The organism is Siminovitchia thermophila, from assembly GCF_016909185.1.
GTDB classification, from domain to species: Bacteria; Bacillota; Bacilli; order Bacillales; family Bacillaceae_C; genus Siminovitchia; species Siminovitchia thermophila.
Genome location: NZ_JAFBFH010000008.1, coordinates 1 through 57,671 on the forward strand (window position 1 = coordinate 1; position 57,671 = coordinate 57,671).

The following is a 57,671-nucleotide window of genomic DNA, read 5'->3' on the forward strand; positions in this document are numbered from 1 at the left end:
ATGAAAATGACCATCTCCTCATCAGATTACACTCCATTTCCAGTAAATTTTTGGGAATTCAGGAATTTACTCGTTTGGAATGCCGAGAGTATATCCTAATATGGAGGTAAGAGGGGTCCGTATATCATGGGAGATATTTGTAATCATTTTCTTTCTTTCTATTTCAAGAAAATTTGTCTTTTCTCTTTTTTGATGATATTTCTTCATAAAACGATTCATGGAATTTACAAGACTTGTCAATTGAGTGTTGGAATAGTGCACTCGCAAATGAGTAATAAAATCGTTAGATATAGACTCTTCTATATCCCTTTGAATTTTCACGATTTGTTTATTGATGGAAATCTTATCATAAATAAATCCCAGCACAATAATCGCCAACAAGATGAGAATCAGCCACATCATTTTTTATCACCTGCAAACCGATAGCCAATTCCCCATACGGTCTGAATATATTTTGGGGCAGAAGGGTCTGCTTCGATTTTATTGCGCAAGCGATTAATATGAACCATGACTGTATTATCGTCAGTAAGGAAATCCTCTTTCCAGATTTGGGAAAAGATTTGTGTTTTGCTGAATACTTTTGCAGGCTGAGAAAGCAGAAGCTCCAGAATGGCAAATTCCTTAGCCGTTAACATAATTTTTCTATTTTTAATTTTGACTTCATATGTATCTCGGTTCAACTCTAAATCATTAGATTTAAGAATTTTTTTGGGTTCTTCATTGTTTATTTCATTAAGATAAAGGTAGCGTCTGAGCTGGGCTTTCACTCTTGCAAGGAATTCGCCAATAAAAAAAGGCTTAGAAATATAATCATCAGCTCCAATCCCTAAACCTAATACTTTATCCTGTTCTCCCCCCTTGGCGCTTATGATCATCACGGGTGTATTTTTATGTTGTCTGATGTGCTGCAGCACTTCCAATCCATCCATTTTTGGCATCATGATATCCAAAATGATCAAATCATAATCAAAGCTATTTATACATTCCAGCGCATCTTTTCCATTATCAACAAGTTGAGTATCATATCCTTCATTTTTCAGTGTTCTCTGAATTAAATAACTAATCTCTTTGTCATCTTCGGCAACCAGTATCTTGGAAAGACCCATGAGTATCACCTCAACGATTTTTTAGATACACTTTGATCCTATCACATCCTATTTAAAATTTTAACACTTTTTTTAAAATAATAAGAAAGGGCTATCCCATTTTAAGTCAGCACCATGAATAAACTCCAAGATGGATAAACAAATTCCGGCACTTCCTTCTAAAAGCCCTGGTTTTTGTAATTCTTTGTTTTCATAATCAATAAACCCGAAGGGGGTATCCGGATTATAGCGATCTATTAGCAAATTTGCATATTCATTTAATCTCTCTTTATATAGGGAAAAATACTCTTCCTCTTTTCTTATCATTTTATGGAGGATATGCATGTTCCCGGACACACCATGACAAAAACTGAACCCGCTCACGCTAGTATCTGTTAATTCTTTTTTCATGATTGAAGTATAAGCATCAACAGTTTCTCTTATTAAACCTTTTTCATTCAGAACTTTCCCTGCAAGATATAGGGAATAGGCAATCCCGGGCATTCCGTAGCACCAAGCATCCGGAAACTCTACATTGCTGTTTGTCTCGCCAAACACTTCATGCTCAAAGGAGATGATATCCGGCCAGGAAATATCTTCTTCCCTTACTCTTTTCTTGCTTAATAACCATTGAGAGATATCCCATATTGCTTCCCTTTGCCCCTTAACTTCGAAACCCTCAAGGCTGGCTCCAGCCAAAACTGCAAGCGGGCCGGCAATACCATGGGACATGCCGCAATTAAAGTTGCCATTAGGATACATCGTTTGATAGTCTTGATTGAATTGATATTGCCTCGGAATATACCAGCCGGGAACCTTTTTGCCGTCAATATTGATTTCTTTTGTTAAACGAACAAGGTTATCCATAACTTCTTTATATAAACACTGCGCAGTTTCCCCCATCCTTAGCTCCCGTAAATAGACCGCTAAGCCTGACAGCCCTGACATGGGATCATACCAAAAAGGAGAAGTCCCTTTTACTTCTCCGAAAGTCTCGAACCCTTCCCTCAAGAATTGTTTAATTCTTTCAAAAGCTAAACTATTTAGTTCCTGAAGGAACCCCGTATAGCGCTGCCCCCCTCTTGAAGCATGCATGACGGCAAAGGCTATTCCTGTTAATCCGCTGTATAGAGATACATCATCTAGTCTATTAATTCCCATTTCCTTATGTAAAGCCATTAAATAGTCATGAGTGACGGCATCCCATCCTTCATCCGGATACAACAGATCTAGCTTTGAATAAAATAAAATGATGCCAGGATATCCCTGAGATAAAGAGCAGCTTTCCCAGGGATTCCTCCCTTCTGCATTGCGGTTGGAGTCTGCGCAAGCTATATCTTTAACCCACTTTGGATCTTTCATTTTATAAGCTATGTCATTGATTATCTGCCTCATGTTAATGATGGCGGATTGATCATCCAATTTTCCCATGTCTAATTCTCCTCTTTCACTCTTATCCTTCCCGAACAACTAATTTTTCTATTTAACCCAATCCCGGCTATTCCATCTCAATAGTGTAAAAGAATAGGTGAGGACAATTACAAGTATAAGAAACCATAAATAGGAGGACTCTGCCTCAAGCAAAAATACAAACATTTCCTGGCTGCCAAACAGCAATATATCGAATACATCGCTGAGATACACGGATATAAAGAGTAAAAACAAGTAAGTTATTACAGAAATAATCGTATTTGGCAGTATGACACTTAATAAACTGGCAATTCCGATAAGGGCAATGAAAATGAAAAATACACCAAGATAATACTTCAGCTGATATATGTAAGCTTCCGCCACTCCCAAAACAGGTGCATTTTCATAATAAAAACTGACGGAGTCAGCCTTCGGGTAAAATATATATCCTGAAGCCGTTCCGACTGCAAAGGTGATCACCATAATTACAGCGACCATACCGATCAAGAGGAACCATTTTGCAAATAAAATCACTTTTAATGATAATGGTCTGATTGCCACCAGACGAAGCCCTCCCGATTGGTACTCGCCATTAATGCTATCGATGCACAGTACCGGCAAAATGATTAATACCATCAAATAATAGATTTTTTTCAAAAGAAAAATAGAGTAATTCAGCGAATTGAGAGGGACACTTTCTTCCATCGTAAAAAAAAGGTTCTCCGCCAGCAAAGATTGAGCCAGAATATAAACCATAAAGATAGAAAAAAACAAGATATTTTTTCTTCGACTATTCATTCTTTGCCATTCACTGGAAAGCAATCGATTCAACTTGTCTTCCTCCTTCTAAATTAAGTAATCTCTTTTTAAGAACACCAATAGTGAAGCCGCCGTTCCTAAGAAAATATAAGCGATCATTACAGCGAATATCCACCCCTTTAAAAACACATTATCCGTAAGCATTTGAACAACACCGCTAAACTGTATCTCAATCAAGGAAAAGTAGACGTACTGTGAATAGCCTATTGATTCGCCAAACATTCCAAGCAGTACTGGAAAAAGCATCGAAACTAGCAAAAATCCGACTGTTACAGCAAATGCAGATGTGGATGATTTGCTAATCACGCTCAAAAAAATCGTAACACTGGCCACAGCTGCCAGCGAAAGAAAAGATAGAAGATAATAGACTGCACTGTAACCCAAAGAGTAAATCGGCGTCACTGGCTCTATCTGAAAGAACAAATAGACTTCTTCGGCACTGTCGAAAAAGAACCATCCCGCCACTAAAGAACAGATGAAATAGAAGACCACAAGTAAAAAAAGATAAAGTAAAACTACCAAATTCTTTGCAAAAAACACGCTAGAAAAACGATGGCTTCTTTGCAGGACCATTCTAAGCTGGCCTGTTCTGTATTCATGGGTGAAGCTCATGATTATTATCAAAACAGCCACGAGATTGAAATACAGCATAAAAACCTCTGCAATACTCATAACAGGGAAATTGAACCAAAAAGAGTACTGCGGATCCGTTTTCTCAAGTACTTGATTGTTTTCGTGTGATTGGAGGACCGTAGCAATAACAAGTAAGGGAATGAGCAATAAGAAAAGAAAGGAGCTTTTTTTGCTCCATAGCCGCTCCCATTCGCATTGGAATAATGACCTCATTGGCCCATCAGCTCAATAAAGATTTCTTCTAAGTTTCTCTCTGATTTTTCAATGCTTGTTATTCCTATCTTCTCTTCAGCCAGCACTCTTCGGATATGTTGAAGTTCCTCTTCCGTACATATGGCTTCAAGCGTGTTTAAATCAAGTCTCTTAATTTGGATTTTCCCTTTTAGCAGAGAGAATGCTTTATCCGACTGTTCACAGCCGATTACCCACCTGGCTTTCCCAATGAGATCATCGATTCTTCCTTTCCATTTAAGCTCGCCTTCATTAATCATGACGACTTTATTGCATATATGCTGCAGTTCATCCAGCAAATGGCTAGATATCAAAAATGTCAGCCCTTTCTCATTTCTTAAATAAAGAATCAGTTCCCGCAAAAACTTCATCCCCATTGGATCAAGCCCATTGGCCGGCTCATCCAGAATAATCACTTCAGGGTCGCCCAGTAGCGCTTGAGCAATCCCCAGCCTTTGCTTCATCCCAAGTGAATAGGCGGCCACTTTATCGTCGCCCCTATCCTTTAAACCGACTAATTTCAACACTTCCTCCACTTTTTTGTTTTGTTCAGACTTAGGGATATTGGGATGGAGCTTAATTAAATTCTTCAAATTTCCCCTTCCAGTCATATAGTCGAAAAAAATCGGCGTTTCAACAATGGCTCCAACTCGCTTTAATGCTTGGCTCCGATTTTTTATAACTGAATGCCCAAGTACTAGAATATCCCCTTCAGAAGGCTTTACGAGCCCCATGATAATTCGGATTAATGTCGTCTTGCCGGCTCCATTTGGTCCCAAAAACCCACAAATGTCACCCTTCTCTATATCAAAGTTAACATCATGAAGCAATTTTCTTCGTTTTATCGATTTTGATACACTTCGCACTTCTAAAACCTTCGGATCCATGCATGCACCCCACTCTGCTTCCCATTGCAGGAAAACTGTTTTATTTGCAAATATATTATCATTATATATTTAAGAATCTTTTTCTTAATTCTTACTTTTTTCTTAACAAGGGAAGATAAGCCAAAGGATTTTGTTGTTACAGATTTATCAAACACTGCTGTTTTAAGTCAAAATGAAAATATATCATTTGAAACTAATGGGTTAATAAGAGGTAATCTCGGGTTTCATAAATAAAAAAGACAGATCTATATTCACTAGCGTCGCACAAAATATATTTAACTATTCTGTAAATAAAATTTCATGAAAAAGTGCCAAAAAGGCAAAGCCTTAAGCAAAGGTGGCAATGTCCATTTGGTAAAAATATACAATTATACAGAGGGGACGACGACAAACAATAAGCTAAGTTTTCTCTTCAAAACGCCGAATCCATACGTATGCGGGCTTCCAAGTGGCTGCCTTTAGCCATCGGCTGATACGAAGTAGTGTTTTCTTACTCTTCGTCTCCAACTGGATGAGCATATGCAGGCATTAGGTAATGAGCGCCAGGTAGATCTGGTTTTGTATCGCTGTTTCACTCATTCCATAGAAGTGTTTGATCTCTACATGTTGCTTGAGCCATTTGAAGAATAGCTCAATTGCCCAGCGCGAACGGTAGATCTCACTTACTTCGGCGGCTTCCAGATCAAACCGGTTGGTGATCAGCCGAAGGACATTCCCTTTGGTACCTACCACTTCTAACAGCCGAAAAAAGTTTTCCGCTCGGTTTTAAGTAGAACCGATAAGCACCATCTTATCCGATATGACCGTGCTTCCCTCAGGCAGGGAGACGGATTCCACCTCACGGATGACGGCATTCTTCTTCAGTCTGGATACGAAGAAATAGCCCTCATCTGTCATGCGGTCGAAACGTTCATAGTCGACGTATCCACGGTCAAACACATACATGGCTTCCTTGTCATCCACGAGAACCTCCAGCTGGTTTCTATCATGTTCTTTCGCTACCGTGATGACTGCCTTTTCAGGATAGACGGTGTCCTTGTCCATGAAAACGAGACGCAGATGAAGCTTTACGCCAGCTTTGGTCTTCCGGAATTCTGCCCATTTTTTGTAGTTCGTCAGACTCAGTGGAAGCGTACTTAAATCAATGATTTTAAGGGGCAAATTCCTTGTGCTGGGATGGCGAAATTCTTGAATCTTCCTCACAAGATCCAGGAACAGCGTTGAAAGGATAGCTGGATCTAGTATTAAACCGCACTGGCAAGTTCGTGGTTATCAAAAAATCCCTCTATTGCAATACGGCGGGTAGTCGCTTTTCGTTTGATAATAGATTGGAAAGTTAAGTTAGGATATTCTTGTTCAATAGCCTCTTGCATAGGCTCATTTTCTTTTACTCTAGCATCTATCAAACTAAACAGGATGCCAGCCACTTGCAGATCAGGATTCAAGAACTCCCTGGAAGCCTGGACGATATCCAAAAATTTCGGGATCGCGTAGTATGTAAACATGGAGCCGTCAAACATGATCACCACATAGCTACCGCCGTCCGACTTTGTATTCAATGGCATTAGGGTCTGCTCAGACAAAGAGGGCGGAGTATCGATAATAATCCAGTCGTAGTCTTCCAACACTGGCTGCAACGCCTTTTCCAAGGCATCCAATTTAAGCTCTTTTTCAAACATTTTCTTGGTCAACGTGGCCAAAAAATCATTCGCTGGAAGCAGGCCAGGTTATCCTTGATATTAATAATGTATTTGGCGTGCATCCCCGGTTAAGATGGCCTCCAGGACCGTCTTCTCCTCAAACACATTGCAGATGTCAAACTTCCCGGTCAGCAGGCTTGTCAAGTTCCCCTGACCGTCCATATCCACTGCCAAAACTTTTTCCTCCCGGTTTAACAGATAGGACGTAATCCCGCTGGATGTTGACTTGGCACAACCGCCTTTGGAGATAGTGGAACTTGATTTTTCTCCTTTAATGCTTTCCATTTTTCTTGAGGTAAAAGATATTCTTCAAAATCCTTATATTGTCTACTTCCTACGACCCACATGTCCCCAGAACGAAGATGATTACATAATTCTGAAAAGATACCGAACTCATAGTAATGACGATCAATACCATTTTCTTTCATCACATGCTTGAACCATTTCCATCGGAGCTGTTTCAGGGATTTTTCTTTTTCCTGTTTGGTTTATTTCCTTTAACATCTCTAGTGCCCGAAATAAAGTATGGCTCGCTTTAGAAGCTTTAAATACATACGTTCTTAATAATCTAGGTGCAAATTTCCGAAAATGTCCATAATGATTATCTAGTAGATCTAAATAATCAAATTCTGCTGGTCTGGCTAGTTCTTCAGCCTGTTCCACTGATTTTACAAATTGTTCCCATGAAATGATAGATTGTAAAGATTCAAATGGGTCTTGTTCTAATTCTTTTGCTTCAATTAAAGCCTTTCCAACTTTTGCGTATAAACGAACCTTTTCATTAAGCTTTTCCGTCTTTTTGAAAATAGAATTTGATGCTCAAAAAAACCTTCGTAAAGATACATTCCTACGCGTCTACTACTCTGATAAAAAAGGTGTATACTTCTTGTTCGTAGGGAGTGACCCCATCTTTTTGTAATGAAACTGCATATAAGTCTGTTTTGAATTTTTTATATGAAAATTGTTCTTCACTAAGCCGTTTTTCTAACCAGTCCATATGCTGCGTGACAAGTGGATTGGCGTCGTATGAAAGATAGGAGAATGGAAATGGATTATTGAAAGAAAAACACGTTTTACAGGCATGATTTTCATCTTTTTTTTATCATTACAGAAGATGAAGAAAGTCACTTACCGGAGAGGGCGGGAAATCCCAAAGCCTACATGCTATCAGTTCGCAGGCTATACCACAGCTGGCAGTCCCGGAAAGAAAATAAGATATCACTTCTGCATAGACGAAATATTCGCTTCCGCTTTCCGTATCGTTTTTGAAAACATCCGCCTTTTTGATCTGTTCAAACCGCCTGGTCTGTTGCAGACCTTGGATGGCGTCATCTTCTGCCAGAATGTAGATGCGCCCTTCTGCCGGGATATCCGACAGCATATAGGCCAGAAATGCGGGAATGACCAGCAAAAACGCTTCCGGCATTACACGCAACGGCCAACCGGGAACCGGAGTAAAATACAAGACGGATGTGCAAGGATTTTGAAAAATATGGAGGATGGGAACGTATGGATAGATTATGCTCATAAACAAAAGTTTCCGCCCCTGCTTTTTCGGCAAACCAAACCTGTTATGATTGGAACCAAATTTGTTATACAATACACCAAATGTATTATGGTTCACACCATTTTCCCTCCTCTACGGGGGCAAGCGTGGCAGATTTAAATGAAGCAGCTGCAGCATGTGATATTCCGGGACCGATTGGAACCCATACATTCAGAAAGACGTTTCGGCTACAACTTTTACCAGGAACATAAAAATGTGGCCATGCTGCAAAGGATTTTTTGGTCATTCTTCTCCGGCCGTCACGTTGCGTTATATCGACATATCGGATGATAGACGATGCTGGATGACTTTCTATCGCAATTCACGGCGCATGAGGCTGGCACAGCGATGAACCGTGGAAGCTGACGTGCCGAGCAACTTGTAGAATAGCTTGGCGGCCGCTCCAGTTCTCTCCGGTGTTCATATTGGCTGCCTTTCAACATATGAGCGTTGCCTGATTCTCAAACACTCGTTCGTTACAGAACCTATTTCAACAAATGATTGACAAAACCCTCTCCAACCATTAAATTAAATGAAACCTTGTTTTTATATCTGGTTAACAATTGGAGGGAAAAGAATGACACCGGACCGGCAAAAGCTAAGAGGAATGATGATTGCGTCACTGTTTGCGGCCATAATCGGCATCTTTGCACAAATTACCATACCGCTTCCGTTAGTGCCTATTACAGGGCAAACGCTAGCCATCGGGCTTGCCGCCACCATTCTTGGTGCAAGATATGGAACATTATCAGTTTTGCTCTATATTTTAATGGGAGCTGTCGGAATCCCTGTTTTTAGCCAGTTTTCGGGCGGCTTTTCCGTACTGGTCGGGCCAACAGGCGGCTTTATCGTCGGGTTTATTCCGACAGCCTTTTTCGTAGGCTGGTACCTGGAAAAAACAGCCTTCAAATTTACCCAAGCAATGATTGCCAATACAATCGGGATGTTTATTACACTGTTATTTGGAACTGCTTGGCTCAAAATAGCTGCCAACTTGAGCTGGCCAGCGGCATTCGCCAGTGCTTTTGCACCGTTTATTGTGGTCGGCCTTTTGAAAGCGGCACTCGCTTCCTGGATCGGGGTTATTGTACGTAAAAGACTAACAATTGCCAACATATTGTTCGCGCCAAAAGAAAAATCCGCTTAAATGTGGAGCCGACTGCTTTACACAATTCATCCTTATTTGGGCGTTTCCGCGAACAAGTTACCGAAGTACAACGGCTATTTTCTAAAAATAAAATAAAGTCATAATCAAAGTGAAACTCCGCTTTGCGCCGTGGTATACTATAGAGTAAAGACGAATACGTCTTGAAAAAATAACATGTCAGGTGGGGATACCCATGAATTTGACAGAACAGGAGCCCGTTAATTTACACGATCTGCTATTAATCCGGCACAAAGAAAAAACATGGAAAAAAGGGGCGTATCTTTTTCAGGAAGGTGACAAAGCAAACGAAATTTATTATATTAAATCCGGCAAAGTACGAATCGGAAAAATAACGCCTGACGGCCGGGAAATTACCTTCAGAATTGTAAATGCCGAAGACTTTATTAGTGAAGTGCGGCTTTTTTGCACACTTTCAACATACACAGTTCATGCCAAAGCAATCGAAGACTGTGAATGCGCCATCATCCATAAAGATGATCTGGAAGAGAATTTGTTAATCAATCCCGGACTTTCCGCCGAATTCATGAAAATGATGGGCATTCACCATCAAAAAACCCATTCTAAATTCCGCGACCTTATATTGCATGGAAAAAAGGGCGCTCTCTATTCAACACTCATTCGTATGACAAACAGCTATGGCATAAAAACAGACAATGGAATAATCATTGACTTATCTTTGACAAACCAAGAGCTTGCCAACTTTTGCGGCATGAGCCGCGAGGTCGTCAACCGTCTTCTTGGAGCTTTAAAAAAAGACGGAGTCATTTCTATCGCTGATGGAAACATCATCATCCACGACCTCCAATTCTTAAAAGATGAAATCCATTGCGAAAACTGCCCTGTCGACATTTGCAGAATAGATTAAGAGTGTGCTCTGTAAACACCACTAATCTTGTAATCTATGATTGTGAGGAGGATCAACCCAATGCACCCCAAATTTTTTTATAGTTTTGCGGCAGGCTATGTAGTGAGCATGTTGATCATATATCTGATATCCGGATACTTTTCATTGTCTTTTACCATCGGATCATTTATAGGTATTGCCCTATTCGGATTAGGATTACATTTGCTTAAAACAAGAAAAAGCTAAGTTCCTAAGGCGTTATGCGATTTTTGGTTTTTTCATTCCAAACGGGCGCCAGTCCAATCAGCCCCCTGCATGGCGATGGCGGTTTTCGCAATTTGTTCCGCCAACAGAATCGATATCGTTTTTCACTTCTCCAAGATTTCTCCTACAGTCAATGGGGACATGGGAAAAAGCCTTTATAAGCAAATACGAAATAGCAAAACCGAACAATTCATTTATAATGTTCGGTTTATTTGTGTAAAAAAATCCCTATCATCGCAACATCAACATATTTCGCTTTCCGCAGCTCTCTTCAGCTTCCTCGGAAAGCAAAGGTCGCTTTCCTGCGGGATCTTCAGCTCGAGCTATTCCCGCATATGTTGACTACGCTTAAAAGCTTGCGTATCATACACTAGGACAATTTATCCGGCATGTAAGGTGCCGTAAAACTCCCACTTCAAAACATGAGGGTGATACAAAAGGTCTAAGTGTGAGAAAACGGCACCTAAATGCCCGATTGGTTCAACTAACATCAGTAGGAGATGGAAGAAAACTCCTACTGAATGAAGTTTCACTTGATCCCGCATGTAAGGTGCCGGTAAAATGAAACACAACTTTTATATTTTGATCATTCTTTCTATCATTTGATCAGAGGCGAAATGTATCAAAGCTCGTAAAAGATTATCACTAGCTGTTTTAATTGGCAGTGTTCTACTATCTATTAGTCTCATCATTCTTAAAAGCAAGGGCCTTTATTTACAGTTAGGAATTCAACCAAACGGATTTAACCACATGGAAATAAGCCTATTCCTAACAATCTTGGTAATTATTTCTGGATTGGTTGTATTATCACAAAGCATCAAAGATATCGTTATTAAAAGACTTTTTATAACCATAGGCGTTGTGATTATATTCATGAAAATATTTTCACACTGGATAACGTATGACCGTTTAGAATACACTCATTTTACTTCACCCGACGGTAAAGAAGAATTTCTCGTCATTGAATCAACTGTCAGTGAATTATATCAAATAACTAAAAATCCATTTCTCATAATTTATCGACCATAAGAGGCTATCGTGGATTTCAACCGTTTCGTACGGGTAGTTATCAATTAGAGTGGATTGATCCAAACACCTTGAAAGTATCTTACTTGAAGAAAAGCACTTCAGGATATATAGATGTTCTTATTGAATATAAAAAAGATAAGTAACCGAGCCTTTCGCTACTATTGAACAGGCTCGGTGTTTTAAATCCTACTGTTTGTTCATTTTCTTGCTTATGGTGTCTCTGAATGCTGAAGCTACTAGTTGTCCGTCACTAAGTGAATAGGGAGGAACGTCAAATACACCCGTACATTTCCACCTCAGCTCAAGAATTCCTGGCTCGCTAGAATTCAACAAATATTCACTTTGAGATTTTACTAGCTTAAGATCCCCAAAAAATCTATTCATCAAGAAGGACGAGTATCTAGTTAGATACAAAAAAGAATAATACTCTTTGACAACTTCATTTAGTTTTCTATTACTACTGAGCAAAATCTTTCCTATATTAACAGCATCAATATCAGCTAGTAAATCATCAGAGCTAAACATGCTTCACTTTCGTCTTTATGGCCAATCACTTCCATTGCTGCATCATATGGTGTTGAGTGTTTCGAAGAATTGGCTGCTTCACCGGTAACTGTAAGTAAGTCTCCACCCCAACCTGCAAGATCAACCAGAGAGTGACTCCTTAAAAAGAATAGTTGACTGATTTTTCTGTGGTTTTCTCCGGTTCCGGTGGCACGGACCATGCTACACTACTCGTTTCTCACCTCCCCGCAATCCTCGTGTAACTGAAATTCATTATCATGCCAATATTACTTATATACAGAGGCCTCCTCCAAAATAGAAAACTCTTTTTCTTCTCCGTAGTTGAGGATGATGACCTCTGTTTTATCATCATCCTCCAACAGATGTAGCAGCTTTTCATCTTTATTCATCATCGTTTCAATTACCGGAAACTGTTGAACCATGACTTCCAAAACGTCGGGCCGGGGTGTGGTGTGGCTGTTCGGAAATTGATGGTTCGGAATCACGTATTCAACATCAAGCAGATGTTTCACAACATATGCCGCCTCTTCAGGTCCCATTACAAACTGCCCCGAGGCTGAAAGGATGGCCACGCTCGGTTTGTAAAAGTCTTGAATAATCTTCATATCGGCCATCATTGTAGTATCTCCTGAATGATAGAGCGTCCTGTCGCCATGAAAATTGAATATATACCCGGCAGGCTGGCCCCCATATATCGGTGTTCCTTCCGTTTCACCATAAGATGAAGTATGCATCGCTTGTACCATCGTGACCTTCACATCATCAAGGTAAATAGAACCTCCATAGTTTAATAAATGAACATTAGAATAGCCCTTTTGCAGCAAGATCATTCCAAAATCGTACTGTGCCACTATTAGAACATCAGGATTGGCGTTTTCCACCTCTTCTAAGCCCTGGGTATGATCAAAGTGGCCATGAGTAATAAACACTGCATCAATCGTACGTAAAAATGCCGGCTTTGTGTACTCTTCAGGACATCCCGGGTTTAAACTCAAAAAAGGATCAATTAAATAGCGTTTCCCCTCCTTGCTCGTCAACAAATAACATGCATGTCCCAGTCTTAAAACCTTCATGATAACTCCTCCTTCATTTATTTTAAAATAAGTATTACCGGCTAATGGATGAGAGCGCCAAACAGTCATCTGGCCGAAGAACACCGAACAGCATTTCAAAAAATCTTACAAGGAAACTGGTTCTTTTTTTACTTTAAAAGCGGGCATGACCTTTTCAGCAACTAATTCCATGGAACGAAGTACTTGCTCATGTGGTAAGCCACCAAAATTCATCAGCATCATAATATGGTCACAGCCAGCATCCTCATACTTCTTCAAGCGGTTAATCACATCTTCCGGAGAGCCAATCAGCAATTGTGCCCGCTCTTCAAGGTCTTCAAATTGCGCATTCCTGCCGTATTGACGTGTATCCAAATAAAGATTTACATGTTTCTTTGCGATTTCTCTCGCTTCCTCCCGTGATTCAGCGACAAATGTATGGACAGCGAGCGGAATGTTTATTTTCTTTTCATCATGGCCAGATTCACGGTACACGTTCTTGTAGCGATCAATTATTTCTTTCAACTCTGAAATAGACTTGCTCGCCACATAAGGAACGCCCATAAATGCTATATCCCATCTTCGCGACAAATTCCGCTCCCCTTGGACTTAATGTGCCTATCCAAGTAGGAACTTCTTTTTGCTTCGGTAACATCTCCAATTTCACATCAAAAAGTATTCCCCTCTATGAGAAAATGTTTCTCCAGTCCACGCCTTTTCGAGTACCGCCAGCGCGTCGTTAAATCGAAAGGCTTTATCCTTTTCGTCAATATGAAACCCGGGGTAAATACCCGCTTCCCAATCCAAGATTTAAGCGTCCATTGCTTAAAACATCCAATAGTGCATAATTTTCAGTTTTTTTAAATGGCAACGTAACAATCGATACTCCTAAACGAATATTTTAGGTCCTCTCTGCCGCCACCGATAACAGCATTTGCGGGGTTGTTAAAATGCCATACTCGCTAAAATGATGTTCCGCGAACCAGACAGAATGATAGCCAAGCTGATCTGCCCTCTCCGTTTGCTCTAATACTTCATAAAGCAATTGCTCATGCGTCCGACTCATTTTTTCTTTATATTGATCAAATACAGTAAATAAACCAAATTCCATACTGACCTCCTCCCAGAAAATCTTTTTGGCAACAAAAAAAGCCGGCAGTAAAAGAACAGATGTTACGGCTATCCGCCTTGCATCGTGTTTCTTAAACTACTGGCTTGTCATCCACTTACCTGGAAAAGATGAGTATCCCTTCCACGTAGATAATCCAGTCTCGCGCAATAAATGAAGCGCTTTCATTAGCAAGTATACTCTATATCTTTTTGACATTCAAGCCATTTTTCTACATATTACACAATTAAGTAAACTCAAAGCTTGGCTAATATTCCGTATTACTTCATATCGTGATAACGTTCATAAGCAGTAATAATGGATTGAATCACAGCGCGCTGTCCCGGAATGAGCAGCTTTGTTTCCACCTCTTGAATAATCTCTTCAACGCCATTTTTAATACACTTTCCACGGACCAAAGACGAAATAAATTCATTTGTCATCTTTAAGATGAAAGTAAAAGAAGCATCCACAATCATATCCGTTGACTTATCAATAATCAGGATGGCCCCGATCACCTTCTGTGTTTCATAAATCGGAGTACCTTTCGGGAACTGCGCAAAACCGGCAGTCAGAACATGATTCTTTTTCGTAACCACTGTCAATCCCCCTTTCAACCGTCTTTATATAGTAAATTTTCAAACTATTTATCACACTTATCTTATATAATCGAAGAATTATTCGTCAAGGAACGTTGCATACGTACTTTTCATTGTCACACTTGCTTTAAAAACTTCAATTTGGGGCCAGATTTTCCGATATTTGCCACCAACGCGAATCTTTTTTGTCAAAAATTTGAATGGATTATGAAGTTCATGTGAAATCGGTGTGAAGTGTGACTTTTGTCACAGAGAGGGGAAATCTGACGGAAGTATGATGGAATTAGAAATCAACGCGGGAGGGTGAGTACGATGGAACTAGAAAAAAGAACACCGGAAAGTGTCAACATTACTAAGGAACACCATCATTCGGAACCTAATTTAAAAGGAACACTTATCAGTGTGTTAGGCGTTGGAATCATCATTATTATTATGTGGGGCGCTACGTATTTTCTATATGCGGGCAGATAAAAAAAGAAAAGTAGGTGAAAAGACATGCATTTTCATAAATTTGAAAAGATCTGGTTGATTTTCGGAACATTATCACTTGCCGCATTCTTAACGATTGTTGGCGTAACCGCCTTTGCCCATGGGCATACGCCCGCTGGCGGGATGGATACGATCGATCCGGAGAAGGTGGCCGAGACACCGCCCTTTGATAAGCCGGGTGTAAGACAACTTGATGATGACACTTATGAAGCAGTGATTATCAGCCAAGCTTTTGGGTATCTTCCTGGAAAGATCAAAGTTCCGGCAGGAAAAGAAATTATATTTACATTAACAAGTACAGATGTTGTCCACAGCTTTACCATTGATAATACAAAAGTAAACATGATGGCTGTTCCGGGAAGAATTACCCACAAAAGCTATACGTTTGAAAAACCCGGAACATATTTGGTTCTTTGCAACGAATATTGCGGAGCCGGCCATCACATGATGTCAACCGAAATCGAGGTGTATGAACCATGATCGCTTTAGCAGACAGAAAATTGGCATTATGGAACATCAAAATCGCTTATATCGCATTTATTATCGGAACGCTTTGCGGTTTGCTTCAAGTGTTTGTCCGCAACGACTCCCTGGAGCTTCCCAAATGGCTTGATTACTATCAAGTGCTAACTGCTCATGGCGTATTGCTGGCACTTATTTTTACCACCTTTTTCATTTTCGCCTTTTTGATTGCCGGGATGAGCAAAACATTAGGAAGCTTTGGTCCGAAAGTAAGCCGCTCAGCCTGGCTGGGGCTAATTGTGATGACAGTTGGAACGGTTATGGCAACAGTGATGATCATTTCCGGAAAAGCGTCCGTGTTATATACCTTTTACGCTCCTTTAAAAGCGAGCGGCTGGTTTTATGTCGGGCTTGCACTGTTTATCATCGGAACATGGCTCACAAGCTTTGCATTAATTGGACATTATGTCGTATGGAAAAGAAAAAACAAAGGACAATTCAGCCCCTTATTCGCTTTTATGACCATGGCCACTTTGCTCTTATGGATCATCGCCTGCTTGGGTGTCGTAACGACAGTTGTGTTTCAGTACATCCCATGGTCGTTTGGTTGGGTAGAAACGATCAACGTTGAATTGAGCCGTTCCCTGTTCTGGTATTTCGGCCACCCGCTCGTTTACTTTTGGCTCTTGCCTGCTTACATTGCCTGGTATACAGTTTTGCCAAAAATTGTCGGAACAGATGTATTTAGCGATTCACTCGCACGTTTCTCGTTTATCTTATTTATTCTCTTTTCATTCCCGGTCGGATTCCACCACCAATTGACCGAACCCGGAATTGAAAGTTTTTGGAAGTTTTTACAAGTCATCTTGACGTTCATGGTTGTCATTCCAACCTTGATGACCGCCTTCTCCATGTTCGCAACGTTTGAAATATCCGGAAGAAAAAAAGGCGGAACCGGATTGTTTGGCTGGTTTAGAAAGCTTCCATGGAAAGATGTTCGATTTACATCCATTTTTATCGCCATGCTGTTTTTCATCCCTGGAGGAGCTACGGGAATCATAAACGCAAGCTTTCAGTTAAATGAGCTTGTGCACAATACGCTTTGGGTCGTAGGCCATTTCCACATTACAGTTGGGACACCTGTCGCCATGACGTTTATGGGCGTTACCTTTTGGCTCATCCCGTATTTGACGGGCAGACAATTTCCCAAGCATATGCAAAAGCTGGCCTTTATCCAAGTGTTTTCTTGGGCGATTGGTATGACACTTATGTCTACAGCACAACACTTGTTGGGGCTTCTTGGAGCACCGCGAAGAACAGCTTATTCCGGTTACAATGGACACGAATCTGCTCTTGACTGGTTTCAGGGCTTGCTCTCCAACCACGTTACCATGGCCATTGGAGGAACGATTTTATTCTTGTCAGCCATTTTGATGGTGTATATCGTTGCCAATTTGTTATTTGCGGCGCCAAAAGCAAAAAAAGAAAGCGAGTTTGTCGAGTTTCCAATTGCAAACAGCGACACATCGCATACCGCAAAGTATTTGGAAAACTGGGGAATCTGGGTCGGAGTCGCTTTGGCGCTCATCGTCTTGGCGTATGCCGTTCCGCTTAACGACATGATCCAGCACGCACCTGTAGGTTCAAGAGGGTTTATTACTTGGTAGGAGTTGATCCATATGTTTCTAGCTGTATTTTCCATGTTGATCGTTGCCACTACGATCATGATTATTTCTGTCGAACTCAAAGAAGATGCTTGAAACAGCAAATGGAGGCTGATGAATGTGTAACATGATTCACGCGAAATTAGTAAACTTCCTTTATTAGGGAGATTACCTGATTCATCTCAAATAGAACAAAAAATAGACGAGGATCTCTTCATGCATCCCCGTCTATTTTTATTTTTCCGTTTCCAGCCGCTTGGAAAATTCCTCCATAGCGCTGTAACCTTCCCGCTGCAAATACCAGTTGTTGGCGGCTGCTTCAATAAGTCCTGCCACATCACGGCCCGGTTGAAGCTGGATTTCAATGTATGGAATTCGAACACCCATATAATCCGAAAATTTCGGTTCCAACTCCAGATCATTGTATAACGAGTTTTCTTCCCATTTCGTCAGTTCAATATCCAACACAATTCGGGTTTGATCCTGGAACGCCTCTCTTCCGTATAGACGAACGACATTCACAAGGCCAATGCTGCGCAATGCAAGCAGTTCCTTCGTCTTTTGATCATGGGTTCCCAACAACGTTTGCGGCCCCAGCTTTTTTAATGTCACAACATCGTCGGCCACCAAGCGGTGTCCACGGCGAATCAAAGTATGAGCCGTTTCACTCTTTCCAATACCGGATTTTCCCCTGAGTAAAACCCCAATTCCCGAGACATTCACACAAACGCCATGTATGGCCATTTCGGGAGCCAATGCTTTCAGCATATAAGCATCCAACTTGGAAACAAATTCCGATGTCGGATCCTCATGCGTCCGAAGCAGAGGAATTCCTTCTTGAATGCAGCACTGGGTCAGATGATGTATGCTGTCCTGGCTTGCCGTAATAATAAAACAAGGCGGATGATAATGAACGATATTTCCAATACGCAACTTCTGCTCCTCATTTGTCAGTGTATGTAAAAAGTTTAACTCTTTTCTCCCCAACACCTGAACAAGCTCCATCGGAAAAAATTCAAAGAAACCGACAAACTCCAATCCCGGACGATGCGCTTTTGATTTTGTAATCTTGCGATCAAGCTGGTCTTCCCCAGCCAATACCTCTAATGAAAACTTGTTCATTAATTCTTTTACTGTAATTGATTTCACGATGACACTCTCCATTTGTACTTAATCAACAAAGGAAATCCTTATGTTTTGGATTATACTTGAAAAAAGAGGAAACGTCATCCATCACAATGCCCATTTTTAAGCGCTTACATTCCTAAAACTTAAAAATGTCGATTTTTACACATAGAATCGTTCTCGGCTCACAAATCGAGAAACTAAATGACCTTGTCAAAAAGAAATTCCAAAGCGTCTCTCTTTGGCGTTTCTGTTATATAGTTGAATGGAAAGTCTCCTTACATGAGCCTTTAGAATAAAGTGAAACTTCATTCAGTGGGCGTTTTCTTCCATCTCCTACTGAATGTTAGTTGAACGAATTTGGCATGTAGGTGCCGTTTTCTCCCACTTAGGCCTTTTGAATCAACTCAGGTCTTCAAGTGATGTATAATGGCACCTTGCATGCGGGATAAAATAAGATAAGATGGTGAAACGACATGAAAGTTCAGCAAAAAACGCTAATAGCGAACAAAAAAGAAATTCCATACACTCATATTGAAAATGGAAATGAGATTGTTTGTTTTATGTTTTCCGGATTAAGTTACACGTATGATCAGCCATTATTTTATTATTCGACAATGACGATGCTACAAAATGAGTACGATGTTGTCCATGTCCACTATTCTTACGGACAGGATATATTCAAACTTCCATTGGCAGAAATAACAAACATGATCAGTCATGATGTAAAACCCATCATTGACGATGTGCTTAAAAGTAATCAATATCAAGAAACTATGTTTTTAGGGAAATCTCTTGGCACAATTCCCCTTATTAACGACCTGATGAAAAACAATAGGTATGTACATTCTAAAATGGTTCTATTAACCCCATTACTGCGGTTTGACTCCATTTTTGAAACACTATTGATGTGCAAACATTCGACGCTTATTGTGATAGGGGAAAAAGATGACCATTATATTCCAAGTAAAATCGAAAGCATTCAACATCAAACAAATATGGAAATAAAAATAATCCCCAATGCCAATCACTCTCTAGAGATGGAACCCTTTCATACCGCAATGTCAATCTCGGCCTTAGATCAGGTAATGAAAAGCGTAGATGATTTTATACGGTTATAACCCGTATACAAAGGTAATTTTGTTATAGGAGTTAAAAAAACTTCGAAAAAGGATTTGTGCGTCTTTCATTTTCCGAAGGGCTACTACATGAACAACGAAACATCAATGAGATTTGTACTAAACAATAGACAGCTCCTGTATTCCTTTAAGGGCTTCTCTTTTTCCTGGCTCTCTCTTGCACCGCCGCTTGGAAATTGCACCTTACCAGAACCCCGTTCCAAGATATGGCACGGCCATGACAAGTCTTTTTTGCATTGTCAAACAGATTATTGGAGTTGGACATATGCCTGGAATATAATGATGTAAAATAAGTGAAAAAGGGTGTATCGAATGGAATCATTAAACATGTTTCAATATTCTCGTGCCGCTTTCCTGATCGCATTGAGAAATACGCCTGATGACAAATGGGACGAGCAGCCGCCGATGTTTTCAAATACGATACGCTGGAACGCGGGTCACGTTTACATAACGGCTGAAGATTATTTAAGCAAGGCCGATCACGATTATGAGATTGTACACCCGGAATGGTACGATCTTTTTATCGACGGATCCAGCCCTGCCGACTGGGGCAGTGAGATCCCCTCCGTGGAAGATCTTTTAACAGCCATTGAAGAACAGGGCGAGCGGATACTGAGTTATTTTAATAGTAAATTGCAAAACACTGCCGATGAGACTGTAAATATTCGATATCTCAAATTGGATACGGTAGACGCCGCGCTCCAATTCGTGACTTGGCACGAAGGGATTCATCTGGGAATCATCATATCCATGCAAAAACTATTTTAAAGAAAACGGGGCTAGCGCAGCAGACGGTAGCCCAGTCGCACTTCTAATCGCAAACAAAGGGCTGAAAACCCTTTGTTTTTTTATGGGAGCTTATAATGGCCCTCATAAATGCTGTTCGCTTCCTCTTTTGAGACCCTGTACATTCTTTCGCCCTCCGTATGCAACACATTCTTTTCCACCAAAGCGAGCTTTGTTTTATAGCCGTCTGCAAACGTCAATTCTAATTCAACTTCATTTAACCAATTTACTTCTACGATCTGGTCCTTAAACAAGTCGTCCGACTCTTTCACCGCACAGGCAAGATAATCATTTGTAAGGTGGCATGCGGCCGCCTTGTCGGCGGTGAGCCAATACCCTTCTGCTGCTCCAACCGTTTTTGCCTTTAGTACGAACTGCTTTTTCTCCGCTCTGTCAGCTTCTGCCCTGGCTCTCGCTAGTTCTTCCGCTTCCTTTACTGCTGTCGCTTTTACTGCCCTCATTTCCGACAAGCTTGTTTCTGCATCATGCTTTATATCTGAAAAAAACGGATGGCTCAAGTCTTGTTGTAAAATAGATTCGAGTATAGAAATGGATTCGTCATATCGTTCTTTTTGGAATGTTTTCTTGGCCTCTTCGTAACTCTCGGCATATTTCTTTTTTACCGCTTCCATATCAGCTATTTGTTTTCGCAGCTGTTTGGCATTTTTTACAAGACTGTCCGAACCATCTTTCATGTTAACCACTTGCTCAACTGATTTATTAGCGGCGTCCAATTTGCCTTCATCGAAAAACCTTTTGGCTTCTGTCATTTTTTGGGTCTGTTGAAACAGGATGGCAGCTTTTTCATCATTTTTCTTTTCATTTAAAGCATTCTTAAAAAAGTCAGTTGCAATCTCATAGTTTTCTTGTTTTATTTGCTCATGCCCTTGCTCCATCATTTCATCATATATTTTATGACTCTTTGTACAGCCGAAGATAAACAACATCATAAAGCTGATCATCGATACCGTGAGTATTGTCTTCATTACTACTTTAAACTCCCTCTGTCTTTTCACGGATAAAACCGCTAGTCTTATTGTAAATGGTTTTTTGATAATGTCGATAACAAAATTGGAATTTCATATTTTTTGAAGATAATGATAAGGAGGCGTTCATGGTGAAAGTAACCTTGGTAAAGGCTTTGGCGGCCGCGGGCGATCATACGAATATCCGGGAGATAAAGCGGGCGCATGGCGGGTCGATTAATGAAAGCTTTTTCGTAGAAACCAACAAGAACAAGTATTTTATCAAGTGTCACCCAAATTCCCCAAAGCATTTTTTCTCAATGGAGGCCAAGGGCTTACAGTACATAAAGGATACAGGAACCATTTCCGTACCCGATGTTTTGGCCTATTCTGATGAAAAGGAGGCGGCGTTTCTCGTTTTGGAATGGATTGAAGGACAGGAAACTGTAAATACTCAGACCCTGCTCGGCTGTCAATTGGCCGCCATGCATGAACATGCCGGGGAAAAACATGGCTTTTCTCAAGATACTTATATTGGTATACTGCCTCAGCCAAACGGACCTTACGACAATTGGCTCAAGTATTATCGAGATCGGAGGCTGCGCGCCCAATTAGAGCTGGGAATGAAAAATAACGTCATTACGGGGAAGAGGCGAGAAAAAATGGACGAGCTGTTGAAGGGTCTGGGAAACTGGATTCCAGAAGATATTAAGCCGTCTTATTTGCACGGAGATTTATGGAACGGCAATTGGATGGCCGGACCCGGCGGCCGCCCATACCTTATTGATCCTTCCTTTCTTTTTGGCGACAGACATTTTGAAATCGCCTTTACGGAACTGTTTGGGGGCTTTTCACAAGAATTTTATCGTGCCTATAGCGACCGCTATCCATTAGATCCGCATTATCATGAAAGAAAGCCACTGTATCAGTTATACTATTTGCTTGTCCATCTCAACCTGTTTGGTGAAGTGTATGGAACACAGGTGGATAGGGTGTTAACACGTTATGTTGGATAATTCAAAAAGGCACTCTCACCAAATGAAAGTACTTTTTTGCATCCTTATAATGGAAAAAAGAACGGGATGGCAAACATCATGACAACAAACACGACGGCCATTAAAGGGATGCCGACTTTTACAAAATCGAACACTTTATAGCCTCCCGCCGTCATGACCATCGCATTTGTCGGAGAAGCAACCGGTGTGGCAAAAGCCATATTGGATGCCACTGCGACAGCAATTAAAAATGTATATGGGTTGGCATCAATCGACAACGCCGCATTCATTGCAATAGGCGCAAATAAAATAGCGGTCGCCGTATTGCTAATAAATTGGCCAAAAATCATCGACAGCAAATATATGCCTGCAAATACACCGAGCGATCCGAATCCGCCCATCGTTTTAATGATGATTTCCGAAAGGATCAGCATTCCGCCGGTTTTTTCCAAAGCAGTCGCTATTGGCAACATGGCGGCGACAAGAACAATGGTCTCCCAATTGACTTGGCTATAGGCGTCATCCATATTGCGCAGGCACCCTGTCAAAATCATTAATACGGAGCCAATTAATACCGAAATAACAGTTGGAAACACTTCAAATACCATAAGAAAAACCATCAGTAAAATAATACCGGCAGCGACAGGAGCCTTACCGCTTGCCGCCGCCTTTCTGGCATGTACTTGCGGCTGCCCGACAACGACAACGTCATTCGTTTCCTGCGCCAACAACTCAATGGAGTCCCAAGAACCTTGGACTAAAAGAGCATCCCCAAAGCGAAGACGCTGCTTGGATGGCTCTTTCAAAACAAATTGCCCTTGACGATTGATGCCCAAAATATTTAAATTGTATTTTTCTCTAAAGCCAATTCCCCTAATCGTTTGGTTAATGAATTTGGAGTGCGGGGTCAAAAGGACTTCTGCAATGCCTAATTGTTTGGATACAAGCTCATCTGCTTCAGATTGTTCTTCATCGATTGTCAATCCGAAATCTTTGACCATTTTTTCAATGTTTTCAAGTGAGCCTTGAACATATAACACATCTTTTGGTTGAATGACACTCGTCGGCCCAGCCATCTCTTGGTATCTGATTGGCAGAAGATTCAATCCTTCTTGGGATTTTCGGACAATTTTTAAAATGTATAGCTGATACGTTGCCGGTATTTTTAATTGAGACAGACGTTTGCCAATCATCACTGATTCTTCAGGCACTTGCACTTTATACAAGCGGCCCCCCAGCTGATAATCAACAGAGAGCTGTTTGGGCGAAAGCTGGTGTTCATCTTCGGAACCACCCCGCTTCTTCCCTTTCGGAAGCAGTTTATTGCGTACAAAGTATAAATACAAAATACCAATAACGACGCCGACAAGCCCTACAGGTGTAATATCAAAAAAACCAAGCTTTTTATATCCATTTTCGACAAGTGTTTCACTGACAATCAAGTTTGCCGGGGAAGCGATCAATGTCAGCAAGCCGGAAAAACTGGCCACATATGAAAGTGGAATTAAAAACTTGGAAGGACTGCTGTGAATGCTAATGGCAATGCTGACAACGATCGGCAGCATGATCGCCACTGTTCCAGTGTTGCTCATAAATGTACCAATGAGCGCAACGATAACAAGCAGAATCACAAACAGCTTATTTTCACTTTTCCCCGCCGAACGGAGAACGAATTTGCTTGCCATCTGCGCGAGTCCGGTATGCAAAATACCCGCCCCGACAATAAATAAACCCGCGACCATGATCACAACGGAATTGGAAAAGCCGACAAGCGCTTCTGCGGGGCTCAATATTCCCGCCAATACAAACGCCAGCAAACCCATAACCGCCACGAGATCGGCCCGAATCAGGTTGGACATAAATAAAATAATCGTGATGCCTAAAATTACAAATGTCAATATAAGGTCCAAATTCATCTGAATCCTTTCTAAACATGTTTTACTACATACAGTACCCGCTTATTCATTTGGTCCGTATACTCTTTTCCGGATATCCGGCATATCCTTTTTCAGGACCCGTTTGCTTAATGTTACTTGCCAATTGGCAGAAAGAGCTTCACAGCGAGAAAGCTCCATTGCTTCTTCCATATTTTCTTTATCCTTGTGGATAATTGTATTGCATTTTTCGATTGTCCAATATGGATACGGGCGCTCCATTAACGTAAAGGATTGACCCGCTTCAACGTATCCTTCCTTTAATACACGGTAATACCAGCCAGTACGGCCTGTGTTCTGCAACAGCAAAGCCAAGTTTTTGATTTTAAATCGCCGGGCCGGCTTCCAGCAAGGCTGTCTTGGTTGGGATACTTGTATCACGGCATCACCAATTTCATAAATGTCGCCAATCGCCACATCTTCTTCTGTTTGATGCCTGATCGAAAAGTTTTCCCCCATCCCTCCAGGAAGCAACCCCGCATCAGGAAATTCATTGTTCCAATAGCCGTAGTGTTCCAGCGGATAGGCGAACACCGCTTTTTCCGGACCTCCATGATGCTTCAAATCCGCCTGGCCATCCCCTTGTAAATTTGTTTTTCCAAGCCAAACAGAGCGTTGAACAGGTTCTTTAAAGATACCGCTCCGCCACTCCCGATCCATCGGGTTTTCAGCATGTTTCTCGCCGATTGTTTTAGGTTGGCCAATAAAAACAGTTTTCAGAAATGCATCCACTTTGCAACTTCCACCTTATCCATTGAGATAATATTATTTTATCTCTCTTTGATCAAGATGCCAAACATAGAAAAGCAGGAAAGGGAATTCCTTAAATAAGGTAGATAACTTTCATTAGTTCAAATAAAAAAGAGCAGTAAATAACTGCTCAGGCTGTCAACAAATCTTCGAAAGCTTAGTCACGGCAAATCCATCCCCCCTTTGGGATTGACTTGTCTTTTTGGGGTTTACTATCCAATTTTCCATTTACTCGCGGCTTTTGAAAAATTCTATCCAATTTTCCATTTACTCACGGCTTTTGAAAAATTCTATCCAATTTTCTTATTTACTCATGGCTTTTGAAAAATTCTATCCAATTTTCTTATTTACTCATGGCTTTTGAAAAATATTATCCAATTTTCCGATTTACTCACGGCTTTTGAAAAATACTGTCCGCTTTATCCATTTTCTCGCCGATTCCAGGTAATTACTCGCTTTCCTCTCCATCATTTGCATGAATCAGAACACCTCTTCAACATCATCAAGATGATATTCATTGAGTATTCCTTTCAACCCACCGTACGGTATAACCCCTTTGCTAAATCAGCCACACGCTGCAATTTTTTAGGTTATATTGCAGTTTCGTTAACGGTTAGATTCCATATCAGACTTTGATTTATTTTTTGGTTACCAATATGAACTTATCGGAATGACAGACTAAAATGCAGGATTGCTTTTTATTCATCATCTGATCTTTTCTTTTTCAAAACCAATTGAATCACATGGGCCAATCCTTTATGAAGAGTGCCCTCTTTTCGATCCTGTTCGCCCCAGAAAAAGTGAACTACATGATGGCCTCCGATCCAATCCAGCACGTCCTTGGGGTCGTACAACATGTCGATTTCCCGTGGACCGCCCGTCCCATACCTGATTTGCTCTTTCGAGTACACTTCCAGCATCACCACACCGCCCGGTTTGACGACCTTGAGCATTTTCTTAAAAACTTCTTTTTGATCGCGACTCTGAAAGTGGCCAAACACCATGATTGCCGCATCAAACTGGCCTGCTTCAACTTCATACTCGAGCAAGTCGACTGTTTTAGTCTTTACAACGACACCGTGTTTTGCCGCCAGACTTTTCGTTTTTCGCAGACCACTTTCCGCATAATCCCAAGCTGTCACATCATGGCCTTCCCTTGCCAAAAAAACCGCGTTGCGCCCTTCACCTTCCGCAAAACAGACGACCGGCCCGCAAGCCCTCAATTGGCCGACATGTTCCCGAATAAATGCATTGGGTTCTTCTCCGTATACATATTCCTCTGTAGCAAACCGCTTATTCCACATATTTCCCATCGTTGTCCCTCCTCTAACACCACCTGAAAATTAAAAACCGTTCATGATCATTTTTTTCATATAAAAAGTCGACCCGAACCTCGTCTATAAGCTGAAATGGCGTGTAATTGATCACATAATGCACGTATTCAATGGAAGGATAGTACAAAATAAGATCAACTTTCCGCGGAGTTTGTGCCACCGACAAGCCAATATGATGAATGACATTCATGAAAATCTGCACAGAAAAGGGATTGAAAAAGAAAAAAACATTATCACTTGGATGTATGTCATATTCTTGCGCCAATAGACGCCGAAAATTAACGATACCTGCTTTTAGCTTCCCGTTTTTAATATAATTTGCTTGATTTTTGAGCGCAGATTCATACAATGAAGGGTTCATTTCCACACCTGTTGCCGAGACTTGAAAAAGATGGTGGGCGAAAAAAGCAACCCGCCCCTTGCCGCATCCCATATCAACGAAACAGTCACTTTTGGACAGCCTATAGCGGGAAAAAAGCTGTTCCAACGCCGCATAGGGTGTCGGCTCATAACGGTGATAATGAACATGGGCAGAGGGGCCTTCACAATCTCCGGTGGTTTTTATAGATAACAACTTATCATATTTGTAATCAATCATCATTAAGCTCCCCGTTCATTCAATGTTATGCTCTATTTCGGACAGCTCTTATATTTCTTTTATCAGTTCTTCCAGAGATGATTGATATGTGTGATAGTCCTCTTCCGAAAATAACGTCATGACTACTTTTCCGAATGGATGTTTTTTTAAAAAGCCGATAATCGTGCTTAAAGCGGTTTTTGAGGCGAGTTCAATGGGAAAACGGTACACTCCCGTTGAAATGGATGGAAAAGAAATGCTTTGCAGTCCTTTTTCACTCGCCAGGCCTAGTGCGTTTTTATAACAATTGGCGAGCAGCTCTTTTTCCTTCTGATCTCCTCCCTGCCAAACAGGACCCACCGTATGGATGACATATTGCGCCGGCAGGAGGTACCCTTTGGTGATGACCGCATCACCCGTTGGCAACATCTCTCCCTTCAAAACTTCTTTCCGAAGCCGTTTACACTCTTCCAGCAACTCGGGTCCAGCCGCTCGATGAATGGCTCCATCCACCCCGCCTCCGCCCAAAAGAGTGCCATTTGCCGCATTGACGATCGCATCCCTCTTCTGTTTAGTAATATCGCCTCTCATTAACGTAAGCGTGCTTCTATTGATTTCCACTTCCATTCGCACATCACCCCTTCACTTCATACTTTCATCATAGCGAGAATTGCCTATAAAGCAAAGATTATAGACTACTTTCCTGTTACTTTTTGAAAAACCATTTGCTGTCTGGACGTTCTCTTGGCGTAATATTCAAAATGAAATACGCGATGATCAGAATTAAAATCACAATGGAATAAAACAACGTATTTAATGGGTGATCATGATCAACAATGATCAAGCGGATCATGGCCGTGATGCCTATATAAAGAAAGTAGCGGAGGGGAAAATGATATTCTTCCTTAAAATACTTTACGATCATCGTAATAAACTCAAAATATAAGAAGAAGAGAAGGATATTGGCCAGAAAAAGTTTATAATCATTGCTTTCTTTTCGAATAAGAATTTGGCCGAAAATGATTAACTCCTGTATAAGTAAAACGGATAAAATGATGGCGAGGAAGACGAGTGAAATATTTAAAATAATTTGCAGTACTTTCGGGATCAATTGCACAAAAGAAATATTCTTTTTGATTTTGAACATGCGCTTCCTCCTTCAATAAAGTGACATTATTTTTTATGAAAAATCCTAGGGTACCCGCCTGGAGTGTATATATTTTCTTTCAGATCATGAACACTCCAACGACCGACTAAGGATTATGTTGCTCTACAATTCACGGTCGCCCATCCTCCTTTACAACTTTTATTTTAGCGATAGTACTCCGCATGTTTCAATTGAAAATCAAACATTTTTTGGAAATAGCAACCTGTATGACAGAAAACCAAATCCTGATTTTCCCTACACCACTTTTCAAATGAATCATAAAAACCTTTTTTAGAGAACTTCAAAAAACCTCTCGTAGTAATAAAGTCCTATTTTGTACGAAAGAGTTGACAAAGACACCTCTTTATATTAATTTTGCATTAGGGAAACTTTTTTGTGTATGTGCAATAATTAATAGGAAAGGGGAAATAGAAGTGTCATCATTCGCTTTACCGGAATTGAACTATGATTATGATGAACTCGAACCATTTATTGACGCCCGAACATTAGAAATCCATCACAGTAAACATCACGCTACATACGTCAATAACTTAAATACATTGTTGGCAGGCCATGAACATCTGCAAAATAAACCGATTGAGGATATCCTCAGCAACTTGGATTCCCTGCCCGAGGAAATACGGACAGGTGTCAGAAATAACGGCGGCGGGCATTACTGCCACAGCCTTTTTTGGGAAATCATGTGCCCAAAAGGAGGTGATGAACCAACAGGGGATATTGCTAAAGCCATCGAACATTACTTTAAAACCTTTGATAACTTCAAAGATAAGCTTTCCCAAGCAGCCATTTCCCGGTTTGGCAGTGGGTACGGCTGGCTTGTACTTGATGGTGAGGAGTTATCCATCATGAGTACTGCTAATCAGGACACGCCGTTAATGACCGGGAAAACACCGCTGCTTGTCATAGATGTTTGGGAACATGCTTATTATTTGAAGTATCAAAACAGACGACCGGAATTCGTCTCTAGTTGGTGGAACACTGTGAATTGGGATCAAGTGAATGAATTGTATTTGGAAGCGTTGAATAAAAGGTAATTGAGGCAAAGAAATATGCCATTAGCTCCCGGACTGGTGACCCGGGAGCTTTTTTTATGTTACTTAATTAATTAATGATTGCAGCGGTGCAGGAATACGCCCGCCCCGGCGGATAAGCTTCTCTGAGCTGTATTGGTTGACACCCAGTACTGGCGCCCGCCCAAGCAGTCCGCCAAATTCCACGATATCTCCTTCCCGCTTTCCCGGGACTGGAATGACGCGAACGGCTGTCGTTTTCTTATTAATCATACCGATCGCGGCTTCGTCCGCAATGATCGCAGCCAGCGTGGCAGGTGAAGCATCGCCGGATAAGGCAATCATATCGAGTCCAACCGAGCAAACACATGTCATGGCTTCCAGTTTGGATAAAGTGAGCGCCTGGTCTTCGATGCCCCGGATCATTCCCTCATCCTCACTCACCGGGATAAAAGCGCCGCTCAAACCGCCGACATAAGAACTCGCCATGGCCCCTCCTTTTTTTACTGCGTCATTCATTAAAGCGAGAGCCGCAATTGTCCCATGTGTTCCGACCCGCTCAAGGCCGATTTCTTCCAAAATATCGGCAACACTGTCATTCATGGCGTTCGTGGGAGCAAGTGACAAATCCATGATTCCGAACGGAACTTGGAGACGTTCTGCAACAACCCTGCCAAGCAGTTCGCCGGCTCGCGTGATTTTAAAAACCGTTTTCTTAATAATATCTGCCACTTCTCCAAGATCAGCCTCCGGATGGCGCCTTAAAGCATTTAACACGACGCCCGGGCCGCTGACTCCCACATTCAGCACAACTTCTCCTTCGCCCGCACCGTGAAAAGCACCCGCCATAAACGGATTATCCTCAACAGGATTACAAAAAACGACAAGCTTGGCACAGGCAATCCCGTTTCGATCCTTCGTCCTTTCCGCCGCTTCTTTTATAATCAAACCCATCTCGCGAACAGCATCCATATTAATGCCCGTTCTTGTTGTGGCAACAGAAATGGAAGAACAAACCCGCTCCGTTACGCTTAATGCCTCCGGGAGAGCGTCAAGCAGTGTTTGATCTCCTTTGGCAATGCCTTTATGAACGAGAGCAGAATAACCTCCGATAAAATCGACGCCAATTGTGGCGGCCGCTTTGTCCAATGTTTTGGCCAACTCCACCGCCTGCTCCTTCGTCGCATTGCCCAGCAACTCGGCAATTGGCGTGACGGATATTCTCTTATTGACGATTGGAATACCGAATTCTTTTTCTGCCGCCTCCGCCGTGCTTTTTAAATTCCCGGCGTATTGTATGATTTTCTCATAAACCCGTTTGTTCATTTTTTCAAAATCAGAATCAGCACAATCCGACAGGCTGATTCCCATGGTGACGGTGCGAATGTCCAAGTTTTCCATTTGGACCATCCGAATCGTTTCCATCATTTCGTTCAGCGCTATATTCATATACATTCTCCTTCTATATACGGTGCATCGACTGGAAAATCTCTTCCCGTTGAATATTAATTTGCTGTCCAATTTTCACGCCAAGTTCATCAAACTGTTTTTGCAAGCCTTCCAAATTTTCAATGCCCGTTACATCAACAACCATCATCATTGTAAAAAAATCTTGCAAAATGGTTTGCCGGATATCCAAAACGTTAATGTGGTGATCCGACAACACTTTCGTTACACTTGCAATAATCCCTACTTGATCTTTCCCAACCACGCTGACAACTGCGCGTCTTTTCTCCATGTTGTAATAGCCCCCTTCTTGAAATTGTAAACATAAAAAAAGATTGGATCTCTCCAATCTCCGAAAGTCAGTAGAATAACGTACATAAAAGTTCGTATGTTACTCTTCTGTCCTTTTGCCTGAGATTGTGAATCCTTCGGCGCCGCGTAAATCACGGTCTCTCCAGAAGCTGCTCCGGTTATAGTTTGATCCATAACCCTCATTGCTCATATTTTTGTCGATAAGTTATTTTAACAATCCGGCTCGTATTGAGTCAATAGCAGTTTTTAGAAACTTAGCACTCCCGTCTGATAATCGTGAAATAATAGCGCAAAGGACATTTCTTCTCATTCGCCTTTGCCATACCCTTCCGACTCGGATGATAACGCACTAGACCCGGGTTCCCGGCTTGGCCCAAATAAGATGCACCATGTTAAACCAGTGGCTTTCCACCTTGTCAATCTCGATTCCCGAAGCTTTTACAAGCTCCAGCATGTCACGATTATGATGACATCCGACCACACGGCAAAAAAGTGGATTGAAAGTCCTTTGGAATGTCGAAATCGCGACATGAGAGCTAATGCCATGCTCCAATAATAAAATGTTCCCGTCAGGCTTACACCAACGCTGGATTTTTTGAAACATGCCGAGAGGATTTTCGTAACAACAAAATGAAAGCGTCGAAACAATGGTGTCGAACGATTCCTCATCAAAGCTCATTTTCTCGATGTCGCCACAAATAAAGACAGCATCCATGTGATGAGCGGCGGCCGCCACCCTGGCTTTGCGAAGCATCTCTTCACTAAAATCCGTCGCCGTCACCTTGACCCCTGAAGGATAGTAAGGAAAATTGGCTCCCGCCCCAACCGCCAGTTCAAGAACTTCTCCTTCGGCTTGACGAATCAACTCTTGGCGCCACCTTTTTAACGAAGCAGAATCCTTTCCCTTGGCATATCTTTTCGCTTGCCTGTCAAACAATCGAACCAGCTTCTCTTTTTTCACCATTCTTCCTCCTCGCTCCCGGCTTTATTAAAATATAACACGGTTCTGTAATATAGTGTCTTTTTTGTTTAGAACCTTGAAAATAGCGATTCCCTGGCTTGGTTACCAAGACATGTTCATGTTTTTTGGAAATATTTTGTAACCGAAAGTATATACAGATGAAATACGGCTGTCATATTCCCCTGTTATACTAAGACCTACGATTTAAAATAAAGGAGTTTTGCATGTTGAGAAAAATAGTCATATCTATGGTTACAGCATCTATTCTAGTAGTAGGTTTTTCTGGAGCAGCTTCAGCGGCAACGGACACATATACAGTTAAAAAGGGAGATACACTTTGGGGTATCGGATTACAGCATAAGGTTTCCGTCAGCCAATTAAAAAGTTTGAACGGACTAACAAGTGACCTTATCATCCCGAATCAAGTATTAACGATTACGAATTCAAACACGGCGGCGCCAGTCAATACAACAGAAAAGCCACAAGCACCTGTTCAGACTGCCAGTCCCGAAGCAACCGCGAATGAAACTACGAATGATACGACAAATGAAACTGCCAATAAAACAATCACAGTTACAGCGACAGCCTACACGGCCAGTTGCAAAGGATGTAGCGGCATTACCGCTACCGGCATTGATTTAATAAAAAACCCTAACGCCAAAGTCATCTCCGTTGATCCGAATGTCATACCTCTTGGGTCCAAAGTTCATGTAGAAGGATACGGAACTGCCGTTGCGGGAGATACTGGCGGCGCGATAAAAGGAAATAAAATTGACTTGCACGTGCCTACTAATCAGGAAGCATTAAACTGGGGAGTCAGAACAGTTAAAGTAACAGTTTACGAGTAAACAAAGAATTAGGGGCTGTCTAAAAAGCTTCTAAAGTAAATCAGTCGCAGAAAAACGCTTCGTATTTCTGCGACTGATTTTGCATTTTGACATATGTTTAAAACCCCAACATTTATATAGAGCCTTTATCAAAAAAATCGGAGCCCTAGACGGTCTCCGATTGAAATCATTCCATAATTTCCATTCCATTGTTTTTACAACATATACCACAAGTATTTCCACAGCTCATGACAGATTCCCGCAAATATCAAGGATCAAATTCCCCATTTTCTTGTAAGCACCCTGTTTTATAAAGCCATATCAGTAAATGCATGAGGGGGACAAGACATAGCCATTACATTTGGGTGATCTTAACTTTTATCATAACGATGAACAACGCGCAGCCCGCCGGACGCCGAAATCACACTTCCTGTTATCAAATCGGAATCATCTTCACACAAAAAGGCAACAATGCGGGCAATATCTTCCCCTGTACCGGAACGCCCTATCGGGGTGTGCGTATCCCTCACTTTTCTTGCCGTTTCGATGTCTGCTTCTTTCATATCGCCGACAATATCTCCAGGGCAAACCATATTGGCAGTGATGCCAAACTCGGCTTCTTCCAACGCAATCGTCTTTGTTAAAGATACGAGTCCCACTTTTGCGGCACTGAATGCGGAGCGGTACTTCCATCCCGGAGATTGTTCAGCATCTTGAAATCCATATGTAACGATTCTGCCGAATCGCTGCTTGCGCATAACAGGAACCGTTAACTTGAGAAAATGAAAGGCGGCACTCAAGTTGCCATGAATCATTTCGTCCCACTCGTCATCTTTATAATCAACGAGCTTTTTCCGTTCAAATATGTAAGGACCGGCATTATTGATTAAATAATCGATTCGGCCAAAGCGTTCCAGTGCCTTCTTCACAATTCGTGCTATATCTTCTCTTTTCGTGACATCCCCTTGGACAAATTGCAGTTGCTCGGAAAAAGGCTCCCAATCCTTCTTTAATTCCTCCACTCTCGCCACATCACTTCGATAACTGACTGTGACGGAGCGGCCATCCCGAAGAAACCTTTCTGTGACTTGCCTTCCCAGTCCCTTTGAACCCGCAGTGATTACAGCATGCCTCATCATGTTCACCTCTATAAGCCTTTATCCATTTTTATCCTTCTCTTTTTATTATATACAAAAATAACTAGGGAACCATGTTTTAAAAGAGCAAATGTCTATAAATGCAAGTTCCGCCCGGAACAAGAGGCGGTGTTCTTACACCAAGGATGAACTAGTTTTTCCCCTCTTCGGCTGGTAAATCATCAGGATAAACAATTGTATCGAATACTTCCCCCGTATCCGCGTTTTTCAACGAGATGGTTACTTTGGCCTCCTCCGCAGACTCTCCAGAAAATACTTGGTAGTACAATCCGGACATGCCGAGTCCCAAAGCCGCAACACGGTCAAAGCTCTTTTCGTATTTCTCCTGATCCACACTAAGAGTGAACTCAGTAAACGACTTATTGTGGGTAATGTCTTTTATGGATGAAACATTTTCATCATTCTTCGTTTCTTCGATATATTCCTGAACACTTTTTTCCATTTCCTGCATCATTTTTTCATGTTCTTGCTTGGACATTTTGTAAGTGATTGATCCATCATCATTCTTTGTCACTTCTTTTACGCCTTTTGCCTTTGCTTCCTTTATGAGTTCGTCTGTATCTTTCTCTCCAATTAAAGATGCGGGAAGTGTGACTTCCACATTTCGTAATCCTTTCTCCACTTCCACACCTTTCTCCTCTTGCTCGGATTTTGCCGGCTCCGCCTTCTTTTTATCCGCTTCTTCCTTTCCGCAAGCTGAAACGATCACCATGACAAACACAAGAAATAGTACTGACACTAATTTTTTCAAAAAAATTCCTCCTAAAAGTTAAATAAAAAGTGATATTTTTACATTATATCAAATTTGATCTTCTCGTGTATTAGGGGTATTAAGCTAGGCGTTTTGTTTTGAATTTGCTTTTTGCGAAAAATTTATACACTGTCGTTTTACACTACAAGCCATGCTTTTTCGCAAGTCTGCTTGAGCTTCTTCACTTGCCATTGCGTACCTCGCGAGGCTCGTAACGCCTGGAGTCCCCTATTCGATTGATTACCTGATGGATATGTCAAATTCTGGGCAATTCTGAGATACTCCTGGAAAATGGTCTTAAACTCATGTGGGACAATGCTTTTCTCACCCATTGAGACTGTCCGGTTGTTTGCCGACCTTTCCAGGCCACATACCAACTTTCCGGTTACATCCTTTAAATTGTATCTTGAATTTATTTTTTTACTTGCATATCACCGCAAGTCTTTTATATAAACCTTGAACGCCTGAATAAATAATTCCGGTGAAGTTTCAACAACATAAGAGAATATCCCCTGAACAGTGTGTAAAAAGAGCAGGCCCCCTTCACCGCCAACTTTCCGAAAAGATATATCAAGGACATCCTCTATAGGGAACCTTCGGTAGCGGGTAACAATACGGTTTCGATATAAGTATATTTGCCGGTGTTGAACAATATTTTTTTGTTCAAGATCCACGACCCTGGTAACTTTAATATAAGGTTGGATCGCAAGCAAATCCATCGACTCCCTCCTTTTATGTCCACTATCATTATACATGCATTTTCATATACAATAATATTTAGAAAAGCAAAGATGGTGATACCATGTTCAAGATTTTTCTCATAGAAGACGATGCATCCTTATTCAATGAGGTCAAAGACCGTTTGACACAATGGTCTTACGATGTGTACGGCGTAGAAGATTTTGGCCGGGTGCTTCAGGAATTTACTGCGATTAAACCTGATTTGGTCATTATTGATATCCAATTGCCGAAGTTTGACGGCTTTCATTGGTGTCGGTTGATTCGCTCTCATTCCAATGTGCCAATCATCTTTTTGTCATCAAGAGACCACCCTACGGACATGGTCATGTCCATGCAACTAGGTGCGGATGATTTTATCCAGAAACCTTTCCACTTTGATGTGCTGATTGCAAAAATACAGGCCATTCTCCGCCGTGTCTATAACTATAATACAGACACGTTGGATATGAAAAGCTGGTGCGGCGCCACCGTGGACTACGCGAAAAATACGGTTACCAATGAAAACGGGACAATTGAATTGACCAAAAATGAAATGTTTATCTTGAAAGTGCTCATTGAAAAGAAAAATACCATCGTCAGCCGGTCGGAATTGATCAAAAGCCTTTGGGATGATGAAAGATTTGTCAGCGACAATACACTGACCGTCAATGTAAACCGTTTAAGGAAAAGCCTCGAGACGATAGGCCTTGGCAAATTTATCGAAACAAAAGTCGGACAAGGTTATATGGCGAAAGAAGAGGAGCAGTAACATGATAAAAAAATTTTTGATCGAAAGATGTAGTTGGATCTTGTTATTTTTATTTACCCAACTCCTGTTTCTTTTTATCGCTTATATTGATTCAGCCATCCCGCTCGCGTCAGTAGGCTATATTATTTTTTTAACGGCCTTGATTTTCATCATCTTTCTGGCAGTCCGCTACAATATAGAAACACCTTTTTACAAAAGCCTGAAAGACTGGGAAGGCAGCCTTGATTTGGCGGGGATCGCGGAAGCGAGATCACCTTTTGAAAAAATAGTAAAAAACAGCCTGGCGGATCAAACAGCCAGACAGATGAAAATATATAGTAAAAATCGGCTGGCCCTCGAGCAGAAAAAAGATGATTTATTATCTTGGATTCATGAAGTGAAGACTCCCATGACAACCATGCACTTAATGATTGAACGGTTGGATGATGAAGAAGCGAAAGCGCGGCTGGCGTATGAATGGCTGAGAATCCATCTGTTGCTTGATCAGCAACTCCATCAAAAACGGATTTCGTTCATTGAAAACGATCTTCATGTTGGAAAAGTTCCCTTGGAGCCTTTGATTGTAAAAGAAATTAAAAATTTGCAGTCATGGTGTATGCAAAAAGGAATCGGATTTGAAGTGGACCTGCAAGTGGATGAAGTCCTGAGTGACGATAAATGGATGGCTTTTATCATAAGACAACTGTTAACAAACGCGGTAAAATACAGCGAAGCTTCCGAAATTATCATTCGCAGCAGGATGGAAAATGGTCAAACAGTCCTTGAAGTGCGGGACTACGGCCGAGGGATTGATCCGAAGGACCTTCCCCGCATCTTTGACAAAGGCTTTACCTCAACAACTCATCCAGACCAAGCCGCCACAGGAATGGGGCTGTATTTGGTGAAAAAAGCGGCAAAATCGTTATTGATTCAAATCGATGTAAAATCAAAGCCGGGAGCAGGGACGACATTCACCCTCATCTTTCCAAAACAAAACGAATTTGTGAGTCTCACAAGCATGTGACATGATTGTCACATGCTTTTATGATTTGTTCGGCGAGTCGAAGGAAAAAGACAGCCAATCCTTTTATGATAAAACATATCAAGTAAAGGAGTGAACAAGGTTGAGTATTCTAGACGCGCAAAAATCGGACAAAAGTGACAGAAATCAATTGAACAAGCAGGAAGTTTTAAAAGGAATAGATATTCAAGTGGAAAACGGAGATGTTGTCAGTATCATGAGCGCGTCAGGCTCGGGAAAAATGACATTGCTTAACGTCCTTTCTTCCATTGACAAAGTGAGCCGGGATACGATCAAAATTGATGGAAAAGACATCGTCGGCAGGAAGGAAAAACAAAGGGTCATCTTTATTAAAGACGGACAAATACATACGCAACTGAAAGGCGAAGAAGCGAGGCAGATGTTCCTGAAAGATATCATGAAAACCCAAGGTGTGTTGGGCGGTGTCCATGATGAACATTAATCAGCTCATTTTTCGCAACTTAAAAAAAAATATAAAGAATTATTACCTCTATGTGTTTGCTTTAATTTTCAGTGTGACCCTTTATTTCGCTTTTGTCACCTTGCAATATGACCCAGTAATAATCAAGGAGACAGCTTCCTCTTCCAAAGGCGTCGCCGGATTCAAGGCCGCATCTGTCTTGCTCGTGGCAATCGTAGCAGTCTTTCTCTTATATGCCAATATCCTGTTCATTAAAAGAAGAAGCAAAGAAATTGGATTGTTCCAGCTCATTGGCATGACCAAGAGCAAAATTTTCCGGCTGTTGAGTGCCGAAAACGCCATTCTTTACTTCAGTTCTTTGGCGATCGGCATCTTTATCGGCTTTTCCGCTTCCAAGTTCATCATCATGATTTTATTTAAAATAACCGATATCAATGCAATCGCCACCTTGCATTTTTCAACAAAAGCGTTGTTTCAGACAGTGCCTGTTTTTGTTGTTATTTATCTTTTCATCATGTTGATGAACTACTTGTTTATCAAAAAGCAAACGATCCTGTCGTTATTCCGGGTTCTTTCTTCAACGGAAGTAAAAATAAAGAAATTATCCAAACGCGATGCCTTCATCGGCGTACTCGGAATCGCGTTGATTATCATTGGCTATTATGTTTCAACGGAAATGTTTAGTGGTAAATTCGCTAAAGAATTAGCGTCCACCATGTTGTTTATTCTCGGCAGCGTCATTATCGGAACTTACCTTTTTTATAAAGGATCGGTCAGTTTTATCTTCCATCTCATTCGGAAAAAAAAGAACGGGTATCTGAATATAAACGAGGTACTGTCGCTTTCCTCCATCATGTTCCGAATGAAGTCAAATGCCTTGCTTTTGACTGTCATTACGACTGTTTCAGCACTGGCGATCGGCTTTCTCTCTCTTTCTTACATTTCTTACTGTTCGGTGGATAATTCGGTTCAAGACTATCCGGCTGATTTTACCTTTAAGAATGTAAAGGACGCAAATGAATTGAAAACCGCATTTAAAAAGAAGCAGATCGCATTCAGCGAAACAAAAATCAACGTTCTGCAAGTAGAAGCCAATGTAAAGGATATTCTGGACAACCAGGATGGCGTGAATTCCGATACAATGGTATTGGCTGTCGTCAGTGACAAAGATGTTAAGGGTGTGGATGTTTCTTCTGACGAGACGGTGTTTAGCGGCCCATCAAACGATGTGGACATACCTTTGAAAGAAGGCGGGAAAATGAAGTGGAAAACGCAAAATAAAACCATTTCCCAAACGTTAAAAGGCTTGCGGGAGGAGTCCATTATTTCCATAGACTTTACCGCTTTAAATGATATTAAGCTGGCTGCCATTGTAGACGATACCGTATTTCACCATATGAAGCAGCATCTAAATCCAGATATTCAAATAAAACCGTATTATATCGGAATAGACATTCAAGACCAAAAAGAGATACAAAAAGCGAACCACATTTTTAAACAACTTGGCTTTCATAAAACCGATGCTATCTCGCGTTATGAAATAAACAAATTTGCCAAACAATATTTTGGGATGCTCATGTTTATCGTCGGGTTTTTAGGACTTACCTTTTTGATTACTTCAGGCTGTATCCTTTACTTCAAGCAAATGGATGAAAGTGAAGATGAAAAGCCAAACTACACCATCTTGAGAAAGCTCGGGTTTTCACAAAGAGACTTGCTACGGGGCATTCAGGCAAAACAATTGTTCAACTTCGGCATTCCGCTTGGAATTGGATTGCTTCACGGCTATTTCGCCGTCAAGTCCGGCTGGTTCTACTTCGGAACCGAATTATGGACACCCATGTTTATCGTCATGGGGCTATATACTGCGCTGTACTCCATTTTCGGCCTGCTCTCCGTCCTTTATTATAAAAAGGTCATTCAAGATGCGTTGTAAAAAGCTTCGGGCATTTTTAGCCCGGAGTTTTTTTATGATTAGGATAAAATTCAGATAAAAACAGAACAATACGATCAATACAATATTCTCATCTTCGACATTTGAATCACATTCCGACTTAGTCCTCTAACAGGATACGGTGGTGAAAAAATACATTTCATTTACCAATCATTTTGGGTTTATTAAGATTTATCCCGCATGTAAGGTGCCATATATACCCCTTCAAGACCGGAGTTGATCCAAAAGGTCTAAGTGGGAGAAAACGGCACCTACTATGCACGATTCGTTCAACTAACATTCAGTAGGAGCCCTACTGAATGAAGTTTCACTTTATGGGGAAAACAGCGGTTGCCGAAATGACAGGGTTCGAACTTTTGCCCGTGATCACTCACTATGGCAACATCAATCATAGCCGGGAACAGGAACGACATTCCTCTAACGAATTTGAGAATCTCATTCGCATGTGACATGATTGTCACATGCTTTTATCATTTGTTCGCCGAATCGAAGGAAAAAGATATCCAATCCTTTTATGATAAATATATCAAGTAAAGGAGTGAACCAAATTGAGTATTCTTGAAGCGCAAAAAATTTACAAAAGTTACGGAAATAAATTTAACAGGCAGGAAGTCTTAAAAGGAATAGATATTCAAGTGGAAAAAGGAGATTTTGTCAGTATCATGGGCGCGTCAGGCTCGGGAAAAACGACATTGCTTAACGTCCTTTCTTCCATTGACAAAGTGAGCGAGGGGACGATCAAAATTGATGGAAAAGACATCGTCGGCATGAAGGAAAAACAACTGGCCGAATTCCGCAAGCATCACCTCGGCTTCATTTTCCAGGAATATAATTTACTGGATACGTTAACTGTCAAAGAAAATATCTTGTTGCCTTTGTCCATTACGAAAACACCGAGAAAAGAAGCCGAGCAAAGATTTCACCAGTTGGCATCCGAACTAGGCATCGTTGACTTAAAAGATAAATATCCGAATGAAATTTCCGGGGGACAGAAACAGCGGACATCCGCGGCCCGGGCTTTCATTCATGAGCCCAGCATCATTTTTGCCGACGAGCCGACAGGAGCGCTCGATTCCAAATCCGCCTCCGACCTTTTAAACAAACTGAGCGGGCTCAATGAAAAGCTGGGCGCAACCATTATCATGGTTACTCACGATCCGGTGGCGGCAAGCTTCTCGCGCAGGGTCATCTTTATTAAAGACGGACAAATATATACACAACTGAATAAAGGTGAAGAAACGAGGCAGGCGTTCCTGAAAGATATCATGAAAACCCAAGGTGTGTTGGGCGGTGTCCATGATGAACATTAATCAGCTCATTTTTCGCAACTTGAAAAAGAATATAAAGAATTATTACCTCTATGTGTTTGCTTTAATTTTCAGTGTCGCCCTTTATTTCGCTTTTGTCACCTTGCAATATGACCCTTCGATGGACGTGGTGGAAGGCACTGTCAAAGGCGCCGCCGGCATCCGGGCCGGATCTGTCTTACTCGTGGCAATCGTATCGGTCTTTCTCTTATATGCCAATAACCTCTTCATTAAAAGAAGAAGCAAAGAAATTGGATTGTTTCAGCTCATTGGCATGACAAAAAATAAGATTTTCCGGCTGTTGAGCGCCGAAAATGCCATCCTTTACTTCAGTTCTTTGGCGATCGGCATCTTTATCGGCTTTTCCGCTTCCAAGTTCATGATCATGGTTTTATTTAAATTAACCGGTGTCGATGCTATTGCCACCTTACATTTTTCGACAAAAGCATTGATCCAGACAGTGATTGTTTTTGTTGTCATTTATCTCTTCATCCTGTTGATGAATTACTTGTTTATCAAAAGGCAAACGATCCTGTCGTTATTCCGGGTTCTTTCTTCAACGGAAATAAGAGTCAAAAAATTGTCCAAACTCGAAGCCGTCATGGGCGTGTTTGGGATCGGATTGATTGTCATCGGCTATTATGTTTCATCAAAATTGTTTGGCGGCGACTTTACAACGATGACAGAACTGTCTTTGGCCATGCTGTTTATTCTGGGCAGCGTCATTATCGGAACTTACCTTTTTTATAAAGGATCGGTCAGTTTCATCTTCCATCTCATTCGGAAAAAAAAGAACGGGTATCTGAATATAAACGAGGTACTGTCGCTTTCCTCCATCATGTTCCGAATGAAGTCAAATGCCCTGCTTTTGACTGTCATTACAACTGTTTCAGCCCTGGCGATCGGCTTGCTTTCTCTCAGCTACATTTCTTACTTTTCCGCAGGAGAATCAGCGAAGGACAATGTACCAGCCGATTTTACCTTGACGGATGTCAATGACGCAAATGAATTGAAAGACACTTTTAAAAGGAATCAAATTGCTTTCAGTGAAACAAAAATCAACGTTCTACAAGCAGAAGCCAATGTAAAAGACATTCTGGAAACCACAATGGATGGAATGAATTTTGACCCCAATGTGATGACAGTGTCTGTTGTCAGTGACAAGGATGTTGAAGGTGTGGATCTTTCTTCTGACGAAACAGTATTTACCGGCTACTCTGATATAATGTCTAGGTTTGTGTCTTTTAAAGATACGGGTGAAATCGAGTGGAACATGCAAAACGAAACGATTCCGCAAACCTTTAAAGGCTTGGAAAAGGAATACGTTCTTTCCTTAAATTTTACCGCCGGCGGGCTTCCGACTGCCATTGTGGACGATTCCGTATTTAACCGTATGAAGCAGAATCTGAATCCAGATATTCAAAAGGAATCGGTTTATATCGGCATAGACATTCAAGACAAAAAAGAGATAGAAAAAGCGAACGATATTTTTCATCAGCTCGGTTTTCATAAAGCTGAAACTTATTATTCGCTTAATGACATGATCAAATCTCAAAAGCAATTATTTGGTCTAACGATGTTTATCGTCGGATTTTTAGGACTTACCTTTTTGATTACTTCAGGCTGTATCCTTTACTTCAAGCAAATGGATGAAAGTGAAGATGAAAAGCCAAACTACACCATCCTGCGAAAACTCGGGTTTTCCCAAGGAGACCTGTTGCGGGGCATTCAGGCGAAACAATTGTTCAACTTCGGCATTCCGCTTGGAATCGGATTGCTTCACGGCTATTTCGCCGTCCAGTCCGGCTGGTTCCTCTTCGGAACCGAATTATGGACACCGATGTTTATCGTCATGGGGCTATATACTGTGCTGTACTCCATTTTCGGCCTGCTCTCCGTCCTTTATTATAAAAAGGTCATTCAAGACGCGTTGTAAGAAGCTTCGGGCATTTTTAGCCCGAAGCTTTTTTGATGGTTAGGATATCAGATAAAAACAGAGCAATATCGTCCATACAATATTCTCGTCTTCGACATTTGAACCACATTCCGATTTTGAAAAATAACCCTTCCCCCAAAAGAATACGAGGGAAAAAATGAATTTCATTTATCAATATATATGGACGCCCGCCGCGATCTTTATTTTTGGTTTTATTTTATAAAAGGTTCTTCAATTAAGTTGATGGCTTGGCTGCACATTCTTGATGTATCATTTAAAACCTTAAAGACAAACAGCTTAAGCCTCCATCCTGTTTTTGAAACTCTGACATTTCCAGTTCAATCGTTTTGTAACCGGCCTCTTGGATGTACCGCTTGGTCGTTTCAAATCCTTTGGGGATTAAAACATAATCATTGACTAAAATGCAGTTTGCCGCATATTCCTCTTCGGGAGGAACAATGATTTTTTCATATGTAGCAAAATCAGGGTGGCTGATAAATTCTCCGGCCGTCACAACCAGGTTGTCACTCAGATAAGTAATGCCTGTCTTTAAATGAAAAAATTCCTTTAATGGTACGATTGTGGCTTTATAATGTTCCGACTCCAAAATGGCCTTCAATTGGCGAGCTCCCGCTTCATTTGTACGATCCGAAATACCAATATAAAAGTGATCCTCGATTTGCAAAATATCACCGCCATCCAAAGTGCCCGGTGACTGGATGTGATAAAACTTTTCGTAAAACCTTTTAAGAACTGTTTCCATCTCTTGGATTTCTCCGTTCCTGGAAGCGGCTCCCGGGTTTGTGATGACTGCAAATTCAGGCGTCAAAACAGCGGTATCTTCAACAAAAGTGGAATCGGGGAATTGTTCGCTAGCCGGTAAGTGAGTAACAGTAACTCCGCATTTTTCCATAGCCTCGACATACGCAGCATGCTGCTTTAATACTTTTTCATAATCGGGAATGCCAAGATTGGATGTCGTTAATCCCTTCACATAGCTTTTTCCTGGTGTTTTGACAATCACATTTTTATACAATTTCCATTCCTCCCATACGTACAACCGGGCAAGTCAAACAAGTGGGGCCGCCCGTACCTTTATAGCTAATTCTTTTCAATTTCCTAAGCTTAAACCTCGGAGATAAGCCATATCCCATAATTTTTTTAAAAGCGAATCAGTATGTTTATGACAATTTGTACTCTATGCAAGAATGCATCAAGCAGCATAAGAAGACGAGTGTTGTCCCTTTCTGAGTCAAGAAAGGACAGCTGCTTCATTATAAATTTGGTTAATTGCTCTTGTAAAAAATTATTTGAGATTCTCCAAAAATAAACGGATGACGTCTGCGCCGCCGACAAATGTTCCCAGGGAGCTTCCGAGATTGGCCAGCACGACAACAAGCAAAATGCGTGTTACTTTATTTTGCCAAAAGCCTTTTATGCTGAAAACATCCTTCGTAAGATTTTCAAAATCTCTTACATGCGGTTTATTGACCATGGCCTGGACAATCCCCGCAAACCAGCCAGCCGCCAAGAGCGGATTCAAGGAAGTAATGGGCGCTGCAATGAATGCCGTTAAAATGGCGAGAGGATGTCCCAGCGCAATCGCTGCTCCAATGGCGGATAGAGAACCGTTCCATAGCACCCAGCTTATTGTCTGCTGGAGCCCTGCGGACGGATTTGCCAAAAAGGTGTAGGCAATGATCGCCAAAATGACAAGGGGAATGGACCAGCCAATAATTTTGGGAACTTTGGATTTCGGCGGAAGTTCATTTAATCGTTTCAAATCATGATCATTCTTGATTTCATTGATGATGCCGGGCACATGTGCTGCGCCCAATACGGCAACAACTTTTCTTCCGGGAGCTTCTTTAATCTTTTGCGACAAATATTGATCACGCTCATCAATTAAGGGCTCCTTCAATTTAGGAAAGTTATCCGTAAATTCCTTTAGAATGGCATTGATGGTGTCATCGTTCTTCATCTTTTCCAGTTCTTCTTCCGTCATCTTTTCGTCACTGAAAATACTGAAAAAAATTTGTGTCAACAACTGGGCCTTTCCCCAAAATCCTACATTATTCCAAATGCGGGCAAACGTTATCTGGATGTTGCGGTCAGCGAGGACAAGTTGCGCTCCCGTTTCTTTTGCCGACTCAATCCCCTGAATCATTTCCTGCCCCGCCTGAATGCCGAATTGATTCGCCATCCGTTTTTGGAAAGAAGAAATGGCCAGATTCATTAACAACAGCGTTGCTTTTTTTTCTTTAATCACCTTAAAGATATCCATGTCCTTCCAGCGGTCTTTGTTGATGATAGCTTGATACCTTTGCTCATCCAGCTCCACACAAACCGAGTCAGGCATTTCCGCTTCAATCACGCTCTTGACCTGTTCCGCACTTTGCTTGGAAACATGTGCTGTCCCGATCAAAATAATTTCTTTATCATTTAATTCAAGTCTTGTAATGTTTTCTTCGCCCATATATGTACCTTCCTCTAATGTAACGTTATTTTTCAAACGATCACTCAATATTACTGTGCCATTGCTTGAAAAAACCCGCAAGTCTTTTTTATCTTGCCCGATGAATACCGCAAATCCGATCCCGTTCTTTTTGTCACTTCCGCTACTCGCTCTTTCCATATTTCTATCGAAAAGTAGATCCTTTCTTCTCATTCATCCATACAGTGAAGTCTTGTTAAGGGATAAGAAAAAAGCATGGTCACATCTCCATGCTCAGCTTGTAGAGAAAGTGGATGGCAGATCCCAAAAGCGGCAGTTAATGTATGTCGATTAATGCGATTCGAGAGGAGATCGAATGATTTGAAGCCATGATTGATGTCAAAGAACTTGAAAGCATTCTTCTCTGAATTCAAATCTTCTTGGATTTAGAAAACACGCCTATTTAGGCGCGTTTAAGGGAAAGGAAAGAAAGCAGGGGCGGCAGGGCGGAATTAAGAACGTTGTACTTGGCAAAACCACCGTGCGTAAAGTAATACGCTGCTGTTTCCAGATCTTCCTTATTTTTATAATACTCAGCAATTTCGCGTGAAAGATCGGCTGTTTCTGTCCAAAGTTCCATATCATCGAGGATATGCAGACTTTTTCTCACTTCTTGGTCATTTTGTTCGGCATACAAAGCGTATACAAGTTTTAACTTCGCCAGATATTCTTGTTCTCCTTCATCCGTGGCTCTTTTGAGCGCTTTTTCGTACCATGACCGGGCAGCGTCGGAAGCTCCCAGTTGAAACAGAACCTTGCTTAACATGTAAGTGGAGCGGACGGCGACAAATGACTCTAAATGTTCCGGGATGCTTAAGGCTTGTTTAAAACAGTTCGCAGCTCGCTGAACATTTTTGTCGTTCAAAGCAGATGCCAAAATTAAAAAGCGCCAAACTTTCAGTGTATCGGAAGCCGTTTTCTTTGGCGATAGAACGAGCCTTCTCATAATGTTTTTTGGTTTGTTCATGAAGCAATAGGTCGAGTTTATTCGCCCCTAATATCATTTCACATTTCACCATTTTCTCTTTATAGCTGTCGTGCGCTTTGAATATGGCGTATGCCGTTTTAGCGTGCGTTATTGAGAAGATATTTTGTTCGATTTGATAGTATGCAATCGCGAGCTGATAGTGGAATTCGGCTTTTTCAATTTCATCAGGTATTTTTTTCAGCTGTTCCTCAGCCATTTTATAGTATATGATGGCGTTAATATAACGTTTTTGATGAAATTTATACATACCAGAGAAAAGATGAAAATAGTATTGAATTATGTTTTCGGTACTTTCTTCTAAAGCTTTGGCTTGCACCTTGTCTAGTAATTCTCCGGATTTTTTGTAGTCCTCTGTCATGAGCTTATAGCGTGAGTCAATCAGGTTGAAGTAGAGTAACACATTTTGATTCTTTTCCATGCTCGGCAACATGTTTTCCATCTCTTTCCGCATAATCGCGGCTTTGGAAACATCCTGTTGTTTGATAACTTTATACCAGTCGTTTATGACCTGTCCGACTTCTTCAAATGCTATCGTGCTCAATCTATTTTCAATCTTCTCCTTTCTTTTTTATTTGATTGAAAATACTTACAATTAACTTAAGATTATAGCAGACTCCCGAGAATTGAAAGGAATTTTTAGAAAAAATTGATTATATAGATATGGATGGGGATGATAAACTTTTTGAGCGGGGCATTTGTAGTTCAAGTGGAATGGGAAAAAGACGTGATACCGGAATAGTCAAGGCTGCAGAAATAGATGGAAGGGTAGAAATTGTCGTTACATTATGGAATAATGATACAATCATTTACCATAAAAGAATAAAAGTGAGATGGCTAATGAGCAATAAAACAAAAGAAGAGTTGCTGAAGGCCTAAACGCCTTTTGCCAATTTGCTTCTCTCGCCAATAGTTTGTAGCCGCAAAATTGAAAGGAGATGGGTTTATTTGCAGCGCGAGAAAAACAATGATATTTTAGTAGCCGGATTTGCACAACTGCCTAAAGGGACACCTATTTTTGAAACACAAAAAGTAATTGGTTGTATTGCTGTAATAGATAGTGAGACTGATATCATTAAAGATGCCACATTTACTTTTATACAAGATCTCACGAACCACTTTTCTTCTTCACTGATCATCGGATACTCTATTAAACATGATATGGACGAAATCATCCAAAATATAGAGGAAAAATTAATCATACCTCCCAAAAAAGCGGTAATCCAAGCGGTGATCTCAGCCCGAAACCGCTATTTGGAAATGAAGGCATCATGATTTGCAAAAACAGAAAGCGCTTGCATCCCCTTAAAACATTCGTTATAATGGCAGAAAATACAGAAAAGCCTACGTATTCGCTGGCTAATCTATTGGGTGAAAGATGAAGTTCTGAACCCTCGAAGTAGATTAACAACCAGCAGTATCGAAAGTAGCTTATATAGGTGTGGACCACTTATGTGAGGACTTTCTATGCTGTTGGTTTTTTTGTGTTTAATTTACTAACGTATGGAGGGATTAAGAATGGAATTTGGATTATTCACGGTATTTGACAACTACAAGGAAAAGCTGGGGAGGTCTCATGAAGATCTTTTACAACAGGTATTGGACCAAACAGTGCTTGCGGATGAGTTGGGTTATGACTCCGTTTGGTTTGCGGAACATCATTTTAGCGAGTATGGGATATTAACCACCCCGCCGTTATTGTTGGCGACAGCGGCCGAGAGAACAACAAACATTCGATTGGGAGTTTCCATTGTGACGCTTCCATTTAAAAATCCCATTCAGGTTGCGGAAGATTATGCTCTATTAGATGTGCTAAGCAACGGAAGAGTAAATCTGGGAATGGGGAGCGGGTATCTACCCCACGAGTTCTCAGGCTTTGGCATTGATGGTAAAGACAAAGCGCATCGCTTTAACGATGCTTTGGCTGTCATTGAAAAAGCATGGACAGGACAAAAGTTTTCTCATGAAGGTCCTTATTATCAATATTCAGATGTGAAGTTGGAAGTATTGCCCAAGCAAAAACAGGTCCCCCTCTGGATTGGGGCTTTAAGTGACAGAGGTTCCAAATATGTCGGCAAAATGGGATACAACATCATGGGAGTCCCCTATGTGGCAAGCAGTTCGATAGAAGAATTGAAACAGATCATTGACGGATATAAAGCGGCACGCCAAGAAGCCGGCCATGGCACTCGTTCTGTCAACATACCGCTCGCACTCCACACATTTGTGGCAAAGACAAGGGAAGAAGCGGAAATGGTTGCAAAAGAGCATGTCAACTTGTATCTCGATACCCGACAATATGGCAGAAGCGCCAAGTTTGAAGACTTGGAAGCCAGAGAACAGCTTCTGATTGGAACACCTGAAGACGTTATTCAGCGAATGAAAAAGTATGAAGAAGCCGGCTGTACTCATATGATGATGCTTATGAACTTTGGCGGTCTGCCCCATAAAGAAGTCATGAAGTCAATTACATTAGTTGCTGACGAAGTAATGCCGGCCTTCCATAAAAACAAACAAGCCATCGTATCTTGATGAAGTGGGGTGAGAATATTGAAACTACTTGGAATATTCGGAACAATTGTCGGTGCCAAATCAGCCATTCTGGTAAATGAAATACTAAATAAAGTAAAGAAAAAAGACCCTGACATTCATGCCGAGTTGTTGGACCTTAAATATTATAACATGGAATTTTCCGATGGCAGGCCCATTCATGATTACAATGAAGATACCCAAAAAATAATTAGAAAAGTGATGGCCGCCGATTTTTATATAATTGGAACTCCGGTTTTTAATGGATCTATTCCCGCACCGCTTAAAAATCTTTTTGATCTGCTTCCACCGGCGGCACTCCGCCATAAGATCATGGGCTTTGTGGCAGTCGGAGGAACGTTCCAACATTATTTAATGATTGAAAACCAACTAAAACCGATTGCCGGCTATTTAAGAGCTTTTACGACTCCAAGCTATGTATATGCCCATAATAGTCATTTTAATGAAAAAAATGAGATTATGGATGCTGATGTACAAACTAGAATGGACAATCTAGCCGAGGAATTGATCTTTATGCAAAGGAATCTTTTCAAAAATGCTGAACAGGAAGCCGGCACTTTACTTTCAGCAACTGATGCGGAAAGGATGAAAACAAGAGTTGGTTAATAAAGCAAAAGAGGACATAGCAACCGCTCCCCACAGTTTCGAAGCTTTTTTTAAAAAGCTCATTGATTATGCCGGACTGTTTCCGCCAACTCAATTACCGTTAGAAGAAGCCATACATCACTATGCCTCCTATATCCATAGTTGTGAGGCCTGGATGATCGGCCCCTTTGTTTGCCCAGCTTCCCAATTGGAGAAATTGGAACCTTACCTGGAATTATTTTCATCGGAAAAGCCGTTAGCGATTTCTGCCTTGGGGAGAAAAGCGGAAAATGAAAGAGAAACGATCAAACTTTTTAAAGACGATTTAGCTTCCATTGAACATTTTCAGTTAAAACATGGAACGAAGGTGAGAGTCAATCAGTTTGAGTTGCCTCTGCCCTCTTTAAACATTACTGCGGAATTCATGAACGAGGTGGGAAAACGTAGCAGCCGCCATCATATCACTTGCTATTGCGAGTTTCCCATCCATAAGAATGATAGATTTTGGGAACAAAAATTGGCCAAAACGGCTCTATTGATCTCACAGCAAAATCAAAGCCGATTTTATTCAATTGGCGGAAAACTGAGAACAGGCGGGATAAAGGCCAGCCTGATACCAGATAGCAATATTGTTGGCAGCTTTATCTATCATTGCAAGGAACACAAAGTTCCTGTCAAATTTACCGCCGGGCTCCATCATCCGGTACGTTTGTATAGAAGTGAAGTCCAGGCGGACATGCACGGATTTGTAAATGTGTTTGTAGCCGGCCTGATGGCATATCAACATCATTTAGATAAGGAATCTATCACTGAAATTCTCCAAGAAAAAGACGCCAAGTTTTTTTCATTCCAGAACGAGAAAATAACATGGCGCCATTTAGAAATAAGCACAAAAGAAATAATGAGACTGCGAAAAGAATATTTACATTCTTATGGCTCATGCAGCTTTGAGACACCTCGAAGTGAATTTAAGGATCTGAACATGATAGAGAGGGGTTAGTGAAGATATGCGTTCTTTTATTCCGGTGGAACCTTCGAATCATTTTCCAATTCAAAATCTGCCATATGGCATCTTTAGACTGAGAGACAACAGCGGCAAGCCGCGTGTGGGGACTGCAATTGGAGAGTATGTCTTAGATCTATCAGTATTGGAAGAAGAAGGTTATTTTCAGGATATCATTGATCAAGAAGAAAAAGTGTTCGCCGCGCCTTTTTTAAATCCGTTTATGGCCAAAGGGCCGGATGTGTGGCAATCCGTTCGAAGAAGACTGCAAATGCTATTAAGTGAAAATGAACCAAAGTTGAGAGATAACGTACAGCTTAGAGAAAGAGCGCTTATTCCGCAAGCAGATGTAAAGATGGAACTTCCCATAAAAATTGGGGATTATACGGACTTTTACGCCTCTAAAGAACATGCGGCAAATGTAGGCACCATGTTCAGAGGAAAAGAAAATGCGCTTATGCCGAACTGGACCCATCTTCCGGTAGGTTATCACGGTCGAGCCAGCTCAGTTGTGACGAGCGGTACTCATTTCAATAGACCCTGCGGACAGATAAAGCCCGCTGACACAACCAAGCCCATTTTCACATCTTGCAGGCAGTTGGACTTTGAATTGGAAATGGGCTTTTTCATTGGCATGGGCAATCAGATGGGCGAACCGGTCCCGGTTGAAAAAGCGGAAGAGCAAATTTTTGGGATGGTTCTTGTGAATGACTGGAGTGCGCGGGATATTCAAGCATGGGAATATCAGCCATTAGGTCCTTTCTTAGCGAAAAACTTTGCAACCTCCATATCACCATGGGTTGTTCCGATGGAAGCATTAGAACCATTTCGCGTAAAAGGGCCGGAGCAGGACCCTGAACCACTCCCTTATTTAAAACATACAAAACCAGATTCATTTGATATTCATTTGGAAGTCTTTTTAAAGACTCCAAACATGGAAAAGCCGGATTGCATAGCCGCGAGCAATTATAAGTATTTATACTGGAGCGCCGCACAGCAAATTGCCCACCATACGATCACTGGATGTAACCTGAATACAGGAGACCTGATTGCTACTGGCACCATTAGCGGACCTGAAAAGAGATCAAGAGGAAGTCTGCTGGAATTGGCATGGAGGGGAACAGAACCAATCAAGTTAAGCAACGGTGAAGAGCGCAGCTGGTTAGAGGATGGGGATGAACTTACTTTGACAGGCTGGTGTCAAGGGGCTGGGTATCGCATTGGATTTGGAGAAGTAACCGGAACCATTTTACCAGCTAAACTTATTGAACGGAGAAGTAAAGCAACCATATAAAAAGAATATAGAAAGGAGTATGGCCGTGACATATTATAAGCAGATGGGCAAGATACCCCGTAAAAGGCACATTGTTATGAGAAAGGAAGATGGCACTCTATATCGGGAACAAGTCATGGGCACAAAAGGTTTTTCCGGCATTCAATCCATCTTATATCATGATCATCCGCCAACGGAAATTGTTACCTCCTCCCTGTTGCAAGAGAATTTTTTTGAGTATGAAGAACAGAGCGCACTAAGGCCGAGACATTTCAACACAAATAAAGTAAAAAAAGGCCAAGATGCTCTATCAGGAAGGGAGTACTTATTGGGCAACGACGATTTGGTGATCGGTGTAGTCTACCCAAGCAACCCCATGGAATTTTACTACCGTAACTCCGACGGTGATGAAGTGCTTTTTGTCCATTATGGGACAGGTAAAATAGAAACGATGTTCGGAACCCTTACCTACGGTAAAGGCGACTATATTATCATTCCTGTAGGCACGATTTATAAAGTGATTCCAGATGATGGAGAGACTAAATTTTTGGTCATTGAAACAACGAGTTGGATTACGTCACCCAGAAGATACCGCAACGAATTTGGACAGTTGCTTGAGCATAGCCCTTTTTGTGAAAGAGACATTCGCGGACCCGAAGAACTGGTCTATTTTACCGAAAAAGGAGAATACGAAGTAAGAACAAAAGCACGGGGAGCCCTTCATTCCCACATATATCATCATCATCCTTTAGATGTCGTTGGATGGGATGGTTACCTATATCCTTATATCTTCAACATTGGGGATTTTGAACCGATTACTGGAAGGATTCATCAACCGCCTCCCGTCCATCAGAATTTTGAAGGCCATAACTTTGTGATTTGCTCGTTTGTGCCACGATTATTTGATTATCATCCTGAAGCGATCCCGGCTCCTTACTATCATAGTAACGTTGATAGTGATGAAGTGCTTTACTATGTAGAAGGAAATTTCATGAGCAGAAAAGGAATTAATGAAGGCTCTATTACACTGCACCCTTCCGGTATACCGCATGGGCCGCACCCAGGTACTATTGAAGCGAGTATTGGTAAGAAAGAGACACTGGAACTTGCAGTCATGATTGACACTTTTCGACCGCTACAAGTGATGAAAACAGCAAGAGATGTAGAAGATGATCGTTATGAGAGCAGTTGGATTGAGGACTGAGAAACGCAGTAAAATGCCGGGCTGTGAGCGAGGGCAGGAATGATTTGGCTGATGGACAAGGAAAGCGAGCGGAACCTGGATTGAGTGATCGACTCCTTGTCCATAAGCGTCCATCGAAAAAAGCGCTGACATTTCATACGAGAAATAGGTGATCCGCGGGTTTTGGCCAAAAAACAGCGAGACAGGCGTTCCGTCATAATGGGAGCCTCGGTTCCCATTTTTTAACGGAAAGAAAGCTTGCTCAATTAACGACTGTTTCAATATCAGATGAGGGGTGAAACATGTAATGAATCAAGGCGCTCAGTGGGTAACCGTTGAATTGGAAGATAGCCATAAACATGCACAACAGTCTGGGGTTCCGCGTTCTTTAATGTATTTTATTCTAAGCATATGTTTCTTTTGTATATTGGCAGATGGATACGATCTAGGAATTTATGGAGCTGTATTGCCAAGCCTATTAGACTATCAACCTTGGGGATTGTCTCCCGCACATGCCGGAACCATAGGGAGCTATGCGTTATTCGGAATGCTTTTCGGCGCCATATTTGTCGGCTCTGTCACCGATCTAATAGGCAGAAAGAAAACGTTGATTATTTGTGTAGCGCTATTTTCAGTCACGATGATTTTATGTGCCATTGCAACATCCCCAACAATGTTTGCCATATTTCGCTTTATTGGCGGGATTGGTTTAGGGGGCGTCATTCCAACAGCCTCTGCCCTGGCGATAGAGTATTCACCACCTCATCGACGATCATTCAACTATGCCCTTATGTTTTCTGGTTATTCGTTTGGAACTGTTTTGGCCGCTATATTAGCAATACTTCTTTTAGACTCGCTTGGCTGGAGATTTATGTTTTGGATTGGGGCCATTCCTTTACTACTAATTCCAATCATGATGAAATACTTGCCTGAGTCAGTTAGTTTTCTTCTCTCCCGAGGAAATGTAAATGAAGCTGAAGCCATATGCAAACGTTATAAAATGGATATTTCTCAATTTGAAAATTTGAGAGAAATACATGCAAATGAAAAAGGAAAGTCGCAAAAGTCGATCAAAGGCCTTTTTTCCAAGCAATATATCAGGGCAACTTTAGCCATTTTTCTTACCTATATTATGGGTTTTTACCTTGTATATGGATTAAACACATGGCTGCCACAGATTATGCGGGAATTAGGCTATTCACTTCATTCCAGCTTATCATTTCTGCTCGTCATGAACTTAACGGCCGGAATCGGAGCACTTTTTGCGAGCGCTATTGCGGATCGCTGGGGATCGAAACGAGTCATTGGAGTGTCATATGCTTTAGCCGCCTTGAGCGCATTTTTACTAACGATAGGAGTCCCTTCCATGGCCGCTGTTTATTTACTAGTGGGGCTCGCTGGTTTCGGAGCAGTTGGCAGTACACAAATTATGAATGCATTTGTGACAAAGTACTACCCGGCAGAATCTCGGGCTACAGCCATAGGCTGGGGTCTTGGAATTGGAAGAATCGGAGCGATTTCCGGTCCCGTGATCATCGGACTTTTATTAAGCATGAACTTCGATTTGATATGGAGCTTCTACACCTTTGTTATAGCGGGAATCGTGGCCACTATAGGGGTTGCTTTAATACCCAATAAGAAGGGCGAAATCGTTTAAAAAAAGCGTTATCGAAGCACTTCTTAATAAGTATCAATATTTGTACAAATTGTTATACGACTTTAAGATTGTTTTTCTTTCAGCTTGCACAAGTTCGAAGAACGAAGGTGCTTTATGGGGTAGCATCCGGATGATGTGGGAACAAAATAACTTTAAGTTTTGTCAATGCCAAGAAGGTTCGGGCTTGGTGAGGTTGTCAATATATTTTTGTTCCTTATTCTCCCTTCGGTCCGCTACGACAAAAATATTATTTTATTGCATCAGGACTCCATCATTTGCTCAAGCTTATCATTTTCTAAACTAACCATATCAATTTCTTTATTAATTAGCTGATCAAGTTCGTCATTCAAAGCGTTTTCATTCATTCCAATAGCAGAGTACAATGACTGACCCCCAGTCGGAATTTGGTTTAGCGACTATGCCTGTACTTTTAAGTTAGATATAGATAGGGTAGAAAATAAAAATAATATGGTAGATTCTACATATATATAAAGAACCCTTGTTTTTAAACGATAAAGAGTATAAAAAGGCCACCTCTTCGCAAATAAGGTAGCCTTTCAATAGATTAGAACCGATTGAGATATATTCAAAGTACCCCTAAATCAGGATTTATCAAAAGGATCAAAATGCTTATCGTTGAAAATCCGCATTTTTGGGACCCAACCCTTTCACGGTGTAATTTTGTGGATATGAATAACCCGCTCATTTAATTCATGTCCTGTAAAGAACCATTCTCGTAAACAATAGATAGTCAACTTGAGCAGTGGGTCTCCGGCCTTCCTAGTTATATCAAGGCTTATTTGCCGATTTCACTCTGCGAAAGTTGAGTACTAATTATTAAACTTATCGGCAATAAAGTTAAAATTTTTAGTTTTTTTCAATTCTAAATACAACTCTTCCATGCTCCACAGTTGGAGTCTTCTTATGTTAATGGACCGATTCCCTATTTCTTTCTAACAAAATATTAGGGGAAACCCCTCCCGATGGATCATCCCCATTGCAGATGGTGCAATGGGGACTTTTGCTTAAGAAGTCCTTGCCAAACCCCTATCATCATCGTCATCTAGGCCAATATACGAGAAAAACTTTCCCGTTTATAAAATTGGAATTAATCCTTTACTGTAAACACTGACATCATCTATATGATCTAATTTCCTAGAAATATCCGCTTTCCTCATCATATTCGTTAAGTTTAGCCCATAAATCGTATATAATAATAGTACAGACATTTTTACTGAGGAGGAACACCATGAAAAAACTAATGACAGCCTTGTTGGCTGCCACTCTTTTCTTTTCCCCTGTTAGTAGCCTTTTCTTCCAGGATGACGTTACCACTGTTGAGGCCAAAAGATACAAGTCGGGTAAGAAAGGGTTTAATACGCAAAAAAACCCTTCAAACATCCAAGAAAAACCTAAGGACTCCACTACAACAAAATCGCAAATGCAGAAAACAAACCAGAAAGGCGGATTCTTTTCAGGAGGTCTCATGAAAGGGTTAATGGTTGGAGGTCTTGCCGGTTTATTGTTTGGCAGCCTGTTCGCCAACATGGGGGCATTGGGATCAATCTTGGGATTAATGATCAACCTTGCAGCGATTTACTTTTTGATCGTAATTATCCGCAAAGTCTTTGAAGCTCTTAAAAGACAGAAAAAGAGAGAGGATATGAATCCGTGGGGCAGATAATCATTTCCGAACAAGATATCATCAACGCCATTTGTATCGCTCAATCCCGCAAGAAAAACGTACAGCCCCAAGAAGTAGAAGTTGAACTCATGTTTGACGATGACGACGGATTTTCCGCGGAGGCTTATATCCATGGGCAAAAGTCGGTCCTGGAGACGATTCACATCATCGAAGCCGTTCGGCTATGGCTGGATGAAATGTTAAATAAAGACCCTTTTGCCGGTATCGAGCTTGTTTTGGACGATGAGGAAGGGATTATAGCGGTCATTAACACATAAAATAAAGAATGGGACCGGGACAAAACCCTGTAAAAATGAAACAAACCGCATGGAATCAAGTTTAAAAACCTTGATTTCACGCGGTTTTATTCTCACGATTCTTACGAATATGAATCAGTTTTCAACTTATGTCCCGCCTCCATTTTATGTTTATTCGATCGCCTCAAGCTCCGGTGTTTATGGGGTGGTGGATATCAGAACGATTGTATCATTTGCTTGGCCAATTCCCTGTTGCGCTCTTTAAATACGTCATTATGAGAAGAAACCATACCGACTTCATCCGCATCCGGCTCTATATATTGCTTCGCTTTATTCACGGCATTTGCCGCATCTTGAAAGGCTCCCGCAATTAAATGCAGTTTTCCCTCGTGCTTTAATATGTCTCCGGCTGCGTAAAGGCCCTTAATCGACGTTTCGCTGGACGCATTGCCGCATATATAACCATTTTCTGCTCTTGCCATCTTTAACTCGCTGTCATCCAGCAGTGTCGTATCACGTTCATAACCATGGTGAATAACCACTTCATCAACAGGAAGTTCCATCACTTCACCTGTTTTTACATTCGTCAATTCCACCCGCTCGATCACGTCATGATGTTTACAAGCCCGCAGTTTTGTTATCGTCGTATTAAAAAAACAAACAACAGAGCTATTCATAAGTTGGTGCACTTGCGCTTCATGTCCGGTTAACTTGTCTCTTCTATAAATTAAATAAACATTTTTGGCGATCGGCTCCAATTCATTGGCCCAATCAATGGCCGAATTCCCCCCGCCGGAAATGATGACGGTTTTATCCTTAAAACGTTTCAGCGATCGAACCGTATATTGCAAATTCGCTATTTCAAATCTATCGGCCCCTTCTATCTCCAGTTTTTGCGGTTTTAAAATACCGCTGCCGACAGCAATAATCACTGTTTTTGAAAAGTGTCTTCCCCCTGAAGCTGTATGTAAAATAAACATTCCCTTATCATTTCGTGAAATTGATTCTACTTTTTCATTCAAAACGACTTTTGGATGAAAAGTTAATCCTTGCTCCACAAGCTGTTCAATCAATTTAGCTCCCGGGATTGGGGTTATACCCCCAACATCCCAAATCATTT

Annotated in this window: 57 protein-coding genes, 6 pseudogenes and 1 riboswitch (1 of these 64 running past the window's edge); of the genes and pseudogenes, 28 read left to right on the forward strand and 35 right to left on the reverse strand. The window is 41.3% G+C overall.

Features of this window, described 5'->3' with window-relative positions; translation table 11 throughout:
* Positions 1-66: 66 nt before the first annotated feature.
* From JOC94_RS07170 to JOC94_RS23355, 9 genes and pseudogenes are all read right to left on the reverse strand, one after another.
* Positions 67-402, reverse strand: coding sequence for a histidine kinase dimerization/phospho-acceptor domain-containing protein (locus tag JOC94_RS07170; protein WP_205178958.1), 336 nt, complete (start codon positions 400-402; stop codon positions 67-69).
* Positions 399-1,106: a response regulator transcription factor gene (locus JOC94_RS07175; RefSeq protein WP_077112445.1), complete on the reverse strand. Its 708-nt coding sequence runs from the start codon at positions 1,104-1,106 to the stop codon at positions 399-401. Before JOC94_RS07175 ends, JOC94_RS07170 begins: the two co-directional genes overlap by 4 nt.
* Before the next feature lie 72 nt (positions 1,107-1,178).
* A complete protein-coding gene (locus JOC94_RS07180; RefSeq protein ID WP_077112447.1) occupies positions 1,179-2,516 on the reverse strand; it encodes a lanthionine synthetase C family protein in 1,338 nt (445 codons plus the stop codon).
* 48 nt (positions 2,517-2,564) lie between these two features.
* Positions 2,565-3,326, reverse strand: a complete 762-nt coding sequence (locus JOC94_RS07185; protein WP_077112449.1) for an ABC transporter permease — start codon at positions 3,324-3,326, stop codon at positions 2,565-2,567.
* A 15-nt stretch (positions 3,327-3,341) separates the two neighbouring features.
* The gene (locus JOC94_RS07190) at positions 3,342-3,986 is read right to left on the reverse strand and encodes a hypothetical protein (RefSeq protein ID WP_139345663.1); all 645 of its coding nucleotides are present in this window, start codon (positions 3,984-3,986) and stop codon (positions 3,342-3,344) included.
* Positions 3,987-4,387: 401 nt separating this feature from the next.
* Positions 4,388-5,065, reverse strand: a pseudogene (locus tag JOC94_RS07195) (ABC transporter ATP-binding protein); the annotation flags it as partial.
* A 399-nt stretch (positions 5,066-5,464) separates the two neighbouring features.
* Positions 5,465-6,307: pseudogene (locus JOC94_RS07200) on the reverse strand (IS4 family transposase); the annotation flags it as partial.
* Between the two features lie 2 nt (positions 6,308-6,309).
* Positions 6,310-7,050, reverse strand: a pseudogene (locus tag JOC94_RS22840) (ParA family protein).
* Positions 7,011-7,579 (reverse strand): annotated as a pseudogene (locus JOC94_RS23355) (Tn3 family transposase); the annotation flags it as partial. The pseudogenes JOC94_RS23355 and JOC94_RS22840, both read right to left, overlap by 40 nt.
* Between JOC94_RS23355 and JOC94_RS23640 the strand changes: the two are divergent.
* Positions 7,574-7,645: pseudogene (locus JOC94_RS23640) on the forward strand (YxeA family protein); the annotation flags it as partial. The pseudogenes JOC94_RS23355 and JOC94_RS23640 overlap by 6 nt on opposite strands.
* Positions 7,646-7,870: 225 nt before the next feature.
* Here the strand turns inward: JOC94_RS23640 and JOC94_RS07220 are convergent.
* On the reverse strand, positions 7,871-8,389 hold the full coding sequence (locus JOC94_RS07220) for a hypothetical protein (protein ID WP_077112457.1): 519 nt from the start codon (positions 8,387-8,389) through the stop codon (positions 7,871-7,873).
* Positions 8,390-8,888: 499 nt separating this feature from the next.
* Between JOC94_RS07220 and JOC94_RS07225 the strand changes: the two genes are divergently transcribed.
* Positions 8,889-9,458, forward strand: coding sequence for a biotin transporter BioY (locus JOC94_RS07225; protein WP_077112459.1), 570 nt, complete (start codon positions 8,889-8,891; stop codon positions 9,456-9,458).
* Between the two features lie 199 nt (positions 9,459-9,657).
* Positions 9,658-10,344 (forward strand): Crp/Fnr family transcriptional regulator, encoded by a 687-nt coding sequence (locus tag JOC94_RS07230; RefSeq protein ID WP_408021908.1) that lies wholly within the window; start codon positions 9,658-9,660, stop codon positions 10,342-10,344.
* 1,772 nt (positions 10,345-12,116) lie between these two features.
* Here JOC94_RS07230 and JOC94_RS07235 read toward each other — a convergent pair.
* The 5 genes from JOC94_RS07235 to JOC94_RS07250 all read right to left on the reverse strand — a co-directional run bounded on the left by JOC94_RS07235 (position 12,117) and on the right by JOC94_RS07250 (position 14,900).
* On the reverse strand, positions 12,117-12,341 hold the full coding sequence (locus JOC94_RS07235) for a hypothetical protein (protein ID WP_077112462.1): 225 nt from the start codon (positions 12,339-12,341) through the stop codon (positions 12,117-12,119).
* 66 nt (positions 12,342-12,407) lie between these two features.
* The gene (locus JOC94_RS07240; RefSeq protein WP_077112465.1) at positions 12,408-13,214 is read right to left on the reverse strand and encodes a metal-dependent hydrolase; all 807 of its coding nucleotides are present in this window, start codon (positions 13,212-13,214) and stop codon (positions 12,408-12,410) included.
* Positions 13,215-13,319: 105 nt separating this feature from the next.
* A complete protein-coding gene (locus JOC94_RS22855; protein ID WP_236017011.1) occupies positions 13,320-13,784 on the reverse strand; it encodes an LLM class flavin-dependent oxidoreductase in 465 nt (154 codons plus the stop codon).
* 310 nt (positions 13,785-14,094) lie between these two features.
* Positions 14,095-14,304: an LLM class flavin-dependent oxidoreductase gene (locus JOC94_RS22860; protein WP_236017012.1), complete on the reverse strand. Its 210-nt coding sequence runs from the start codon at positions 14,302-14,304 to the stop codon at positions 14,095-14,097.
* A gap of 278 nt (positions 14,305-14,582) precedes the next feature.
* Positions 14,583-14,900 (reverse strand): DUF3870 domain-containing protein, encoded by a 318-nt coding sequence (locus tag JOC94_RS07250; RefSeq protein WP_083717606.1) that lies wholly within the window; start codon positions 14,898-14,900, stop codon positions 14,583-14,585.
* A gap of 312 nt (positions 14,901-15,212) precedes the next feature.
* Between JOC94_RS07250 and JOC94_RS07255 the strand changes: the two genes are divergently transcribed.
* The 3 genes from JOC94_RS07255 to JOC94_RS07265 are packed head-to-tail and all read left to right on the forward strand — an operon-like array spanning position 15,213 to position 17,518.
* Positions 15,213-15,371 carry a cytochrome C oxidase subunit II gene (locus tag JOC94_RS07255; protein ID WP_139345665.1) on the forward strand — a complete coding sequence of 53 codons (159 nt, stop codon included), beginning with the start codon at positions 15,213-15,215 and terminating at the stop codon, positions 15,369-15,371.
* 24 nt (positions 15,372-15,395) lie between these two features.
* Positions 15,396-15,869, forward strand: coding sequence for a cytochrome c oxidase subunit II (locus tag JOC94_RS07260; RefSeq protein WP_077112469.1), 474 nt, complete (start codon positions 15,396-15,398; stop codon positions 15,867-15,869).
* A complete protein-coding gene (locus tag JOC94_RS07265) occupies positions 15,866-17,518 on the forward strand; it encodes a b(o/a)3-type cytochrome-c oxidase subunit 1 (RefSeq protein WP_205178962.1) in 1,653 nt (550 codons plus the stop codon). The genes JOC94_RS07260 and JOC94_RS07265 overlap by 4 nt, the downstream gene beginning before the upstream one ends.
* A 231-nt stretch (positions 17,519-17,749) precedes the next feature.
* Here the strand turns inward: JOC94_RS07265 and hprK are convergent, their stop codons facing one another.
* Positions 17,750-18,664: an HPr(Ser) kinase/phosphatase gene (hprK, locus tag JOC94_RS07270; protein ID WP_077112473.1), complete on the reverse strand. Its 915-nt coding sequence runs from the start codon at positions 18,662-18,664 to the stop codon at positions 17,750-17,752.
* Positions 18,665-19,116: 452 nt separating this feature from the next.
* Between hprK and JOC94_RS07275 the strand changes: the two genes are divergently transcribed.
* The gene (locus tag JOC94_RS07275; protein WP_077112475.1) at positions 19,117-19,761 is read left to right on the forward strand and encodes an alpha/beta hydrolase; all 645 of its coding nucleotides are present in this window, start codon (positions 19,117-19,119) and stop codon (positions 19,759-19,761) included.
* 330 nt (positions 19,762-20,091) lie between these two features.
* Entirely contained in the window at positions 20,092-20,547 is a 456-nt protein-coding gene (locus JOC94_RS07280; RefSeq protein ID WP_077112477.1) for a DinB family protein, read from the forward strand.
* Between the two features lie 80 nt (positions 20,548-20,627).
* Here the strand turns inward: JOC94_RS07280 and JOC94_RS07285 are convergent, their stop codons facing one another.
* Positions 20,628-21,551, reverse strand: a complete 924-nt coding sequence (locus JOC94_RS07285; protein WP_077112479.1) for a hypothetical protein — start codon at positions 21,549-21,551, stop codon at positions 20,628-20,630.
* A 128-nt stretch (positions 21,552-21,679) separates the two neighbouring features.
* On the opposite strand from JOC94_RS07285, the gene JOC94_RS07290 reads away from it, so the two are divergent.
* The gene (locus JOC94_RS07290; RefSeq protein WP_205178963.1) at positions 21,680-22,546 is read left to right on the forward strand and encodes a fructosamine kinase family protein; all 867 of its coding nucleotides are present in this window, start codon (positions 21,680-21,682) and stop codon (positions 22,544-22,546) included.
* Positions 22,547-22,590: 44 nt separating this feature from the next.
* Here the strand turns inward: JOC94_RS07290 and JOC94_RS07295 are convergent, their stop codons facing one another.
* The 6 genes from JOC94_RS07295 to psiE all read right to left on the reverse strand — a co-directional run bounded on the left by JOC94_RS07295 (position 22,591) and on the right by psiE (position 28,267).
* Positions 22,591-24,441 (reverse strand): SLC13 family permease, encoded by a 1,851-nt coding sequence (locus JOC94_RS07295; RefSeq protein ID WP_077112483.1) that lies wholly within the window; start codon positions 24,439-24,441, stop codon positions 22,591-22,593.
* Between the two features lie 42 nt (positions 24,442-24,483).
* Positions 24,484-25,191 (reverse strand): MOSC domain-containing protein, encoded by a 708-nt coding sequence (locus tag JOC94_RS07300; RefSeq protein ID WP_077112485.1) that lies wholly within the window; start codon positions 25,189-25,191, stop codon positions 24,484-24,486.
* 716 nt (positions 25,192-25,907) lie between these two features.
* A complete protein-coding gene (locus JOC94_RS07305; RefSeq protein ID WP_077112487.1) occupies positions 25,908-26,522 on the reverse strand; it encodes a class I SAM-dependent methyltransferase in 615 nt (204 codons plus the stop codon).
* A 13-nt stretch (positions 26,523-26,535) separates the two neighbouring features.
* Complete coding sequence (locus JOC94_RS07310) at positions 26,536-27,141, reverse strand: class I SAM-dependent methyltransferase (protein WP_077112489.1); 606 nt, start codon at positions 27,139-27,141, stop codon at positions 26,536-26,538.
* Positions 27,142-27,189: 48 nt separating this feature from the next.
* Entirely contained in the window at positions 27,190-27,747 is a 558-nt protein-coding gene (locus tag JOC94_RS07315; RefSeq protein WP_077112491.1) for an O-acetyl-ADP-ribose deacetylase, read from the reverse strand.
* Between the two features lie 79 nt (positions 27,748-27,826).
* Positions 27,827-28,267 carry a phosphate-starvation-inducible protein PsiE gene (gene psiE, locus JOC94_RS07320; protein ID WP_077112493.1) on the reverse strand — a complete coding sequence of 147 codons (441 nt, stop codon included), beginning with the start codon at positions 28,265-28,267 and terminating at the stop codon, positions 27,827-27,829.
* 434 nt (positions 28,268-28,701) lie between these two features.
* Here psiE and JOC94_RS07325 point away from each other — a divergent pair, with 434 nt between their 5' ends.
* A complete protein-coding gene (locus tag JOC94_RS07325; protein WP_077112495.1) occupies positions 28,702-29,322 on the forward strand; it encodes a superoxide dismutase in 621 nt (206 codons plus the stop codon).
* 63 nt (positions 29,323-29,385) lie between these two features.
* Here JOC94_RS07325 and JOC94_RS07330 read toward each other — a convergent pair whose 3' ends face one another.
* The 3 genes from JOC94_RS07330 to JOC94_RS07340 form a co-directional block, all read right to left on the reverse strand.
* Complete coding sequence (locus tag JOC94_RS07330; protein ID WP_077112497.1) at positions 29,386-30,747, reverse strand: PFL family protein; 1,362 nt, start codon at positions 30,745-30,747, stop codon at positions 29,386-29,388.
* 13 nt (positions 30,748-30,760) lie between these two features.
* A complete protein-coding gene (locus JOC94_RS07335; RefSeq protein ID WP_077112499.1) occupies positions 30,761-31,036 on the reverse strand; it encodes an ACT domain-containing protein in 276 nt (91 codons plus the stop codon).
* Between the two features lie 97 nt (positions 31,037-31,133).
* Positions 31,134-31,212, reverse strand: a riboswitch (glycine riboswitch).
* Positions 31,213-31,405: 193 nt separating this feature from the next.
* On the reverse strand, positions 31,406-32,020 hold the full coding sequence (locus JOC94_RS07340; RefSeq protein WP_213089000.1) for a class I SAM-dependent methyltransferase: 615 nt from the start codon (positions 32,018-32,020) through the stop codon (positions 31,406-31,408).
* A gap of 221 nt (positions 32,021-32,241) precedes the next feature.
* Here JOC94_RS07340 and JOC94_RS07345 point away from each other — a divergent pair, with 221 nt between their 5' ends.
* Positions 32,242-32,865, forward strand: a complete 624-nt coding sequence (locus JOC94_RS07345; protein WP_408021907.1) for a 3D domain-containing protein — start codon at positions 32,242-32,244, stop codon at positions 32,863-32,865.
* Positions 32,866-33,215: 350 nt separating this feature from the next.
* Here JOC94_RS07345 and JOC94_RS07350 read toward each other — a convergent pair whose 3' ends face one another.
* The 3 genes from JOC94_RS07350 to JOC94_RS07360 form a co-directional block, all read right to left on the reverse strand.
* Positions 33,216-33,980, reverse strand: coding sequence for an SDR family oxidoreductase (locus tag JOC94_RS07350; protein WP_077112502.1), 765 nt, complete (start codon positions 33,978-33,980; stop codon positions 33,216-33,218).
* A gap of 151 nt (positions 33,981-34,131) precedes the next feature.
* A complete protein-coding gene (locus tag JOC94_RS07355; RefSeq protein ID WP_083717607.1) occupies positions 34,132-34,752 on the reverse strand; it encodes a hypothetical protein in 621 nt (206 codons plus the stop codon).
* A gap of 431 nt (positions 34,753-35,183) precedes the next feature.
* Positions 35,184-35,471, reverse strand: coding sequence for a hypothetical protein (locus JOC94_RS07360; RefSeq protein ID WP_077112506.1), 288 nt, complete (start codon positions 35,469-35,471; stop codon positions 35,184-35,186).
* Positions 35,472-35,554: 83 nt separating this feature from the next.
* Here JOC94_RS07360 and JOC94_RS07365 point away from each other — a divergent pair, with 83 nt between their 5' ends.
* From JOC94_RS07365 to JOC94_RS07395, 7 genes and pseudogenes are all read left to right on the forward strand, one after another.
* Positions 35,555-36,241, forward strand: a complete 687-nt coding sequence (locus JOC94_RS07365) for a response regulator transcription factor (RefSeq protein ID WP_077112508.1) — start codon at positions 35,555-35,557, stop codon at positions 36,239-36,241.
* A gap of 1 nt (position 36,242) precedes the next feature.
* Positions 36,243-37,244, forward strand: a complete 1,002-nt coding sequence (locus JOC94_RS07370) for a sensor histidine kinase (RefSeq protein WP_205178965.1) — start codon at positions 36,243-36,245, stop codon at positions 37,242-37,244.
* A gap of 100 nt (positions 37,245-37,344) precedes the next feature.
* Positions 37,345-37,596: pseudogene (locus JOC94_RS07375) on the forward strand (ATP-binding cassette domain-containing protein); the annotation flags it as partial.
* A gap of 97 nt (positions 37,597-37,693) precedes the next feature.
* Positions 37,694-39,619 carry an ABC transporter permease gene (locus JOC94_RS07380; protein ID WP_205178999.1) on the forward strand — a complete coding sequence of 642 codons (1,926 nt, stop codon included), beginning with the start codon at positions 37,694-37,696 and terminating at the stop codon, positions 39,617-39,619.
* 317 nt (positions 39,620-39,936) lie between these two features.
* On the forward strand, positions 39,937-40,086 hold the full coding sequence (locus JOC94_RS07385; protein ID WP_171973937.1) for a hypothetical protein: 150 nt from the start codon (positions 39,937-39,939) through the stop codon (positions 40,084-40,086).
* A gap of 99 nt (positions 40,087-40,185) precedes the next feature.
* Complete coding sequence (locus tag JOC94_RS07390) at positions 40,186-40,947, forward strand: ABC transporter ATP-binding protein (protein WP_077112516.1); 762 nt, start codon at positions 40,186-40,188, stop codon at positions 40,945-40,947.
* Entirely contained in the window at positions 40,937-42,880 is a 1,944-nt protein-coding gene (locus JOC94_RS07395) for an ABC transporter permease (protein ID WP_077112518.1), read from the forward strand. Before JOC94_RS07390 ends, JOC94_RS07395 begins: the two co-directional genes overlap by 11 nt.
* Before the next feature lie 274 nt (positions 42,881-43,154).
* Here the strand turns inward: JOC94_RS07395 and JOC94_RS07400 are convergent, their stop codons facing one another.
* The 4 genes from JOC94_RS07400 to JOC94_RS22870 all read right to left on the reverse strand — a co-directional run bounded on the left by JOC94_RS07400 (position 43,155) and on the right by JOC94_RS22870 (position 46,903).
* Entirely contained in the window at positions 43,155-43,916 is a 762-nt protein-coding gene (locus tag JOC94_RS07400) for a dimethylarginine dimethylaminohydrolase family protein (RefSeq protein WP_077112519.1), read from the reverse strand.
* 270 nt (positions 43,917-44,186) lie between these two features.
* Entirely contained in the window at positions 44,187-45,356 is a 1,170-nt protein-coding gene (locus JOC94_RS07405) for a TraB/GumN family protein (protein WP_077112693.1), read from the reverse strand.
* 421 nt (positions 45,357-45,777) lie between these two features.
* On the reverse strand, positions 45,778-46,251 hold the full coding sequence (locus JOC94_RS22865; protein WP_236017013.1) for a hypothetical protein: 474 nt from the start codon (positions 46,249-46,251) through the stop codon (positions 45,778-45,780).
* Positions 46,199-46,903, reverse strand: a complete 705-nt coding sequence (locus JOC94_RS22870; protein WP_236017014.1) for a response regulator aspartate phosphatase — start codon at positions 46,901-46,903, stop codon at positions 46,199-46,201. Before JOC94_RS22870 ends, JOC94_RS22865 begins: the two co-directional genes overlap by 53 nt.
* Positions 46,904-47,073: 170 nt before the next feature.
* On the opposite strand from JOC94_RS22870, the gene JOC94_RS07415 reads away from it, so the two are divergent.
* From JOC94_RS07415 to JOC94_RS07450, 8 genes are all read left to right on the forward strand, one after another.
* Positions 47,074-47,238: a hypothetical protein gene (locus tag JOC94_RS07415; RefSeq protein WP_205178967.1), complete on the forward strand. Its 165-nt coding sequence runs from the start codon at positions 47,074-47,076 to the stop codon at positions 47,236-47,238.
* Positions 47,239-47,307: 69 nt separating this feature from the next.
* Entirely contained in the window at positions 47,308-47,634 is a 327-nt protein-coding gene (locus tag JOC94_RS07420) for a DUF3870 domain-containing protein (RefSeq protein ID WP_205178970.1), read from the forward strand.
* 243 nt (positions 47,635-47,877) lie between these two features.
* Complete coding sequence (locus tag JOC94_RS07425; RefSeq protein ID WP_205178972.1) at positions 47,878-48,891, forward strand: LLM class flavin-dependent oxidoreductase; 1,014 nt, start codon at positions 47,878-47,880, stop codon at positions 48,889-48,891.
* 18 nt (positions 48,892-48,909) lie between these two features.
* On the forward strand, positions 48,910-49,515 hold the full coding sequence (locus JOC94_RS07430) for an NADPH-dependent FMN reductase (protein WP_205178974.1): 606 nt from the start codon (positions 48,910-48,912) through the stop codon (positions 49,513-49,515).
* On the forward strand, positions 49,508-50,494 hold the full coding sequence (locus JOC94_RS07435) for a hypothetical protein (protein ID WP_205178976.1): 987 nt from the start codon (positions 49,508-49,510) through the stop codon (positions 50,492-50,494). The genes JOC94_RS07430 and JOC94_RS07435 overlap by 8 nt, the downstream gene beginning before the upstream one ends.
* A 7-nt stretch (positions 50,495-50,501) precedes the next feature.
* A complete protein-coding gene (gene fahA, locus JOC94_RS07440; protein ID WP_205178978.1) occupies positions 50,502-51,791 on the forward strand; it encodes a fumarylacetoacetase in 1,290 nt (429 codons plus the stop codon).
* A gap of 19 nt (positions 51,792-51,810) precedes the next feature.
* Positions 51,811-52,974, forward strand: a complete 1,164-nt coding sequence (locus JOC94_RS07445; RefSeq protein WP_205178980.1) for a homogentisate 1,2-dioxygenase — start codon at positions 51,811-51,813, stop codon at positions 52,972-52,974.
* A gap of 370 nt (positions 52,975-53,344) precedes the next feature.
* Positions 53,345-54,610, forward strand: coding sequence for an MFS transporter (locus tag JOC94_RS07450; protein ID WP_205179007.1), 1,266 nt, complete (start codon positions 53,345-53,347; stop codon positions 54,608-54,610).
* Between the two features lie 260 nt (positions 54,611-54,870).
* Here JOC94_RS07450 and JOC94_RS23160 read toward each other — a convergent pair whose 3' ends face one another.
* A complete protein-coding gene (locus JOC94_RS23160; RefSeq protein ID WP_268920957.1) occupies positions 54,871-54,993 on the reverse strand; it encodes a hypothetical protein in 123 nt (40 codons plus the stop codon).
* Between the two features lie 866 nt (positions 54,994-55,859).
* Between JOC94_RS23160 and JOC94_RS07455 the strand changes: the two genes are divergently transcribed.
* Both JOC94_RS07455 and JOC94_RS07460 read left to right on the forward strand, forming a co-directional pair.
* A complete protein-coding gene (locus JOC94_RS07455) occupies positions 55,860-56,294 on the forward strand; it encodes a hypothetical protein (RefSeq protein ID WP_077112538.1) in 435 nt (144 codons plus the stop codon).
* Positions 56,282-56,572, forward strand: a complete 291-nt coding sequence (locus JOC94_RS07460) for a DUF2653 family protein (RefSeq protein WP_077112540.1) — start codon at positions 56,282-56,284, stop codon at positions 56,570-56,572. Before JOC94_RS07455 ends, JOC94_RS07460 begins: the two co-directional genes overlap by 13 nt.
* 194 nt (positions 56,573-56,766) lie before the next feature.
* Here the strand turns inward: JOC94_RS07460 and JOC94_RS07465 are convergent, their stop codons facing one another.
* On the reverse strand, positions 56,767-57,671 hold the 3' portion of the coding sequence (locus tag JOC94_RS07465; RefSeq protein ID WP_077112541.1) for an NAD(P)/FAD-dependent oxidoreductase. The gene runs 151 nt beyond the window's last position; 905 of the gene's 1,056 nt are visible here — the last part of the coding sequence; its start codon lies off the right edge, out of view — the gene reads right to left on this strand; its stop codon occupies positions 56,767-56,769.

What these genes read in the sequence shown, in the direction of transcription:
- JOC94_RS07360 (WP_077112506.1), bottom strand. Translation starts at nt 35,471, where the DNA reads ATGGATTTGCTTGCGATCCAACCTTATATTAAAGTTACCAGGGTCGTG.
- JOC94_RS07340 (WP_213089000.1), bottom strand. Translation starts at nt 32,020, where the DNA reads ATGGTGAAAAAAGAGAAGCTGGTTCGATTGTTTGACAGGCAAGCGAAA.
- JOC94_RS07310 (WP_077112489.1), bottom strand. Translation starts at nt 27,141, where the DNA reads ATGATTGATTACAAATATGATAAGTTGTTATCTATAAAAACCACCGGA.
- JOC94_RS07450 (WP_205179007.1), top strand. Translation starts at nt 53,345, where the DNA reads ATGTATTTTATTCTAAGCATATGTTTCTTTTGTATATTGGCAGATGGA.
- JOC94_RS07395 (WP_077112518.1), top strand. Translation starts at nt 40,937, where the DNA reads ATGAACATTAATCAGCTCATTTTTCGCAACTTGAAAAAGAATATAAAG.
- JOC94_RS07405 (WP_077112693.1), bottom strand. Translation starts at nt 45,356, where the DNA reads ATGGGCGAAGAAAACATTACAAGACTTGAATTAAATGATAAAGAAATT.
- JOC94_RS07415 (WP_205178967.1), top strand. Translation starts at nt 47,074, where the DNA reads ATGGGAAAAAGACGTGATACCGGAATAGTCAAGGCTGCAGAAATAGAT.
- JOC94_RS07170 (WP_205178958.1), bottom strand. Translation starts at nt 402, where the DNA reads ATGATGTGGCTGATTCTCATCTTGTTGGCGATTATTGTGCTGGGATTT.
- JOC94_RS07425 (WP_205178972.1), top strand. Translation starts at nt 47,878, where the DNA reads ATGGAATTTGGATTATTCACGGTATTTGACAACTACAAGGAAAAGCTG.
- JOC94_RS07445 (WP_205178980.1), top strand. Translation starts at nt 51,811, where the DNA reads ATGGCCGTGACATATTATAAGCAGATGGGCAAGATACCCCGTAAAAGG.
- psiE (WP_077112493.1), bottom strand. Translation starts at nt 28,267, where the DNA reads ATGTTCAAAATCAAAAAGAATATTTCTTTTGTGCAATTGATCCCGAAA.
- fahA (WP_205178978.1), top strand. Translation starts at nt 50,502, where the DNA reads ATGCGTTCTTTTATTCCGGTGGAACCTTCGAATCATTTTCCAATTCAA.
- JOC94_RS07260 (WP_077112469.1), top strand. Translation starts at nt 15,396, where the DNA reads ATGCATTTTCATAAATTTGAAAAGATCTGGTTGATTTTCGGAACATTA.
- JOC94_RS07275 (WP_077112475.1), top strand. Translation starts at nt 19,117, where the DNA reads ATGAAAGTTCAGCAAAAAACGCTAATAGCGAACAAAAAAGAAATTCCA.
- JOC94_RS07335 (WP_077112499.1), bottom strand. Translation starts at nt 31,036, where the DNA reads ATGGAGAAAAGACGCGCAGTTGTCAGCGTGGTTGGGAAAGATCAAGTA.
- JOC94_RS07455 (WP_077112538.1), top strand. Translation starts at nt 55,860, where the DNA reads ATGAAAAAACTAATGACAGCCTTGTTGGCTGCCACTCTTTTCTTTTCC.
- JOC94_RS07290 (WP_205178963.1), top strand. Translation starts at nt 21,680, where the DNA reads ATGGTGAAAGTAACCTTGGTAAAGGCTTTGGCGGCCGCGGGCGATCAT.
- JOC94_RS07305 (WP_077112487.1), bottom strand. Translation starts at nt 26,522, where the DNA reads ATGGGAAATATGTGGAATAAGCGGTTTGCTACAGAGGAATATGTATAC.
- JOC94_RS07240 (WP_077112465.1), bottom strand. Translation starts at nt 13,214, where the DNA reads ATGAAGGTTTTAAGACTGGGACATGCATGTTATTTGTTGACGAGCAAG.
- JOC94_RS07190 (WP_139345663.1), bottom strand. Translation starts at nt 3,986, where the DNA reads ATGAGTATTGCAGAGGTTTTTATGCTGTATTTCAATCTCGTGGCTGTT.
- JOC94_RS07315 (WP_077112491.1), bottom strand. Translation starts at nt 27,747, where the DNA reads ATGGAAGTGGAAATCAATAGAAGCACGCTTACGTTAATGAGAGGCGAT.
- JOC94_RS07225 (WP_077112459.1), top strand. Translation starts at nt 8,889, where the DNA reads ATGACACCGGACCGGCAAAAGCTAAGAGGAATGATGATTGCGTCACTG.
- JOC94_RS07235 (WP_077112462.1), bottom strand. Translation starts at nt 12,341, where the DNA reads ATGGTCCGTGCCACCGGAACCGGAGAAAACCACAGAAAAATCAGTCAA.
- JOC94_RS07345 (WP_408021907.1), top strand. Translation starts at nt 32,242, where the DNA reads ATGTTGAGAAAAATAGTCATATCTATGGTTACAGCATCTATTCTAGTA.
- JOC94_RS07280 (WP_077112477.1), top strand. Translation starts at nt 20,092, where the DNA reads ATGGAATCATTAAACATGTTTCAATATTCTCGTGCCGCTTTCCTGATC.
- JOC94_RS07370 (WP_205178965.1), top strand. Translation starts at nt 36,243, where the DNA reads ATGATAAAAAAATTTTTGATCGAAAGATGTAGTTGGATCTTGTTATTT.
- JOC94_RS22860 (WP_236017012.1), bottom strand. Translation starts at nt 14,304, where the DNA reads ATGGAATTTGGTTTATTTACTGTATTTGATCAATATAAAGAAAAAATG.
- JOC94_RS07255 (WP_139345665.1), top strand. Translation starts at nt 15,213, where the DNA reads ATGGAACTAGAAAAAAGAACACCGGAAAGTGTCAACATTACTAAGGAA.
- JOC94_RS07285 (WP_077112479.1), bottom strand. Translation starts at nt 21,551, where the DNA reads ATGAAGACAATACTCACGGTATCGATGATCAGCTTTATGATGTTGTTT.
- JOC94_RS07385 (WP_171973937.1), top strand. Translation starts at nt 39,937, where the DNA reads ATGAAGTTTCACTTTATGGGGAAAACAGCGGTTGCCGAAATGACAGGG.
- JOC94_RS07175 (WP_077112445.1), bottom strand. Translation starts at nt 1,106, where the DNA reads ATGGGTCTTTCCAAGATACTGGTTGCCGAAGATGACAAAGAGATTAGT.
- JOC94_RS07265 (WP_205178962.1), top strand. Translation starts at nt 15,866, where the DNA reads ATGATCGCTTTAGCAGACAGAAAATTGGCATTATGGAACATCAAAATC.
- JOC94_RS07365 (WP_077112508.1), top strand. Translation starts at nt 35,555, where the DNA reads ATGTTCAAGATTTTTCTCATAGAAGACGATGCATCCTTATTCAATGAG.
- JOC94_RS07295 (WP_077112483.1), bottom strand. Translation starts at nt 24,441, where the DNA reads ATGAATTTGGACCTTATATTGACATTTGTAATTTTAGGCATCACGATT.
- JOC94_RS07380 (WP_205178999.1), top strand. Translation starts at nt 37,694, where the DNA reads ATGAACATTAATCAGCTCATTTTTCGCAACTTAAAAAAAAATATAAAG.
- JOC94_RS07180 (WP_077112447.1), bottom strand. Translation starts at nt 2,516, where the DNA reads ATGGGAAAATTGGATGATCAATCCGCCATCATTAACATGAGGCAGATA.
- JOC94_RS07330 (WP_077112497.1), bottom strand. Translation starts at nt 30,747, where the DNA reads ATGAATATAGCGCTGAACGAAATGATGGAAACGATTCGGATGGTCCAA.
- JOC94_RS07350 (WP_077112502.1), bottom strand. Translation starts at nt 33,980, where the DNA reads ATGAGGCATGCTGTAATCACTGCGGGTTCAAAGGGACTGGGAAGGCAA.